Here is a 56,111-nt window from a genome sequence, read left to right as displayed (position 1 = left end):
AACCATTTCTCGCCTTCCGGATCGCAGCGTGTGACCGGCCCGTCCAGCAGTCCGAAGTCCAGGTCCCGGAGAACCACCGCGTCGGGCGTGTGGAAGCGCATGTCCACGGCGACCTCGGCGTCACGGGAGCCGTCCTCGGGGACGATCCGTCCCGGACGCAGGCAGTCCCGCACCGCGTGATATCCGCCGTCCAACGTCCTCACGTGCACGTCGTTCACGGTGTCGACACGATGCTCCTTGAACAGGGACAGCGTCTCCGCGGGCCCCGCCTGCCGGGAGAGGCTCCAGAAGGCGTCCCAGCCCGCTTCGTCGTAACCTTCGATCCCGCGCTTGAGCACGGCCGCGAACCGGCCGGCGGCGTCGGCCTCGTACACGCCGAGCGCGTCCAACGCCCGACGCACGTGAGCGGGCGTTCCGGTCTCTCCCACGTTCTGTTCGAGAACGCGCTCATCGACATAGCGGAGGTCGTCGCCGAGCACGTCCGACCCGGATCGCCGGAACACCCCCGAGGAGGCCGCGACCAGCCCTTCCCTCTCCGTCAGCACGACCCGGGCGCCGGCGGCCTGCTCCGCGAGTCCCGGGTTCTTGGCCTTCATGTCCGCGAGGATGAGCACGGCCCGGGCGGACGCCTCCGGACTCTCGTCCTCCACCAGCGCCTCCAGCCACTCCCCTACCGTGGCGACCCGGCCGCCCGCCTGCGACACGAGGCGCTCCGCGCTCGGACGGCGGTGCGGTTTGTTCTCAAGCGAGTGGTCGCACCAGTTCCGCGGCCGGCCGGCGTGTTCGGCCCACAGGCGCAGCCAGCGGCGCTCCAGTCCCGCCGGGTGCAGCCGGACGTCCCCGGCCTTCCCGAACGCACCGTCCTGATCGGGCAGGGTGGGCCGCTCCGCGCTCGCCTCCCAGATCCCCTTGACCAGGGTGGTCGCGGCGAACTGCGGTTCTTCTCGTCCACGTGCGGGAACCGCGTCCAGGTGCGCACAACGGTCCTCGGGGCGGGAGAGCTCCGACAACGAGTCGACGACGAGCTCGGCCGCGACCCGGATCAACTCCTCGTTGAACCGGTTGGCGCTGTAGAGGTTCTGCCGGTCCTCGCTCGTCTTCCACGGAGCGTTGACGATCCCGCGGAGCGTGGTCGTGAAGTTGGTCGGGAAGTACGCCCAGAAACTCCCGTGCGCATGCGAGCGCCCCTGGGTCTCCGGGACGGCCCAGGAGACGTCGATCACGGGGCGGTCGTGCAGTTCGCCGGCGTCGGCCAGCGCCTCCGGGCTCGGGGTGTGCGGCCGCTCGAAGACGCGCCAGCTCTCTTCCGTCTCCCTGCCCGACAGGTCGCGGATCTTCAGCACCCGCCGGTCGCCCTCGATCGTCTGGGAGAGCCGGCGCCGCCTTCCCTGCCCCGCCCGCCGATCCTCCAGAGTGACCGTTCCGACGTGCGGCGAGAACAGGGGGAACTGAACCGGGAAGGCTTCGAGGTCCGCGGCCAACCGGAGCGTCTTTCCCCGCTTGAGATCGAGACGGACGACGGTGGTCGCCCATTCGAGGAGTTCCTTCAGGATCGGGTCCGCCGCGGCCTCCACGTCCCGGTCCAACGGCCTGGCGATGCGCAGCACGGGGATCTCACCGGCGTCCGGCCTGACGCCCCGGATCTGCTCCTCCGCCCACTCACGGGCGAATCCGAAGCTCTTCCCGTCTTCACGACCGAAGAATTCGGGGGTGTCCGTCACACCGAGCACCGACTTGACCCCGACGCCGAACCGCCCGATCTGCCCGCCGCGCTTCCGTGAAACGCCCATGCGCAGAATGGTGTCCACGCCTTCGACCGTCATCGGGCTTCCCTGATTCGCGCAGTACAGGCGCTCATCGGTGAGGACGACGCGGATCTCCCCGCCCACCTCGTTCTGCAGCTCGTCGGCACCGTTCTGGACCAGCTCGTATATCTGCCGGTCCCCGTAACCGCCCTGCTGGATCCGACGCTCCCCGTTGGCGTGCTCCTGAATGAGCCCGGGGTCGATCCGATACGTCTCGAGGACACGCTCTCGCTGCTCTTCGACCAACGAAAGGACGGAGCCCTCACCAAAGGAAGAAGCCATTTCGAACCCTTCTCGACACGAAAAAAGCCACCACGGAAAACGGCGTCTCCGAGGCGCCCTACGTCGAGAACGCCACCCGCCCACGGGTCGACGCTCACGACGGAAGGACACGACGGTCGCCGAGCGAATCGAGGAGAGCAACGGAAACGACAGGAGGAACCAGTGAACGGTTTCACCTTATCCCGTCACCCGGAGCGGGGAGCCCAAGAATTTCACCTCGAAACCTTTTCTGCAACCCCCGCGAGGAAAAAGACCTGCACTTCGCCTCACCCCTTGCCGTTCAACGGAGACCCACCTGCAGAACGACTCCTGAGACATGGTCGGACCCCACCACGGACCCCGCCCGCTCCTCGCACTCCACCGCTCCACACGAGCTGGCGTCAACTTTTATTTGACACCACACCCCCTTGTCAAACACACTGGTCCCGCTGCTCGGTCGAGCCGAGACCGAGATGACCGCGTGAGGGCGAGGAACGGTGTGACGGCAGAAGACTTCGGCGTATGGCTGGGACGCCAGCTCCGCAGGGCCGGCTTGAGCCAGGCGGAACTGGCCTCGGAGCTCTCGGTGACCCGAGCGGCGGTGTCCGCCTGGGTCACCGGACGAGCCGAGCCCCGCCGGGACAAGATCGAGGCGATCGAACGGCTCTTCGGGTTGGACACCGGATCGTCCGCGAGCCGGACCGAGATCCCCGACAATTTCGAGACGGTCCACTGGTACCACCGCCCGGGCCACGCCGATGGGGGGCGGGAGTACGGGGACACCGCCGCCTTCGCCTTCGACGGCGACCCGGCGGTGTTGACCCGCGAGGCGACCCAGAACAGCCTCGACGAACGCCTGAGCTCCGACCGCCCGGTGCACGTCCGTTACGTGCTGGAGGAACTCGAGGGCGAACACCTGTGGGACTTTCTCGAGGCCCTGCGCTGGCACGACCTGGAGGAGCACTTCCAGGCCGCGATCGAAGGGGCGCAGAAGGTCGGCCGTGTCCTGCGCAGCGGCCTGGACGAGCTCCGGGAGACGAACGCCCTCACCCTGCTCCGCATCGAGGACTACAACGCCTCCGGCCTGACCGGGGACGAGTACGAGGACGGGAAGTTCGCCGCGGTCCTCCGCCGCCAGTTGGACAGCCGGAAGTCCGCGACCGCCGGTGGATCCTACGGCCTCGGCAAGGCCACCCTCTGGTCCACCAGCAGGTTCGGCCTGGTGCTGGTCAACAGTTCCCTGTCCGAGCCTTACGAGGGACACCGCCGCAATCGCCTGATGGGCCGCTTGAACCTGCCCTGGCACAGCGTGAACGGAAGGTCCTACGCAGGTCCGGCCTGGCTGGGGCGTGAGGACCCGAACCGGGACGGGGCGGCCCGCTCCTGGTGGGGAGACGACGAGACCGTCACGCGGCTCCGCCTGTCCCGTGAGGGGAGCGCCCCGGGCACCTCCTTCCTCATCGTGGGGGCGCACGACGCCACCGGCAACGCGGGCTCCCTCGAGGAGTTCAAACGATCGCTGGTGAGCGGACTGGCGCACAGCTTCTGGCCGTCGATGGTCTCCGGAGACTCCCCCGGCGAGCACCCCCCGTTGGAGGCGACCGTCGCGATCCGACGCAACGGCGACGTCCTCTCCGAGGAGCGGGTGAACCCCTACGAGTACGAACCCGCACGCTCCCGGGCCATCAACGCCTTCCTGAACGGCACCACCGTCACCGAGAAGACGAACGCCGAGGACGTGATCGCCACCGAGGTCCCGCTCACCGTACCGGCGCTGCGCGGCGACAAGGCGTCCGTCTCGATCACCCACAAGGCCGTGCTCCTGGTGACCTCCTCCTCTCCCGACGCCGAACGGCCCAACCACGTCGTGTGGATGCGCGGCAACCGCATGGTCCTCACGGATCGGCGCTTCTACGACGTACCGCTCGGCACCGAGCCGTTCGAGGCGATCCTCCTCGCGGGCCTCGCGACACAGGGCCCGACCGAGGAGACCGAGCCCGCGGAGAGGTTCCTGCGCAGCGCCGAACCCCCGGAGCACAACGACTGGCGACCGACCGACGACCTGACCGCCACCTATGTCCGTGGCGCGGCCACCCGGATCAAGGAGTTCCGGAAGGCGGTCAACGACCGGCTGCGGGAGGTCCTCCGTCCCGTCGTCGCCACGGCCGAGGAGACCCCCAAGGTCCTCAAGGACATGCTGAACCTCGACCCGCCGCCGCCACCGCGCAGTCCGGGTCATCCGACGGTCCAGGACATCGACGGGGAGGTCGGGGCGGACGGCTCCTGGCGCCTGCGCGTCGAGGTCAGGTTCCCCGAACGCAAGGATCCGTGGGAGTTCCGCCCCGTCCTCAGATTCGTCACCCGCTCCGGCCCTCACCCGAGGGTCGCCTGGGCCGACCTGACCCCCGTCCGAGGCTGCGTCCTCGCCGAGGGCGATCTGCACCGCCTGGAATCCGACCCGGGGGCGCGCCATGCGACGTTCGAGGGCGTGAGCGACGTGAACGACCACCCCGTCGCAGCGGACATGGCCATGGTCGAGGTCGATCTGGAACGAGGAAGAGGGGAGGAGCGATGAGGCGTCTGGTCCCTTACCCCGTCCTGGCCGGCGAGATCGCTCTGGACATCACGGAGGTACGGCTCGACGGCGTCCCGCTCGACTACAGGATGGTGGCCCCGTCGAAGCGCACCGTCGCCCTCCACCGGGCGGAACGCGAGAAGTGGGGGGAGGCCCGTCTCTCCGTGCGCCTTCGGACTCCGGTCGAGGAGCTTCGGAACGGCGACTGGCGGGAGGTGCTTCCGCAGGTCATCGCGTTCGAGCGCCGTACGAACACGCGCGACGTCGTCGTCTTGAAGGAACGGGACGGTGATTCCTGGGTCGGGGAGATCACCGTCTTCGCCGACCGTCACTTGGGGCGCGTGCAGATCGGCGGACAGATCACCGCGACCGTCGGGGGCGTTCCGGGACGCATCATCGGGGGGGTCGATGCTCCGTGGACGGTCGATCTCCAGGCCACGACGCCGACCCGGGAGAACTCGATCAAGGTGACCTGGGCCGACTTCTCCGACGAGGCCAACCCCCACCTGCACGACTATCGCCAGGACCCCTGGTACGTCGAGACCACCGGCCAGGAACCGTTGATCTACCTCAACCGCAAGGTCGAAGGGCTGGAGGAGATCCTGAAGCACGCACGCGCCCCCGAACGCGAGGTGCGTGAGGCAATCGCGTCGGAGATCGCCAAGGACGCCTGGGTCACCCTGTTCAACGACGCCCTCTTCGCCGCCGAGATCGATGAGGACGAGCGCGCCGAATGGCCGGGCGGCTGGCGAGAAGGGGTGTTGAAGAAGCTCCTTCCGGGAGCCTTCCCCGACCTCTCCCCCCGGGAGGCCCTTCAGGAGGCCGTCGCACGGTGCCGTTCCGGTGAGGGCGGCGGTGATCTACAGAACCGGATCCGCCGCTCCGCCGCGTTGCAGGCCCGGCAGTATCGCAACATCGGCGCCCTGATCCGTTCCACCCGCCGCGCCTCCGAGGAGACCCGTTGAGCACGACTCCGAAACGCTTCGCCCTCCTCCCCGACGAGATCGCGGTGAAGCACCTCACCTCCGGGATCCTCCGAGGTGACGAGCGTCCTCCGGCCGCCGCCCTCGACCAGGCCTCGAAGGAGCTTCCGGATGAGGCCCGCTGGGAGACGGAACGGGTCCGTGACCTGCTGAACGAGGCCATGGCCCGCTTCGAGGAGGACGCCGCCACCGCCGCGGACGCCTGGTTGGCCCCGCGCCTTCACTCCACCCTGCGCATCACCCGCCGCGAGGCCGCCGAAAGCGGTCTGTGGAATCACCTCGCCCTCCGTGTCGCCCCCGACTACGTCCGCCGACGGCATCTCGCGAAACCGACCGAGAAGAAACCTGTACCGACCATCAACGCGAAACGTTTCTGCGGACCGTTCCACACCCAGGCGTTCGCCCGCCTGTGGTGGGCGGCGGAACTCTTCCGGGACGGTTTCGACTACCGACCGGTGGTGACGGCCTGTAAGGACCAGGACGTGTTGAACTCGATCCTCCGATTCGAGACCGTCCTTCATCGGCCGACCGCACAGGCGATCATCTCGCTGATCTCGAAGGGCGCGGTCCAGGGTGGACGCGAGATCAACGCCCTCGGGAAGGCGGTGAACAGCGCCGGCAGCACGATCGCGTTCGAGGCGATCGCCCCCGACTCCTCTCCCGACCCCGCTCCTTACCACGACTGGATCGCGGCCGGCGACGAGGATTTCACCCCCTACGACCGCCTCCCGGACGGCCCCGACGACGGACGCACCTACCCGGATTCGGTCGCCGCCCTGGCATCACTCTTCGAGCGACTGTTCGCCGAGGCCCCGGTCCGAGGACGTGAGAAGGACAAGGAGAAGGAGGACGAGGAGGGAGAAGGCGGCTCTACGACCGCTTGACCTCTCTCAGGTACTCGTACACCTGTTTCGCGATCGCGCGCGAGAGGTCCACCGGGACCGCGTTGCCGATCTGTCGGGCGATCTGGGTCTTGCTTCCGCACCACAGGAAATCCCGGGGGAAGCCCTGGATCAGCGCGGCTTCGAGGTGGGTGATGGGGCGGTGCGCCCAGGGGTGCAGATAGCGCCCCTTCTCCGGCTTGTAGAACTCGGTCCGGATGGTGACCGACGGCCGGTCGAGGTGCATCCGCCCCATGACGTCACCCGAGCCGTTCCGGTGATTCAGCCAGCTTTTCGTGGAAATGCGGTCCGGGATGTCCCACCGATTGCCCCCAGGAGGGATGCTCTCATATCTCTCAAGAGAAAGATCGGTGGGATTGCGCCCAATGTGGAGCTGATCGGTCCGGAAAGCCCCGGGGAACATTTTTCCAGAGAACTCCACCTTCCCCATCGGCAGCTCAGTGGATGGCGTCTCTTCGGGAACCAGAGGGTTCGGATTTCCCGGGCGTCCGAATACTTCGCTCGCCGGATTCCAGGGGAGCAAGCCCGTCTCTTCTTCCCAGAGGGTTCCGTCCGTGTCGGCCGGTTCAATATGGGTCGGTGTAGGGTGTGCCATCGGTCGCCGCGTGGGATGGGCCTTGATGATGTCCTTATGCGTCGCGATCACGATGGTTCTCTTCCGCGTCTGCGGGGATCCGTAATCGGCCGCGACCAGGTGGCCTCCGCTGATCTCATACTCCGCCAGCGGGCCGCCGTCCAGCGCCTTCAGCAGTGCGGCATATTCCACTGACTTGAAGAAGCGGTCCACGTTCTCGATGACGAAGATCTCAGGGCTGAGTTTCTCGACCACTCGGACGTACTCTTGCCAGAGCTTGTTCCGCGGGTCTTCGGGGTTCTCCTTGCCCAGCCCGGAGAACCCCTGGCAGGGTGGGCCGCCGAGAATCACCTGAACATCGGCGTTGACGTCACCCGGATTCCAATCCTTGATGTTGCCGGCGAAGATCTTCTCTATCCCACCGGCCTCTTTCGCGAAATTCTGCGCATAAGTGGCGGCCGCCGCCTTGTCCCACTCGACGGCGCCGACGGTCCGGAACGGTGACTCCGAGGCACCGTCCGGTACGAATTCGTGAAACCCCTGGGTGAAGCCGCCGCAGCCGGCGAAGAGGTCGACGATGTTGATGGGATCGATGGAAGCGGCGGACATGGCGTCATCCTAACGGGGCTCTCCACCCCCTTCCGCTTCACGACCCGTGATCTCTACCTGATCGCGACCCTGGTTCCTCGCCTCTCCCCCGCCTCAGGAGTGCCGATCCGTCTCCGGTTTCTCCAGGGCGATGGCGATCCGCTCTCCCAACGCGCATGCCAGCGGGGGCGGCAGCGCGTGTCCCACCTGCCTGTACCCCGACGTCTTGCCGCCCTCGAGGCGCCAGTCCTGCGGAAACCCCTGCAGCACCTTGACCTGATCGGTGGTCAGCTTGGGCAGCGCCTTCCTGGCCTGGGCGTCTCCCGGGTCCTCCGGTCGGACCATGACGAAGTCCGGCCCCGGCGGCTCGTCGCCGATGCTCCCACCGTTCACGCCGAGACGCGCCCACTTCCTCTTGCTGCCGCTCGGGCCGAGGTCGGCTCCCCCTCGCCCCGTCGCCCCTCCGACGATGGTGGGGGCGACCTCGTTCGCACCCGCCGCCCATTCGTCGGCCTGCGGCCATCCCCGACTCGCCATGGAGGGGTACAGCACATCTCCGAGGACCGGGGCGTCCGACCCGGGCTCGGGCCAGGAGAACCTCTCCATGCCGTCGTCCTTGAGCGCCACCAGGACGCCGTGCTCACGGCACTGCGGGACGCCGAAGTACCGAGCGTCCAGCACCCGCCATGAACACCGGTATCCGGCCCTCTCCAGCTCCTCCTCGGTGAAGGCTCTGACCTCGGCGAACGCCTCTTCTCTGACCAGGTGCGGAACGTTCTCCATGAGGAGCGCGCGCGGGGACACCTCCAAGGCCAACCACACGACGGCCTTCCAGGTGTCCCGGTCCTCGCTCTCCGGGCGGTTCCTCTTACCGGCGCGAGAGAACCTCATCCGAGGAGGCCCCGCCGCCAAAAGGTCCACGTCCAACACCTGAGGGTGGTCGCTCCCGACGAACTCCAGAAGATCCGTACGGCGGACGTCCCAGTTCGGGCGATTCACCTGCAGCGTGGCGCAGGCATGGGCGTCGTCGTCGATGAGCATCACCGGATCGAAGCCGGCCCGTTCCAAACCGAGCGCCTGTCCTCCCGCTCCCGCGTACACATCCAGACTTCTGAACCGCACCGAGGTCGACTCCTCTTCCACGAACCGCGCCCCTGCTTCCCGTTCCCGGAAACCGATCGTATGCTCCCCGGTGCGCCCTCTTAGTACGGTGTGCTCATGAGCGCTCCCCGGCCGACCAGTGCCTCCAGTCCCGGTGTACGGAAGAGCATGCAGTCCAACAAGGGGAGGGACACCAAACCCGAACTGGCCCTCCGCCGGGCGGTGCACGCTCTGGGGCTGCGCTATCGCGTGTCCATCCGTCCGGAACCGGCCATCAGAAGAACGGCGGACATGGTGTTCACCCGTGTCAAGGTCGCCGTTTTCCTCGACGGTTGCTTCTGGCACGGTTGCCCCGAACACCATACGAAATCGGCGACCAACGCCGGTTACTGGGCCGAAAAGGTGAGGCGCAACCGAGAACGGGACGAGGAGACCAACCGGCTACTGACGGAACAGGGTTGGCAGGTCGTCCGCGTGTGGGAACACGAGGATCCGACCATCGCCGCCGAACACGTCGCCGACCTCGTCAGGAGCAGGCGGAACCGATAGAGCGCCCCGCTCCGACCACGTCAGAAGCCGCCGGCCTTGGCCCCTCTCAGAAAAGCGTCCCACTCCGCCGAAGAGAAGGCGAGGTGGCCGGCCTCGGCGTGCTTGGAGTCACGGATGGCAACGGCGTGGGAGGAGTCGGCGACTTCGACGCAGTCCTGGTCTTGTGCACTGTGGCTGCTCTTCCGATAGTCGGAGGAGGCCACTTCCACGCAGTTCTGATCCTGTGCGCTGTAGCTGCTCTTCCGGAAGTCAGGGAAGGATGCCACTTCCACGCAGTTCTGCGAGTGGGCGCTGTAGCTGCTCTTGCGGAACGTCAGGTCGGCACTCATGATTCGCTCTCTGGTGCTCTGAGGAGGTCGGTGATGACGGCGGCGGAGCGCGTGGTGCTCAGCGCGGATCCTTGGATATCGCCGAAGGTAGCACTGTGGGCTTCGACCTCTTCCGGGTCCTCCAGGAACACCCCTTCGCCTGCGGTGTCGATGTAGACGATCGGGAGATCGAGGGGATCGGGGAAGTCCAGGAGAGTGAACGGCGCCCCTAGAGCAGCGTGCGCCCCGGCGTCCAAAGGCAGGACCTGGACGTCGATGTTGGGCAGCTGCGCCATGTAGAGCAGGTGCGCCAGCTGCCCACGCAGCGTCTCGGTACCGCCGATCGGCCTCCGGAGCGCGGCTTCGTCGATGACCGCTCGCAGGCGGGCCGGCTCGGGACGGGTGAGGATGTCCCGCCGGGCCATACGCGCCTCCACCTTCTGCCGAACCGTTTCGGGGTCGGTGTAGCGGCCGCCTTTGAGCAGCGCCTCAGCGTACTGAGGTGTCTGCAGGAGCCCTGGGACGATCTGGGCCTCGAAGGTGCGGATGAGGGATGCTTCGGCCTCGAAGTCGGGCAGGGCGTGGTCCGAGAAGACCTTCTTGTACTTGGACCACCAGCCGCGCTGCCGAGCATCCCGGGCCAGCGCCTGCATCCCCTCGCGCTCCGCCTGATCGGTGACGCCGTAGAGGTCCATGAGCCTGTCGAGATCATTCGGGCTGATCCGCTTGGTCTCGGTGGTCTCCATCTTGGAGACCTTGCCCGCACTCCACTTGAACTTCGCGCCTACCTGGGAGGTGGTGTAGCCGGCCCGTTCGCGGGCTCGGCGCAGCATGGCCGCGAGCCGGCGGAGCCGGAGCGTGGGGCTGTGGGGAGTGGTCATGGGAGAACCCTAGCGAAAGAAAACTCTACTTCGTAGGCGAAAGCTATTGCAGAACTCTACGATGTCGACTTAGCGTGGCACATGTAGTCAGTGACCGATACATCACTCCGAGTACCCGATGGTCACGCTACCTGGGTGTCCGCTGCCCTGACCGGTGATCGAGCGAGTCCGTGCGGGCGCCTTCCCCGATCCTGTCCACTGCTCTCGCAGGAGGAGTGTGTCCGCATGCCCGCTCTGGCCCCCGTGCCGCCGCTGCCCGAGGTGACCGTCGCGCTGGACGACCTGATCCCGCCCGGATACCGGCACTACTTCAACCGCCGCCCCGACCGCCCCTACTACTCCACGCGCCGCTACGACTTCCCCGGCCGGCCCGGGTTCCTGCCGCTGGTCCGCGCCTTCCTCGACACCTGCGCCGCCGAGCACGACCGCGACTACCGCTACCTCTTCACCCTGCTCGGAAGCGAGCTGGCGACCAACGCCATCGCGCACTCCCGCTCCGGCCGCCCCGGCGGCAGCTACTCCCTCGTGGTGCGGCGCGGTATCGGCGGGCTCACCCTGACCTGCCGCGACGACGGCACCGTCCCGCCCGGGGTGCTCACCACCGCCCGCGACGACGCCCCGCTGCGCCCCGAGCCGCTCGGCATCGAGAAGGCGCGCGGCCGCGGCCTGGCCATGGTCGCCGTGCTCGCCAGCGCCTGGGGCGACAACGGCCGGGCCTCCTACCGCCACGTCTGGTTCCACCTGGCCTACGACCTCACCGGAAGCGCCTGGAACGCCTCCTGAAGGCGGACCACCGCGCACAGGTGCCCGCCCCGCGCTGGAGGGGGCGGGGCGGGCGCCTCACTCCGGCCTTCTCCTCTCCCCTCTCCCCGATCCGCTCTGACTTTCCGAGGTGATTCCGCATGGCTCCGTCGATTCCGCCGGTCTCGACCATCGACCGGCTGCACGCCCGCACCGCGCGCCCGCGCGGGAGGCGGTTCAGTGCCCCCGGCGGCCCCCGGACCGGCACCGCCGCCGTGCCCGCTCCCCGGCCGCCGCTGCTGCTCTCGCCCCATGCCCGCGCCGCGCCTCCGGTGCCGGACTGGCTGCGGTCCGCACACGAAGAGCTCGGACCGCCCCCACCTCGCATCGGACGGCATCGGGCCCCGGTGGCCGGCGGGTTCGACTCTCCCCTGCCCGTTCCCCCGCCCCCTTCCCGCCCCGCCCCGGAGGCGGGACGGCGCCGCCGCAGGCGGGACGGGCACCGGGCCGCGCTGGAGGCGTTGGCCTTCGGGGTGCCGTTCGCCGCCATGGCCACCGCCGCGCACCTGCTCGGGCTGCTCGGGTAGAGCGCTCGGACGCCGCCGTGCACCACCGGCCTCCCCGCCCGGCCGATCATGGCGTGTACTGAGAACCCATATTCGGAAACGCGTCGGGGAGGCCCGCATGGTCTGGAACGAGCACCGGAGGCTGCTGGCCGCGCCGGTGGACGAGGTAGGGGCGCTGATCGATGGGCTGGCCTCGGACCGGGACCCGCTCTGGCCGGATGAGGACTGGCCGGCGATGCGCTTCGACCGGCCGCTGGGGGTGGGCGCCCGCGGTGGGCACGGGCCGGTGCGGTACAGCGTGGTGGAGTACCTGCCGGGCCGGAGGATCCGGTTCAGGTTCGAGGCGCCGGCCGGGTTCCTCGGGCACCACGGGTTCTCGGTCGAGGAGACCGACGGCGGCGTGCTGCTGCGGCACCTGCTGACCGTCCAGCCGGTGGGACCGGCGCGGGTGAGCTGGCCGCTGGTGTACCGGCCGCTGCACGACGCCCTGCTGGAGGACGCGCTGGACAAGGCCGAGCGGAGCCTCGGCCTGGGCGGCCCCCGCACCGAGTGGAGCCCGCTGGTGAAGGCGCTGCGCGCGGCCGCGGAGCGGCTCTGATCCGCCGCCGGGCGCGATCCGCGGTGGGATGATCTTGTCCGCTCCGGCGGCCGGCCGGGGCCGGTGCCGAGGGGGCGGGAGGGTCCGATGGCCGACGGGGACCTGGTGGGGCGGGAGGCGGAGGCCGCCCGGATCGACGGGCTCCTAGAGCAGGTCCGCGGCGGGGGCGGGGCCCGGCTGGTGGTGCGGGGCCGCCCCGGGATCGGGAAGTCCGCGCTGCTGCGGTACGCGGAGGCCGCCGCCCCGGTCCGGGTGCTGCGGGCCACCGCCGACGAGGCCGAGGGGCGGATGGCGTTCGCCCTGCTGCACCAGCTCCTCCGCCCTGCCCTGGGGTTCGCCGACGCCCTCCCGGAGCCGCAGCGGGACGCTCTGCGCGGCGCACTCGGCCTCGGTTCCGGGGCCGACGACCGGTTCCTGGTGTCGGCGGCGGTCACCTCGCTGCTGGCCGAGGCCGCGCAGCCGGGCGGCCTGCTGTGCATCGTCGACGACGTGCACTGGGCCGACCGCGCCTCGGCCGACGCCCTGCTGTTCGCCGCCCGCAGGCTGGACGCCCACCCGGTCGGGCTGCTGTTCGGCGCCCGGGAGGACCCGGACACCCGCCACCTGCTGCGCGGCCTGCCCGAGCTGCGGCTGGACGGGCTGGGCGGCGCGGACGCGGCCCGGCTGCTGGCCGAGCACGCCCCGGAGCCCCCGGCCCCGGCCGTCGCCGCCCGGGTCGCCGAGGCGACCGGCGGCCACCCGCTGGCGCTCCGCGAGGCGGCCCGCCTGCTCACCCCCGCCCAGCTGACCGGCGCGGCGCCGCTCCCCGACCCGCTGCCCGCCGGGGAGGGCGTCACCGCGCTCTACCGGGAGCGGATCGCCGGCCTGCCCGCACAGAGCCGGTCGGCGCTGCTCGCGGTGGCGCTGGACGGCTCCGGCGACCCCGCGGTGGGCGGCTCGGCCGAGGCGTTCGGCCCGGCGGAGGAGGCCGGGCTGGTGGAGCTGGGCGCGGGCGGGGTGCGGTTCGGGCACCCGCTGGTCCGGTCCGCGGTCGTCGCCTCCGCCTCCGCCGCCGAGCGGCGCGCCGTCCACCGCCTCCTCGCCGGCCTGCTGGAGGCGCGCGACCCCGACCGGGCGGCACGGCACCGGGCCGCCGCCGCGGTGGGCCCGGACGAGGACGCCGCGGCGGCGCTCGCCGCCGCCGCGGACCGGGCCGGGGCGCGCGGCGGGCACGCCGACGCCGCCGGGGCGTACCGGCTCGCCGCCGAGCTGTCGCCGCCCGGGGAGGCCCGCGCCGGCCGGCTGCGGGACGCCGCCGAGGCCGCCTGGCTCGGCGGGCTGCCCGGCCAGGCGCAGAGCAGCCTGGCGGCGGCCCGCGCCGAGGCCCGCGCCCCGGAGGCGCGGCTGGCCCTGGAGCGGCTCCGCGGCCGGTTCGAGCTGGCCTCGGGGGACGCCGCCGAGGCGCTGCGGATCCTGCTCGCCGCCGGGGAAGCCGCCGCAGAGGGCGCCATGGAGGACACCGCCGACGGGCCCGCCCCAGGAGAGGGCGCCGCCGGGCCGCTCGCCTGGCGGGTGCTGGCCGACGCGGCGGAGGCGGCCGCCTACGTCGGCGACACCGGCGCCGCCGCCCGGGTCGGCGCGCTCGCCGAGGCGCTCCCCGTCCCCGGCGGGGGCTCCGAGCGGTTCCTCCGCGACGTGCTGGCCGGCGACGGGGCGCGGGCCCGGGGCGATGCCGGGCGCGGCGCCGCCCTGCTCCGCGGCGCCCTGCGCGGCCTGCCCGCCGGCGAGGACGACCCCGCACTGCTGCTCTGGGCGGCCTCGGCGGCGAGCATGCTCGGCGACGCCTCGGCGGCCGCGGCGTACGGGGCGCGCGCGGGCCGGGCGGCGCGGGTCGCCGGTGTCGCGGGCACCCTGCCGGTGGTGCTGGAGAACGCCGCGACGAGCGAGCGGTTCAACGGCGACATCGCGCTCAGCGCCGCGCTGTCCGAGGAGGGGCTGCTGCTGGCCGAGGAGTCGGGGGCGGTCAACTCCGCCGCCGCGCACCACGCCAACCTGGCCGTCTGCGACGCGCTGCGCGGCCGGGAGGAGGGCTGTCGCGCGCACGCCCGGGAGGCGCTGGCCGTCGCCGTCCCGCACCGGCTGGGGCTGCGCGCCGGGGTCGCGGTCTACGCGCTGGGCCTGCTCGACCTGGGGGCGGGACGGTTCGCCCGGGCGCACGAGCGGCTGGCCCCGCTGGCCTCCCCGGCTCCGGGCATGGGCGCCCCGGTCAACGCCTGGGGTTCGGCCGCGGACCGGGTGGAGGCGGCGGTGGCCGCGGGCGACCTCGGCGCGGCCCGGGAGGCCACCGCGTTCCTGGCCGGGTGGACGGCGGAGCGGGAGGCGCCGCGCGCCCGGGCGCTGCTCGCCCGGTGCGAGGCGCTCACCCTCCCGGACGCGGAGGGGATCGGTCTGCTCCGCGAGGCCCTGGAGGCGCTCGCCGGGGTGGACGGGGCCGGTTTCGACCGGGCCCGCACCGCGCTGCTCCTCGGCGAGCGGCTGCGCCGCGACCGCCGCCCGGCCGAGGCCCGGCCGCACCTGCGCGCGGCCGCGGAGGCGTTCCGGCGGATGGGCGCGGCGCCCTGGGAGCGGCGGGCCTCCGGGGAGCTGCGGGCCGCGGGCGAGGCCGCGGAGCCGGCCGCCCCCGGGGCGCTGGACGCGCTCACCCCGCAGGAGCTGCGCATCGCCCGCCTGGTCGCCGAGGGCGCCTCCAACCGGGACGTCGCGGCGCGGCTCTTCCTGAGCCCGCGCACCGTCGAGTACCACCTGTACAAGGTGTATCCGAAGCTCGGCATCGGCTCGCGGACCGAGCTGGCCCGGCTGCTGGCCCCGTAGCGGGGCCCTTGTCCGCCCTCGCCGGGCGCCGATATCCTGCAGGGCTCTCCGCACAGCGGCGGAGTGCGGCCCGGAACGGGCCCCGAACGGAGACAGGGAGCGTGGTCGCCGTGGAACGGTCGACCCGGCCGCCCGCCCGGAGGTTCCGGGAGTCCGGGCGGCGGGTTCCGGAAGGAACGAGATGTCCCGTACGGACAACACCAAGCCGCTGTGGGTGCGGCAGATAGAGCACGGCCCCCGACCGCTCCACGACCACCGGTACGGCCCCTGCGACCTGCCCCCGGGACCGACCCGTGAGACCCCCGGCACGCGCTGCCGCTGGGAGGACCCCGGCGTGATGCTCGGCTGGAGCTGCTGCGCCGGCTGCAACCGGCGCTCCTGCACCAGGGAGTGGCAGCGGATGGTCAGGGCCGAGAACCGCAGGGAGCGCTACGCGGGCCGGCGCGAGGCGCGCCGCGCCGCCGAAGAGCACCGCGGCTGACCCCGGTCGGCCCCCGGGGCGGCCCGCCGCGGCCGCCCCGGGGGCCGCTCAGGCGGGCTGCTCGGCGGAGGCCAGCAGGCGGAGGCGCTCCTCTGAGGCGGAACCGGGCTCGGGAGAGTAGACGAGGAGGAACCGGCCGGGGTCGGCGGGCAGCGGCAGCTTCTCGAAGTACAGGTCCAGCTCGCCGACGCGGGGGTGGCGCAGCCGGTGCGCGCCGTTCGGGGCCTCCTTGACCTCGCGGGCCTCCCACAGTTCGCGGAAGAGGGCGCTGGACCGCTGCAGGCCGGTCACCACCGCGCAGAGCCGGGGCTCTTCGGGGTCGCGGCCGGTGTCGGCGCGGAGCCGGGCGACCACCTCGGCGCGGAGCAGGCCGGCGTCTGCGTGCAGGGCGGCGGTGCCGGGGTCGGTGAAGAGCAGCCGGGGCAGGTTGAGCTCGGCCTCGGGGAGGTCGTCGAGGCCGGGCCAGAGCCGGCCCATCAGCGGGTTCCAGGCGAGGATGTCCAGCCCCCGGCCGAGCACCGCCGCGGGCACCCCCGCCATGGCGTGCAGCAGCGCGTGCAGTTCGGGGCGGACGGTCTGCCGGGGCACGTCGGGCGGGGTGCAGGGTTCGGCCGGGCGGGCCGCCCGGGTGGAGCGGCGGACCGCGTTCCCGGCGAGGTTGTGCAGGTAGCGGCGCTCGTCCGCGGAGAGCACCAGGGCGCGGGCGAGCGCCTGCAGCACCTCGTCCGAGACGGCGCCGCCGCGCCCCTGCTCGATGCGGGTGTAGTAGTCGACGCTGACCCCGGCGAGCTGGGCGACCTCCTCCCGGCGCAGCCCGCGGACCCGGCGCCGGTTGATCCCGCCGGGCAGGCCCACGTCCTCCGGGGCGAGCGCGTCCCGGCGGGCCTTGAGGAAGAGGCTCAGTTCTGCGGCCGATTGCACCATGCACCGAAAATAGCCGTTCCTGGTACCGGCGGACCCAGGTCGCGGCGGGCCTGGTCCCCCCGGCGCGGACCCGGGACGGTGGTCACCGCGGCGGGCCGCGCGGCCCGCCGGAACCGGACCACCACTGCATGGGGGCGAACTGTCATGGAGCGACGCATTCTCGGCGGCACCGGGATCTCGGTCAGCGAGTTCGCGCTGGGCACGATGATGCTCGGCGCGTGGGGCACCGCCGACCACGGGGCTGCGGCGCGGATCGTGCACACCGCGCTGGACGCGGGGATCGACTTCGTCGACACCGCGGACATGTACTCCGACGGCGAGTCGGAGGTGATCGTCGGCAAGGCGCTCAAGGGGCGCCGGGACGACGTGGTGCTGGCCACCAAGTTCCACAATCCGATGGGCCCGGACGCCAACCACCGGGGCAACTCCCGCCGGTGGATCGTGCGGGCGGTGGAGGGCAGCCTGCGCCGGCTGGACACCGACTGGATCGACCTCTACCAGGTGCACCGGCCCGACCCCGACACCGATCTGGACGAGACCCTGTCCGCCCTGTCCGACCTGGTCCGGGCGGGGAAGATCCGGGCGTACGGCACTTCGGCGTTCCCGGCCGAGGAGCTGGTGGAGGCGCGGTGGACCGCCGAGCGGCGCGGCCACGTCCTGCCGCGCAGTGAGCAGCCGCCCTACTCGATCCTGGCCCGGGGCATCGAGGCGGGCGTGCTGCCCACCGCGCAGCGGTACGGCATGGGGGTGCTGACCTGGAGCCCGCTCAGCGCCGGCTGGCTGTCCGGCCGGTACGGCGGCCCGGACGGCGCGGACCCGGGCGAGGCGCACCGCAGCCCGATGCTGGGCAGCATGTACGACACCGCGCTGCCGGGCAACGCCGCGAAGCTGGCCGCCGTCACCGAGCTGAAGAAGGTCGCCGCGGACGCCGGGGTGCCGCTGCCGCACCTGGCGCTGGCGTTCGTGCTGGCGCATCCGGCGGTGACCTCGGTGCTCATCGGCCCGCGCACCCAGGAGCAGCTGGAGGGGCTGCTGGCCGGCGCGGGGGTGCGGCTGGACGGCTCGGTGCTGGACCGGATCGACGAGATCGTCCCGCCCGGCACCGACGTGGTCCGCGACCCGACCTTCCACCTGCCGCCGGCCCTGGCGGAGAAGCGGCTGCGCCGCCGCTGACCCGGGGGGCACCGGGGACGGCGGGGGCACCGGGGTCCACCGGCGCCGGCACCAGTGGTCCTACGGATGGCACCGGCGGCCCGCCGCGGAAGAGTGGTCTCCGACGGAGAACGACGGAGGAGGCGCTTTGACCGCTCAGGAACACATGCTCGCGGTGAACGGCATCGAGATCCACGCCGAGGAGTTCGGCGACCCGTCGCACCCGCCGGTGCTGCTGGTCATGGGGTCGATGTCGCAGGGCGCGGCGTGGCCGGACGCCCTGGTGGGGCGGATCGCCGCGGCCGGGTACCGGGTGGTCCGGTACGACCACCGGGACACCGGCCGCTCGTCCGCCATCGACTTCGCGGCCGCCCCCTACACCTGGGAGGCGATCCGGGACGACGCGCTGGGCGTGCTGGACGCGCTCGGCATCGGCTCGGCCCACCTGGTGGGCCACTCGGCGGGGGGCCTGCTGGCGCAGTGGATCGCCGCGCTCCGCCCGGAGCGGGTGCGGTCGCTGACCGTGATCGGGTCCTCCCCGCTCGGCCGCGGGGAGGGGAAGGTGATCATGCGCGCCCTGGCCGGGGAGGCCCAGCCGGAGGGCTCCCTCCCCGGGCCGAAGGCCGAGTTCGTCGAGCTGTTCCGGAAGGCGTTCGCCGCGCCGCCGGAGGGGCGGGAGGAGCTGATCGCGTTCCAGGTGGAGACGGCCCGGGTGCTCAACGGCCCGAACCTGCCGTTCGACGCCGACGCCCAGCGCCGGCTGGAGGAGCGGCTGCTGGACCGGGACCGCGACCCCGCCACGGTCGCCAACCACCGCCTCGCGGCCGCCGCCGACCCGGACTTCGAGCCGGTCGGCCTGCTGCCCGGGATCACCGCGCCGACCCTGGTCATGGAGGGCGCCTGTGAGCCGGTCAAGCCGGGGCACGGCCCGCTGATCGCCGCGGAGATCCCCGGCGCCCGGATGCACTTCGTGCCGGACATGGGGCACCCGATCGCGCCGGAGGCGGTCGCCGAGGTGGCCGACACCGTCCTGGGGCACCTCGGCGCGGCGGACGGCCCCACCACCGGGTAGGCCCGCCCGGCGCCGGCGCCCCGTTCCCCGCCCCTCCGGGCGGGGGCGGGGCGCCGGTGCCCGAGGGGCGATTCAGGAGGCGTAGTAAGCGCGGGCGCGCGGGCCGCAGATCAGGCAGATCTTGAGGATGCACAGCGCCAGCGGGACGAGCGCCAGCAGGTTGAGGAAGAGCAGGTTCACCAGGTAGCCCAGGGCGAGCAGGACCTGGAAGAGCACGATGCACAGCGGCCACAGCCGGGAGCGGCGGCCGGCCACCGCGGACAGGAAGAGCGAGGCCAGGCCGGTGACCCCGGGGACCCCGATGAACAGGCCGATCATCACGGCCATCACCTCGGGGTCGACGCCCTCGTCCGCCATGAACTCCAGCGCGACCCGCTGCGCGTCGGAGAGGTCCGACACCTCGCCTGGGGACATGCCCATGACGGCGCCGAGCAGTACGGCGACGGCCAGCGCGGTGAGCACGCCGAGGCAGCCGCCGAGGAACATCAGCACGCGCACCGCGGTGACGCTGCCCGGGATCGGCGGCGGCTCCTGCTGAGCCGGCGGGCCGTAGGCGTACTGGGGGTGGGGTGTGTACACGGAGGTCTTTCTCCATTCGGTTCCGGCCCGCCGGTGGGCGGGGGTCGGTGGGCGCGGGCGCGCGGGGTGGGTCTCAGATCACCGGCGGGGGTCTCCGCCCGCCCGCGGTGGAGCCGGCCCCGGCGGGCCCGGGGCCGCCGCGGGACCGGCGGCCGGCTCCCCGGAGCGGGGGCCGGGCGGCGGACCGGGCGGGTCGAACCGCAGGTGGGAGGGCGGAGCGGTGTGGAGACCGCCGCGGCGGGTAATCCGAGTGCATCGGCCCCTTTCCCCTGCGGTCCCGGCGTACTCCGGTCTGACGGCCGGAGCGGCGGAACGGTTCATCCCCGCGCCGGAATCGGGCGCGGCGGAACGCCCTGCCCCGTCGCTTACCGGCGACCCTGCGTAAAATGCCGCGGGATAGGGCCACGTGCACGAGTCGATCTCCGAGGAAGTCCAGCGGTGTCTGTTCGCTCCCCCCAACCCGATCCCGCGTCCGGCGGCGGCCGAGGGCCCGTCCCCGACCCGTTGGGCGAACTCAGCGCGGAGGCACTGATCCGCCGGGAGCGGCCCGCGCCCAAGGGCGGTTGGCGCCGCGCGCTCTACACCGTGACCGGCGGCCGGTTCAACCCCGGGGAGTCCAAGACCGAGCGGCGCCGCCAGGAGCTGGAGGCGTCGGTGGGCCGGGCGGTGCTGCCGGAGGAGCACCAGTCCATCGTGGTGCTCGGCGCGGACCCGGGGGTCGGTGCGACCACGGTCGCGCTCGGCCTGGGGTCGGTGCTGGCCGCGCACCGGGGCGACCGGATCATCGCGGTGGACGCGGAGGCCGAGCACGCCCCGCTCACCGAGCGGCTCCCGCTCAAGTGGCACGCGGAGCTGCCGCTGCAGGACCTGATCGCCTCGAAGGAGGCGGCGGTCCGGTTCTCCGACATGAACCGGTTCACCGCGCAGACCACCGGCGGCCTGGACGTACTGGCGTCCCGGCCGGAGGACACCGCCTCCCGCCCGCTGGGCCTGGAGGGGTTCCGGCGGATCTCGGACTCGGTGGAGCGGCACTACCCGGTGCAGCTGGTCGACGCCGGCAGCGGGCTGGGGCAGCCGGCGATGCCCGCGGTCCTGGCCCGGGCCACCCGGCTGGTGCTGGTCTGCGCCCCGACCAAGGAGGGCGCCGGGCGCGCCGCCACCGTGCTGGACGAGCTGCGCGACCTGGGCTTCGACGAGCTGGCCGCGGGCTGCACCATCGTCGTCGACCGGGCCGGCACCGGGCCCGGGGTGGAGGACCTGCGGCGGCAGCTGGCCGACCGGTGCGCCGGGGCGCTCCTGCTCCCCGAGGACCCGCAGCTGTCCGCGGGGCGGCCGGTCGAGCTCGGCGGGGTGCGCGCCGCCACCGCACTCGGCCTGCTGGAGCTCGCAGTGGAGATCACCGAGGGGTTCGGCCGGGCGCGCGGGGGCGCCGGCGGCCGGCCCGAGGGGGCGTGACCCGGTGGGGCGGGCCCGGTGAAGGCCCGCGGCCCGCGCCGCCTGGACCCGCTGCTGCCCGGCGACCCCGCCGAGGTCGGCGGGTACCGCCTGGTGGGCCGGGTCGGGTCGGGCGGGATGGGCACCGTCTACGCCGCGACCGGTGACGGGCTCCGCGGCTACCTGGCGGTCAAGGTGGTGCACGAGCGGCACGCCGGCGACGGCGCGTTCCGGCGCAGGTTCGCCGCGGAGGCGCGGCTGCTCGCCCGGGTGAACAGCCCGTGCGTGGCCCGCTTCGCCGGGGCCGACGTGCAGGCGGAGCGGCCCTGGCTGGCCACCGAGTTCGTGCCCGGGCCGACCCTGCGCCGGCACGTGGAGCGGCACGGCCGGCTCCGCCGCGGCATGCTGTTCGCGCTCGCCGTGGGGTGCGCCGACGCGCTGCGCGCGGTGCACGCGGTGGACGTGGTGCACCGGGACCTGAACCCGGGCAACGTGGTGCTCTCCCCCGCCGGCCCCAAGCTGCTCGACTTCGGCATCGCGCACCGGGAGACCAGGGAGGACGCCGTCCGCTGGCTGCGGCTGCGCCGGTACCGCCGCGCCGTGCGCGACCTGCGGCTGCCCGATCCGGCGCCGGAGGGCGAGGAGCGGCTGCCCGGACCGCGCGACCGGTTGGGCACCCCGGGGTGGATCAGCCCCGAGCAGTACCGGGGCGGCGGGGTGACGGCCGCCTCCGACGTGTTCCTGTGGGGTGCGCTGGTGGCGTACGCGGCCTCGGCGCGCGACCCGTTCGGGGTGGCGGCCCCGGCCGAGCTGGCCCGCCGGGCGGTGCGCGAGGCCCCCGACGTCGACCGGCTGCCGCCCGCGCTGGAGGGGCCGGTGGCCGCGGCGATGGCGAAGGACCCGGGGGACCGGCCGCCCGCGCCGGAGCTGCTCGGCGCGCTGCTCTCGGCGGGCGGGGCCGACGGGGCGGGCAGGGCGGAGCCCCCGGCCGGCCCGACCGGGCGCGCGGCGGCGGTGCGCGAGGTGCTCCGCCGGGACTGGACCGGGGTGGCGGTGCGGCCGCCGAAGCCGCCGCGCCGGAGCCGGTTCCACCCGCCCGCGGGGTAACGCCCGCACCCCGCCCCGATGATCTTGACGTTGCGGGGGTATCAGGACGCTCCGAAGCCCCCGCAGCGTCAAGATCATCGAGGTAGCGGCGGGAGGTCCTCGCCGAGGACGGCGAGCAGGCGGTCCCGGTCGGCGCGGCGCAGGCCGGCGACGACGCGCTCGTAAGAGTGCCGGACCATTTCGGCGATCTCGTCGTCGGGCACCGAGCCGTCCAGGTCGACGCTGTTCCAGTGCTTCTTGGCCAGGTGGTAGCCGGGGCGGACGCCGGGGAACTGGGCGCGCAGCTCCAGGGCGAGGCCGGGGTCGCACTTGAGCGAGACCTGGGCGGTGCCGCGCCTGCGGTCCTCGCCGACCAGGGCGAACATCTTCCCCCGCACCTTGTAGACCAGGATGCCGGGGCCGAACGGCTCGGTCTCCTCGGCCTCGGGGAACCACAGCGCCATGTCGATGATCTGCTCGGGTGTCACGGTGCCGCCGCCTTCCGCTTCTTCCGCCGCTCTTCCGCCGCCGATGGCCGAAGCCTAGAATCCGAGACCGACAGTGCAGGTGTAATCGTTTTCCATCTCCCCCGAGAGTGAGCACATGCCCTTTCCCCCGCTGCGCCGCGCCGCCGCCCCCGCGCTGCTCGCGGCCGTCCTGCTGGCCGTACCCGCCCCCGCCTGGGCCGATCCCCCGCCCGAGCGGGCCGACTTCACCCTGACCGTGCTGCACGCCAACGACCTGGAGTCCGCGCTGCTCGGCGCGCCCGCCGACGAGGCCTACGGCGGCGCGGCCCGGTTCACCGCGCTGATGGACCGGCTCCGCGACGAGGAGCGCCGGCCCTCCGCCGCCCAGGACGGCGAGTCCCGGCGCCGCGGCGTGGTCACCCTCTCCTCCGGGGACATGTACCTGGCCGGCCCGGAGCTCTCGGCCAGTGCCGAGGAGGGCGCACCGTTCTACGACGCGATCGCCGCCGCCCGCACCGGCTGGGACGCGATCGCCTTCGGCAACCACGAGTTCGACTTCGGCCCGGACTTCTACGCCGGCTACATCGAGGCCTACCGGGAGGCCGGCGGCACCGCGCCGTTCCTCTCCGCCAACACCGACGTCTCCGCCGAGCCGCGCCTGGCCGAGCTGGCCGCCGACGGCGCGATCGCCCCGAGCACCGTGCTCAAGGAGCGGGGCGAGGAGATCGGCGTGGTCGGGGCGCTCACCCCGCAGCTTCCCGCCATCTCCAGCCCGCGCGGTGTGGTGGTCGACCCGGAGGTCGCCTCGGCCGTGCAGGGCGCAATGGACGACCTGACCGACGAGGGCGTCGACAAGATCGTCCTCATCTCGCACCTGCAGGACGTGAACAACGAGCGCGCGCTCGTCTCCGAGCTGCGCGGCGTGGACATCGTCATCGCCGGCGGCGGCGGGGAGGTGCAGGCCGGCCCGGACACGCCGCTGGTCCCCGGGGACACCGTCACCGAGGACCCGCAGACCGGCGAGCCGATGGGCTACCCGCTGTGGGCGCAGGACTCCGCGGGCGCCGAGGTCCCGGTGGTCCAGGCCAACTCCGACTACAAGTACATCGGCCGGCTGGTCGCCGACTTCGACGCCGAGGGGAACCTGCTCCGCATCGCCGACCGCTCCGGCCCGGTGCGCGTCTCCGGCACCGGGGAGGACGCGGTCGAGCCGGACCCGGAGGTCCATGCCGAGGTGCACGAGCCGGTGCGCGAGCACCTGGACGCGCTGGCCGAGGACGTCGCCGCCACCTCCGAGGTGCCGCTGGACGGCGTCCGCGACCCGGGGGTGCGCACCGCCGAGACCAACCTGGGCGACCTGGTCGCCGACGCGGTGCTGGCCGCGGGCCGGGCCAAGGCCGGCGAGTACGGGGTGCCCGAGCCGCAGCTCGCGCTGCAGAACGGCGGCGGGATCCGGAACAACTCGGTGCTGCCCGCCGGGCCCGTCTCCGAGCTGGACACCTACTCCGTGCTGCCGTTCACCAACCAGGTCGCGGTGGTGCCGGAGCTGCCCCGCTCCCAGGTCAAGGAGCTGCTGGAGAACGCGGTCTCCCGGATCCCCGCGGCCGACGGGCGGTTCGCCCAGGTGGCCGGGGTGGAGTTCGGCTACGACGCGAGCCGCACCGCGCAGGTGGTGGACGACGCCGGCCAGGTGCTCACCCCGGGCGAGCGGGTCCGCGACGCCGTGCTGGACGACGGCACCGTGCTGGTCGCCGACGGGAAGGTGGTCGAGGGGGCCCCGGTCACCGTGGCGACGATCGACTTCCTCGCCGCCGGCGGCGATCAGTACCCGTTCCGCGGGGCGGAGTTCACCCCGGTCGGGACCGTGCACCAGCAGGCGCTCTCCGGCTTCCTCCGCAACGACCTGGGCGGCGCGGTGACCGCGGCCGACTACCCGGAGGGCGGCGAGGGCCGGATCACCCGGCTGGACTGATCCCCGGCTCGGACCCTCGGCCCTGTGCACGCTCCGCCATCCGCAGGCGGAGCGAGCGCAGGGCCGTGGTCCACTGCCCGCATTCCTCGGCGTCCCCGCCGCATGCGGTGATGAAGGCGCCCACCAAGGCGACGGTGAGCTGCTCCGTCCCCTCCAGGGTGCGCCGGAACCGCTCCGCGGTGCACACGCCCCCGGAGCGGTAGGCCATCTCTCGGTAGGAGGGATCGCCCGCCCGCGAGCGGTATTCGCGCATCGCCTCCAGGAACTCGTCGGGGGTCCGGGCCCCATAGGGGACCGGGGCGCCACCGGGGACGCGGACGTTCGGTTCGAAGGGCACCATCGCACCTCCGCCTTCGGGGGTCAGTGGAGCGGCTGCGGGAGGCGGCTCGGGAGTCGGTCTTCGGTTCGTACCAGGACAACGAGCCGGACGGCCGTTCCGTTCCCCTCGGAGCGGACCCTACATCCCCGGGGGCCCCGGGTTCATTCCGCGGCGGCCGGGATGACGCTGCCGGCGTACTCCTCCTCGATGAACGCGACCGTCTCCGGCGCGGTGAGCAGCTCTGCGAGGGCGGTGACGCGCGGGTCGCCGGCGTTGTCGGAGCGGGCGGCCAGCACGTTGACGTAGGGGCTGCCCTCCAGCTCCTCGACCAGGACGGCGTCCTCGGCGGGGTTCAGCCCGGCGTCCTGGGCGTAGTTGTTGTTGACCACCGCGGCGTCCACGTCGTCCAGCGAGCGCGGCAGCTGGGCCGCGTCGACCTCGCGGAACTCCAGGCCGCGCGGGTTCTCCTCGACGTCGGAGAGGGAGAAGGAGCCCTCTTCGGCGTCCTCGGCGAGGGTGACCAGGCCGCCCTCCTGGAGCAGCAGCAGCGCCCGGTACTCGTTGGTGGGGTCGTTGGGCACCGCGACCTCGGCGCCGTCCGGCAGGTCCTTCGGGTCGTCCACGGTGTCGGAGTAGAGGCCCAGCGGGGGCAGGTAGACGTCCTGGACGGCGACCAGGTCGGCGCCGTTGCCGGCGTTGAACTCCTCCAGGAACGGCTCGTGCTGGTAGAGGTTGGCGTCCAGCCCGCCCTCGGCCAGCGCGGCGTCGGGGGCGATGTAGTCGGAGTACTCGACGATCTCCAGGTCCAGGCCGGCGTCGGCGGCGAGCTCGTCTTGGACGAAGGCGAGGATCTCGCCGGCGGGCACCGCGGTGGCGCCGACCCGCAGGACCTCCCCCTCCCCGGAGGCGCCCGCCGCGTTCTCCGAGGGGGCGCCGCAGGAGGCGGCCGCCAGCGGGAGGGCGGCGGCGAGGGCGGCGAGGGCGGTGCGGCGGCGCATGGCAGGGGATCCTTCTGCTCGCGGTCGGGGGCGGGACGGCCGCACGGATCGCGGCAGGTCATCCCTTATTTCCTATTCGCCCGATCGTAAATCAAGGGTTCCGGTGCCGACCACCCTCCGTGACCAACGGCACAGAGCCCGGCGCCGGGGGCCGCGCCGATCGGCCGGGGGCGGAGCCGCCCCGCCCCGAACGCGCCTTATCCTCGGTAGGAGGCGATGCCGGGACGACGAAGGAAGCACGGGGGGCCGCCCCTCCCTGCCCGGCCGCGTGGCAGAACAACGGAGGATTCACACCCATGGTCGGTACCGTCGCAGCCGTGCTGATGTTCATCAGCCTCCCGATGATGCTCATCGCCGGCATTCTCGGAGCGTTCTTCACCAAGACCTACGACGGCCCCAAGACCGGGCGCTGACCCGGCGGGGCGACCCCGCGGCCGGCGCCGGCCGCGGGGTCCTTCCATGCCCGGGGGCCGCCGCGGGCCGGGCGCGCCGCCGCGGTGTGAGCGACCGCACCCGGGAGTTCCGCGGTGCCCCGCCCCGCCGCCGCGCGCCGCTCCGGCGGCCCCGGGACCGCCCGCTCCGCCCCCGCCCGCCCGAACCCCCAGGTCGGCCGGTTCCGCGGACCGGGACCGCGCCCCGCACGGCCGCCCCGGTCGCCGGACGCCCCGCCCGGGGGCGGATCGGGGCGCCGCCGGGCCGCTGCTAGGTTCCCGTCCGGGCCGCTCCCCCGCCCCCACGATCCTCCGCGACAGGACGGGAACCGCATGCGCAAGATCCTCATCGTCGGCGCCGGGCAGTCCGGGCTCCAGCTGGCGATCGGCCTCCTCGGCGACGGCTACGACGTCACCCTGGTCACCCTCCAGTCACCGGACGAGCTGCGCGCCGGCCGGGTGCTGTCCACCCAGTGCCTGTTCGGCACCGCGCTCCGCCGCGAGCGCCGGCACCGGCTGGCCTTCTGGGACGGCGACGCCCCCGAGATCACCGGGGTGGGGATGGTCATCGCCGACGGGCAGGGCGCCCAGGAGGCGTCCTGGACCGGGCGGCTGCGCGAACCCGCCCAGTCGGTCGACCAGCGGGTCAAGCTGGCCGCCTGGCTGGAGGAGTTCGAGCGGCGCGGCGGGCGCACCGTCTACCACGGCGCCACCCTCTCCGACCTGGAGTGGTTCGGCGGCGCCTACGACCTGACCGTGGTGGCCGCGGGCAAGGGCGAGCTGTCCGCCCTGTTCGAACCGGATCGGGCCCGGTCCCGGCCGGCCGGGCCGCGGCGCACCCTGGCCCTGGCCTACGTGCACGGCATGGCCGAGCACCCGGAGGGGCCGGTGATGCACCGCAGCGCCGTGCCCGGGGCCGGCGAGGTGATCACGCTGCCCGCGCTGACCGTCTCCGGGCGCTGCCACGCGGTGCTGGTGGAGGCCGTCCCGGGCGGCCCGATGGACCGCCCGGTGCCCTCCCGGCCGCAGCCCGGCATGGTGCTGGAGGGCATCCTCGACGTGCTGCGGGACAGCGCGCCATGGGTGTACGAGCGCTGCACGGAGGTGCGGCCCACCGACCCGGCGGCCGAGGCCCGCGGCGGGTACGCGCCGGCGGTGCGCAACCCGGTGGGCCGGCTGCCCGGCGGCGCCGCGGTGCTGGGCATGGCCGACGCGGTCGTGGTCAACGACCCCATCACCTCCCAGGGCGCCAACGCCGCCTCGGCCTGCGCCGAGGTCTACCGCAGGGCCATCGTGGACCACGGCGGCCGCCCCTTCGACGAGGAGTTCATGCGCGGCGCGTTCAGCGCGTACTGGCGGCACGCCCGGCACGTCACCGCCTGGAGCGAGGTGATGCTGGACGGCCCGCCGCACGCCTGGGAGCTGCTCCGCGCCGCCGCGGACCACCCCGGGCTCGCCGACCGGTTCGCCGCCGCCTTCGACGACCCGTCCGACCTGATCGGCTGGTTCCTGCACCCCGAGCGCGCCTACGAGTACCTGGACCTGGTCCGATCCGGCGCCCCGGCGTGACCCGGCGGGCCCCGGTGCGGTAGAACCGCAGGGCCCGGTCCCGCCCTTCCGAGGGGCCCCGCCCGGGTGCAGACCGACCCGCCTCACCCCCGGAGGTCCCGATGACCGCGCGCCCGAAGTCCCCGAAGCGGGGCAACCGCTTCGTCCTGCCCATGGTGCTGGGGGTGTTCACCCTGGTCCTGCTGATCATCGGGACGGTCTTCACCGTCCTGGGCTCCCAGGACTACAGCGGCCACACCGGGCGCGCCGAGGCCGTGGTCACCCGGGTGGACCGGGAGATCGACCGGAGGCCCGGCGACGACCGCCGGAAGCGGGTCGATTACGACGTGTACGTCGGCTACCAGGTGGACGGGACCGACTACTCCGATGTCCGCCTGAACGGCCTCGACGCCGACGACTACGGCGAGGGCGACACGCTCACCGTCGCCTACGAGCCCGGCGCCCCGGACTCCCCGGTGACCGTGCAGAGCACCGAGGAGGGCGCGCTGGACCTGTTCCGCCCGCTCGGCATCGGCGCCCTGGTGCTCGGCGCCGCCGCGGCGGCCGGGGCGATCGCCGCCCTGGTCCGAACCCTGCGCGCCCGGGGCTGACCGGGCGCCCCGGGGCCGAGCCGGCGCCGCGGGACTGAGCCGGCACCACGGAACCGGGCCGGCGCCGCGGGGCGGGGTCAGCGCTGCTGGAGCGCGTCCAGGGCGACGGCCATCGCGATCACCAGGCGGCGGTCGATCGCCGGCTCCTGGATCTCGACGGTGTACCGGTCCCGCAGCCCCCATCGCTTGTCGACGCTGAACAGCGGCCGGCCGTCCGCGGTGAAGTCGAAGTGGTAGGGGATGAACTGGAGGAACTCCAGGAAGCGGCGGAGCAGCGCCAGGGTCTCGTTCCGCTCCGTCCCCACCGCGGGCGGCAGCCCGGGCTGCTCGACGTGCCAGGTGGAGCGGAGCAACGACTTCTTGAAGTCCTTGCGGAACAGACCCACCGGGGCGCCGGCGCCGTCGAACACGTCGTAGACGGCGCCCAGGTCGATCGCCTGGCGGGCCTTGAACCCGAGCACCGGCACGCTGCGCGTGTCGTCGGTGTAGAACGTCACCTGCTCCTTGAAGGCCATCCGCTTCTGCTGGGCGAAGGCCACCATCTCGCCCTCCGACCCGTCCGGGCGCTCGGCCCGCACCTCGTACTGGTTGACCATCGGCCGGATCCGCTGCCGGACCACCAGCCGGGTCATCGCCTGCAAGCCGTGCATCGCACTTCCGTTCCGTTCCGGGGCCCGCCCCGCGGCGGACCTGCTGCGAGCCGTTCGACGGAGCACCGCCCCCACCGGTTCCCACCGGCCCGTCCGGTCGGTCCAGCGGGACGCCCCGCAGAGCGAAGGTCCAGACCAGCGGCGACGGCCAAGGCAGGGACGAGGCGAAGGTGATCACCCGAACGCAGCGCCCCCACAGGGCCGAGGTTCAAACAGGCGGCGACGGCAGAGGAAGGGGCGGGGCCGGGCGTCTCACCCGGGCGCGGCGCCCTACGAGGCCCGGGCTCAAGCAAGCGGCGACGGCGGGAGGGGGACCGGCCAGTCGGTCGGGTACGGCGCCTCGCGGAGCGGAGGTTCAAACGGGCGGCGAGGGCGGGAGTGGGCGGGCGCCGCGTTCACCGGCCCGGCCCGCGCGTGCTCCCGGCGGGGGCGGCGCCCCGGCGGAGGAGGCGGGCGGGCCTGCCCGCCTGGCCCCACCAGGGGGCCTTATCCCTTTATGCCTGGTTTGCGGCGGGGATCGGGCGGAGGCAGGGGCGCCCTGCGCACCGCGAGAGCACCCCGATTACATCTACCAGCGAGTAGTAAGCCCCCAAGCCCCGACCACCCCCTCCCCGATCCACCAGAGTGGCCAAACGGGGCTCCCCGAGAGAACAAAAGCGACATCCCACCCCCGCTCCGCCTCTCCCCGGGTTCCGGCCCCCTGCATCCTGACCTTGCGGGCGGCTCGAACCCTCCGTCACCGGCCCGATCAGGGCGAACCGGGCCTCTCGGGGCCCGATCCGGCCCAGGATGCGCGCCCGGGAATCACCGGGGTGCTCTCGCGGTGCGCAGGGCACCCCACCCCACCATCACCCTGCGTATTCGCCCAGTTCAGAGAGGGGTAGCGGTTTCAGCGGCGGCCGGCCCCGACGCCCGGGGCGACGCGGACACGGCGAACCCGCTCCCTCTGCCCGCCCCGGCCGCCCCTCCCTGCTCTGCCACACCCGACCGACCAGCCGGTCCCCACCCGCCGCCGTCGCCGCCAGCTTGAACCTTCGCTCCGCGAGGTGCCGCGCCCGGCTGGGGTGCCCGGCCCCGGCCCTGCCTTCGCCGTCGCCGCCCGTCTTGACCTTCGCTCTGCGGGGTGCCGTACCCGACCGACCGACCGGCCGGTCCCCACCGCCGCCCTCGCCGCCCGCCTGAACCCCCGCCCCGTGGGGCCCGACACCCGGGCGACCGCCTCCGCCCCGCCCCCCCCGCCGCCGTCGCCGCCCGCCTGAACCCCCACCCCATGGGGCGCCGCACCCGGGCGACCGACCGGCCGGCCCCTTCCTCTCCTCTGTGGTGTGCGGTGTTGCAGCGGCCACTGGAAACCGCCCGCTCTGACAGGACCGCAGCGTCAAGATCATCGACCGGGGGCGGGCTGAGTAGCCCTACTCAGGCCGGGTGGGGGTGCGCGCCGATGTCGTAGGCGCGCCTAGCGGGCGATCCTGACCTGCATGGACGGACTCTATGGACTCAAGCCCTGGTTCGCCGGCCGGCTGGCCTCGGTGCGCCGGGTGCTGGTCGCACGGCGGGTGCCGCCCGCCGCGCTGACCTGGGCCGGGGTCGGGTTCGGGGCGGCCGCCGGCGGGGCGCTGGCGGTACTGCCGCCGGGCCCGCTGTGCGCGGTCGCGGTGGCGGCGCTGCTCGTCGCCCGGCTGGCCTGCGCCAACCTGGACGGCGGGGTGGCCCGGGAGAGCGGCCGGACCACCCGGTTCGGCTACGTCGCCAACGAGCTGGGCGACCGGCTGGCCGAGTTCGCGGTGCTCGCGGGGTGCCTGTTCGCCGCCCCCGCGGCCTGGGTGCTCGGCGCGGCCTGCGCCGCGACCCTGCCGTCCTGGATCTCGCTGGCCGGCGCGGCCGCCGGGGCGCCGCGGGTGCAGGGCGGGCCGTGCGGCAAGACCGAGCGGTGCGCCCTGTTCGTGCTGTTCGCCGCGGTCGGCGCCGCGCCGCTGGTGTTCGGCCTGATGATCGCCGGCTCGCTGGCCACCGCGGCGCTCCGGCTGGTGCGCACCGCCCGGGCGCTGCGCACCGGCCCGGCCCCCGACGGGGCCGCCACCGGGGCCGCCGCCGCTCCGCTCGGGGCGGGTGGTCGGCGATGACCGGCGCGGTCGAGGCGGCCCCGTTCATCGGCGGCGCGCTGCTGCTCTCCGGGGCCGGGGTGTGGGCGTCCCGGCGGGCCGAGCTGATCCGGCGCTGGTCCAGCTGGGTGCTGATCGCGCTGGTGGTCGGCGGGGCGTTCGCGCTGGGCGCCCCGGCGGTGGCGGCGCTGGCCTCGGCCCTCGCCGCCGTCGCCATGGCCGAGTACGCCCGGACGGCCGGCCTGCGCCCGCCGGAGGCGCTGGTCGCCGGCGCCGTGGTCGCGGCGCTGCCGCCGGTGGCCTGGATCGCCCCGGAGCTGCTCTGGCGGGTGCTCGCGGCGGGCGCGCTGGCGGTGGTGCTCGTCCCGGTGCTGGCCGGGGACGCCGAGGACGGGGCGCGCCGCGCCTCGCGCGCGCTGTTCGGCACCGTCTGGCTGGCCGCGCCCGCCGGGCTGGTGCTGCTCGGCCCGGCGGCGTTCGCGCTGTGCACCGCGGTCGCGGTGGCCGACGTCGGGGCGTGGTTCGGCGGCCGGTTCCTCGGCGGTCCGCGGCTCTCCCCGCTCTCCCCCGCCAAGCGCTGGGGCGGCGCGGCGGCCGGAGCGGCGGCGGGGACGGCGGTGCTCCTCCTGTTCGGCGCGGCCACCCCGGCGCTGGTGCTCGCGGTCGCCGTCGCCGCCCCGCTCGGCGACCTGCTGGAGTCCATGGTCAAGCGGGACGCCGGGGTGAAGGACACCGCCGCCTGGCTGCCCGGCATGGGCGGCCTGCTGGACCGCGCCGACTCGCTGCTCCTCGCCCTGCCGGTGGCGGTGGTGCTGTCATGACCTCCCCTCCGCGACCGGGCAGGGCCCAGACCGGGAACGTGCGGCGGCCCGGTCCGCGGTGGCCGGCTCCGCCGGGCGCCGGGCCGCGCTCCTCCCGGCCGGTGCGCGGAGCCGCGCCGGCGGCGGCCTCCGCCCGGTCCCGATGCCGCAGGAATCCGCGTCCGCCCCGGCCCGGAGCCGGGGCGTCCGCAGAAAGGAGATCCCGATGACCGCCTTCTTCTCCACCGTCCCGGCCCGCCGGGCCGCCGCCCACTCCCGGACGGAGGCCCCCGGCCGCGCCCGGGGAGGTGCGACGTTCGACTCCGTGGCCCGCACCGCCCTGTGGCGGACGGCGCTGACCGGGACCGGCGGGATCCGCGTCCTCGGCTCCCCGCCGCAGGGGCCGTGCGTCCTGGTCGCCAACCACTCCTCGCACGCCGACACCGCGGCGCTGATCGCCGCGCTCCCGGCCCGGTGCCGCCCGGTGGTGGCGGCCGCCGACGACCACTGGTTCACCCGGCCGCTCCGGGCCTGGTCGGCGCGGACGCTGACCGGAGCGTTCCCGGTCCGGCGGAGCGGCGGCGGCGCGGCCGACCTGCTGGCCGCCGAGCGGTTCCTGCGCGAGGGCCGGGTGGTCATCGTCTACCCGGAGGGGACCCGCTCCGCCGACGGCTCGCTGGCCCGGTTCCGCTCCGGCGCCGCCCGGCTGGCCGCGTCCGCGGGCGTCCCCCTGGTCCCGGCGGCGATCGAGGGCACCCGCGCCCTGCTCGGCCGGGACGGCCGCTTCCGCCCGTCCCGGGTGACGGTCCGCTTCGGCATCCCGGCCGAGGACATCCGCGCGGCCCGCACCCAGGTCGCCCGCCTCCTCGGCACCGGGGACGGGGAGGGCTGACCGCGGCACGCGTCCCCGGCGCACGGGCCCGGGACGCGTGCCGGGGGCAGAGGCAGGAGGAAAGAGCGGGGAAAAGAGGCCGGGCCCCCGGACGGCGCGGACTCCCCGCGATCCCCGGGCCCGTGCCGCGGCCTCCGCCCGCCCCTCCTGCCGTTCCCCGCCTCCGCGAAGCGGGAAGGGGCCGCCGGCCTGCCCCGGTCGCGCAGATCGGGCCGCCTGCGACGGCCCCGGGTCCTCCGCCGCGCGGCCGGGGCCGGACCGGCGCGGGGAGGCGGGAGAGCCCCCCGGAACGCGGCTTCGGCCCCCTGGGCTCGCCCGGCGGTCAGATCCAGGGCGGCAGGGCGGGCAGCGCCGGGGCGGCGGTCAGGCCGGTGCCCGGGGAGCGGCCGGTGAGCCAGGCGAGGAGGTCGGCCCGGGAGCCGGTGACCTCGGCGCCGCCGGAGCCGAACCGGGCGGCCTCGGCGCCGGAGTCGTCGCGCAGCAGCATCGCCGGGGTGTCCGGGTGGCGGCGGTAGTAGGCGGCGAGGTCGCCCAGGAGCGTCTCGCACTCGTCGCCGGGCAGGTCGGCGAAGCCGGTGCCGACGTCCAGGTCGACGAGGTGGACCGCCAGCTCGCGCAGGCGGAACACCAGGATCCGCTCCGGGGTGGACGGCCCGCCGCTGAACGGCCGCACCTCCGCCGACCAGGCGGGGGCGGGCAGCTCGGCGAAGGCCCTGTTCAGCTCCTGGGCGGTGGCGGCGACGTCCGCGGCGAGCTCCGCGGCCGGGCGGTGCGCGCCCGCCTCGATCTCGGCGTCCCGCGAGGCCCGGTCGGGGTACTGGGGGTTCTCCACGCCGGTGCGCGCCCACTCCAGCAGCCGGCCGAGCCCCTCCGCCTGGCGGGCGAGGTGGCTCAGCACGTGGCCTCGGCTCCAGCCGGGCAGCAGCGAGGGGGCGCGGACGTCCTCGTCGGTCAGCGCGCCGATCCGCTCGCGCGCCCGGTCCGTGGCCCGCACGACCTGCCGGAAGGTCGCGGCGCTGGTGGAAGGGATCGATGGCATGCGGGTCCTCCCGGATCGGCGGCGGGTGCGGCCGCGCGGGGGAAGCCCCCGGCGGGCCGCACCCATCCTGGCGCCGGGCCGTCCTCCCGGCAACCGCCGGGCCGCGCCCTCCCGATGGTCCCGACGCTGCCGCCGCCTCGAAGCCGGTCGAGGCGGCGACGGCGCCGAGCCCGCCGCCCAGGGGCGGGGCGGCTCAGTAGCGGTCGCCGACCGCCGCCGGGACCGCGTCGAGTTCTTCCAGGTCGGCGGGGGTGAGGTCGAGGTCGGCCGCGCCCGCGTTGTCGTGCAGGTAGCGGGACTTCTTGGTGCCGGGGATCGGGATGACGTGGTCGCCCTGGGCCAGTGTCCAGGCGATGGCGACCCGGGCCGGGGTGCTGCCGTGCCGCTCGGCGACCCGGCGGACCACCTCGACGATCCGCCGGTTCTCCCGCATCGCCTCCTCGCGGAACCGCGGGTTGCCGGTGCGGAAGTCGCCCTCCTCCAGCCCGCCGGCGGTGACGCTCCCGGTGAGGAAGCCGCGGCCGAGCGGGGAGAACGGCACGAAGGCGGCGCCGTTGGCGGCGCACCAGCCGAGCACATCGCCGGTCTCCTCGCCGGTGTCGGCGGCGGGGAGGCCCGGCCCCTGCTTCGCGGTCCCGCCGGGGACCCCCATGGCGTCCCGGGTCCACAGCGACAGCTCCGACTGGACCGCCGCGACCGGGTGGATCCGGTGCGCTCGCTCCGCCTGGGAGGCGGTCACCTCGGACAGGCCCAGGTGGCGGGCCTTGCCCTCGGCGACCAGCTCCGCCATGGCGCCCCAGGTCTCGGCCAGCGGCACCTCCGGGTCGACCCGGTGCAGGTAGTACAGGTCGACGCTGTCGGTGCCCAGCCGGCGCAGGCTCTCCTCCAGGGAGCGCCGCACGTGCTCGGGCGAGCCGTCCCGGTGCATGGCGTGGGTACGGGCGTCGTCCACCACCAGCCCGGTCTTGGTGGCCAGCACCACCCGGTCGCGCAGGCCCTTCAGGGCCCGGCCGGCCAGCTCCTCGTTGTGCCCGGCGCCGTAGACCTGGGCGGTGTCCAGGAAGGTCGCGCCGAGGCCGACCGCCTCCCGGATCAGCTCCTCCGAGGCCGCGTCGTCCCGCTCGGAGGCCGAGTAGGCCCAGCTCATCCCCATCAGCCCGAGGCCGACCGCGCCGACCTCGGCGCCCTGGAACCGTCGTGTGCGCATGTCCGTCCCTCTTCCGCTCGTGTCCGCTGGTGTCCCGGGCCTCCGCCGCAGTGCGCCCGTCAGGCGGCGGCCGCGGTGGTCAGCCCTCCGTCGATGATGATGTCCTGGCCGTTGACGTAGGAGGCGTCGCCGGAGGCGAGGAAGGCCACCACCGGCGCGACCTCCTCGGCGCCGCCGAGCCGGCCCGCGGGGATGCGGGACTCCAGCGCGGGGATCTCCGCCGGGTCGACCGCCCCGTGGAACATGGGGGTCGTGATGTAGCCGGGGCTGACCGAGTTCACCCGGACGCCCCGGTCGGCCAGGTCCACGGCGAAGGTGCGGGCCAGGTTGTGCACGGCCGCCTTGGTCGCCGCGTACAGCGAGGAGGACGGCAGGGAGCGGTGCAGCGTCCAGGACGCGTTGATCACCACCGCCCCGCCCCGGCGGATCAGCGGCAGGGCCTTCTGCACGGTCAGGTAGACGCCGGTGAAGTTGGCGCCGAGGACCCGGCCGATCTCCTCCTCGGTGGTGTCCTCCAGGTGCTCGAAGGAGGCCGTCCCGGCGTTGGCGAAGACCGCGTCCAGGCCGCCGGACCACTCCCGGATCCGCTCGGCCAGCGCGTCCAGGTCGGCCGCGCTGGAGGCGTCGCCGCGCACGGCCAGCACCCGGCCCGGCGCGTCCAGCTCCTTGGCCGCGGCCTCCAGCCGGCCGGCGTCGCGGCCGGTGATGACGACCCTGGCGCCTTCGGCGAGGAACCGGGCCGCGGCGGCCAGGCCGATCCCGCTGGTGCCTCCGGTGACCAGGGCGGTCCGTCCGGCGAAGCGCTGTGCGGTGGCGGTCTCTGCGTTCTCGTTGCCGTTCATGGGGACGATATTGGCGGCGGGGCGGGCGGGGCGGCAGACCCGGGCGATCCTGGCACTGCCGGTGCCACCCTGGCGCGCCCGGAAAGCGCCCGCCCCAGGGCGATGATCTTGGCGTTGCGGGGGTATCAGAGCGCTCTGATACCCCCGCAACGCCAAGATCATCGAGGGGCGGCGCCCGCGCGGGCGCCGCCGTCCCGGTTCAGCCCACCCGGGCCGGGCGGTCCCGGTCGGCGATCCGCTCCAGGACCTCGGCGGTGCCCGTGCCCGGCCTCGGGTTGTACAGCACGATGTCGTACCCGGGCAGGTCGGGTACTGTCAGCAGGGTCGACTCGAAGACCAGGTCTCCGTGGTCGGGGTGGATCACGGCCTTGACCGCCCGGCCGCCCTCGGCCACCTCGTGCAGCGCCCACAGCTCGGCGAACTCCCGGCTGACCGCCTTGAGGTCGTCGGCGATGGCCTCGAAGCGCGGGTCGTCCGGGTAGCGCGCCGCGTCGCCGCGGAACCGCGCGACGACGCTGCGGGCGGCCCGCTCCCACTCCGGCTGCAGCTCCCGGTAGCGGGCGTTGGTGAAGAAGGTGACCAGGCAGTTGTGGTCGTTCTCGCCGTAGCCGAGGAGTTCGGGGACGGTCGGGCCGAACGCCACCAGGTTCCAGTGCCGGTCCCGGACGTAGGCGGGCCGGGGCGCCCACGCCTCCAGCAGCCGGTGCAGCTCCGCGGGGACCCCGCCGTCCGGCGCGGCCGGGGCGAGCGGCGGGTTCAGCCCGGACAGCAGGTACAGGTGCCGCCGCTCGGCCGGGTCCAGCCGCAGCGTGCGGGCGACGGCGTCGAGCACCTCCGCCGAGACGTTCTCCGCGCGCCCCTGCTCCAGCCGGGTGTACCAGGAGACGCCGACCCCGGCGAGCACCGCCACCTCCTCCCTGCGCAGCCCGGGGGTGCGGCGGCGGCCCGCGTCGGGCATGCCGACGTCGGCGGGGGTGAGCCGGGCCCGGCGGCTGTGCAGGAAGTCGCGCAGCTCGGTGCGGCGGCGCTCGGAGTCGGCGCGGGCGTTCTCGGCGCTCATCGGGTCCCTTCCGGCAGCGGCCCCGGCGGGTGCGGAGGCCCGGTTCCTCCACGCCGGCCGGGGCGGGTTCACGCCTTCACGATAGTCGGCGCCGCCTCCCCCGCCCCGGGCCGGTCCGCCGCGGAGCGGAAGGTGCGCCGGTAGGCCAGCGGGGCGACGCCGATCTCGGCGTGCATGTGCCGGCGGAGCGAGGCGGCGGTGGCGAAGCCGACCTCGGCGGCGACCCGGTCCACCGGCAGGTCGGTGGCCTCCAGCAGGTCGCGGGCGCGGGCCACGCGCTGCCCGGTGAGCCAGCGCCCGGGGCTGGTGCCGGTCTCCATCCGGAACCGCCGGGCGAAGGTGCGCTCGCTCATCCGCGCGTGCGCGGCCAGTTCGGCCAGGCTCAGCGGGCGGTGCAGCCGGCGCAGCGCCCACTCCCGGGTCGGCCCGGTGCCGGTGTCGCCCTCCTCGGGGACCGGGCGCTCGATGTACTGGGCCTGGCCGCCGTCCCGCCACGGCGGCACCACGCACAGCCGGGCCACCCGGTTGGCGGTCTCCGCGCCGTGGTCCCGGCGGAGCAGGTGCAGGCAGGCGTCGATGCCGGAGGCGGCGCCGGCCGAGGTGAGGACGTCGCCCTCGTCGACGAAGAGCGCGTCCTGGTCGACCCGGACCCGGGGGAACGCCCTGCGCATCAGGTCGGCCTGGCGCCAGTGGGTGGCGGCGCGCCGGCCGTCCAGCAGGCCCACCGCCGCGAGCAGGAAGGACGCGGTGCAGATGGAGACCAGGCGGGCGCCGGGGCGCACCCTGCGCAGCGCGGCGGCCGCGCCCGGGGGCGCCTGCCCGGCGGAGAGGAGCGGCTCCGCGGAGAACGGCGGGACGACGACGGTGTCGGCGGTGTCGATCGCCTCCGGGCCCCGGTCCACGGCGATCCGGAAGTCCGCCTGGGTGGCGACGGCCCCGGAGGGGCCGGCGCCGCAGGTCACCACCTGGTAGAGGTCCCCGGCGGAGCCGAAGACGCGGGCGGGGATGCCGAGTTCGAACGGGTAGACGCCGTCCAGGGCGAGTACGGCCACACGGTGCATGGCCGGATCGTATCGAATGATGGCGATCATGCCATTTCCCCGCCGGGGTGCGGGCGGCATCCTGGGAGGCATGAGCGAAGCGAACGACACTCCGCAGGTGCCCGCGGCGATGCGGGCGGTCTCCCAGGACGAGCACGGCGGCCCCGAGGTGCTGCACCTGGTCGAGAAGGAGGTCCCCTCCCCCGGGGTGGGGGAGGTCCTGGTGAAGGTGCGGGCGGCGGGGGTCAACCCCACCGACTACAAGCACCGCTCCGGCCGCCGGTTCCTCGGCGACCCGCCGTACGTGCTGGGCTGGGACGTCTCCGGGACGGTCGCCGCGGTCGGCCTCGGGGTGACCCTGTTCCGGCCGGGCGACGAGGTGTTCGGCATGCTGCCCTACCCGTGGGGCGCGGGGGCGCACGCGGAGTACGCGGTAGGGCCGGCCCGCGCGTTCGCCGCCAAGCCCGCCGAGCTGGACCACGTGCAGGCGGCCGCCGTGCCGCTGGCCGCGCTGACCGCCTGGCAGGCCCTGGTCGACACGGCGGACGTGCAGGCGGGGCAGCGGGTGCTGGTGCACGCGGCGGCCGGCGGGGTCGGCCACTTCGCGGTGCAGATCGCCAAGGCCCGCGGCGCGTACGTCATCGGCACCGCGAGCGCCCCCAAGCACGGGTTCGTGCGCGGGCTGGGCGCCGACGAGGTCGTCGACCACCGGGAGCAGGACCCGGTGGAGGCGGCCGGCGAGGTCGACGTCGTCCTGGACACCCTGGGTGGAGAGACCCCGATCCGGTCGCTGCGCGCGCTGCGCCCGGGCGGGATCGTGGTCAGCATCCTGCCGACCGGCACCGACCGGCTCCCTGCGGCCGCCGCGGAACTGGGCGTGCGCGGCGTGGAGATGATCGTCGAGGACGACCACGCCGGGATGCGCGCCATCGCGGCCCTGGCCCGCTCCGGCGCCCTCCGCCCGGAGGTCGCCGGGGTCTTCCCGCTGGAGAAGGCGGCCGACGCGCACCGCCAGGGCGAAACCGGCCGCGTCGCCGGCAAGCTGGTGCTCTCCGTCTCCGAGTAGCGGTCCGCGGGCGGCGAGGCGGCTGCGGCTCTTCGGGGACGCCCGCCCCGGCCGAGAAGATCGCACACCGGCAGGGGCCCGCCCCGGGCCTGCGGGGATGCTCCGGCGGGGGCCGGGTCTTCCTTCCGGGGAAGGCCGCCCGCCCCGCACCTGCGGGACGTGTCCGCTGCGCAGAGAGCCCCCGGCCGCAACGGCCGGGGGCTCTTTCCGGTCAGGGGGCGGACGTCCCCTCGGAGGCGGGCTCGGCGGCCGCCGGGGAGGCCGCGCAGGCACCGTCCCCGGGGTCACCGGAGCGGCCGCCTCCGACGGGGCAGGCGGAGCCGTGCGGGGCCGCTCCGCCGGGCGGCGGGGCGGAGGCGCCGGCCGCGCGGCGGAGGTGGGCGGCCAGCTCCTCCGCGGAGCGGGCTCCGGACGCCGCGTGCTCCCCGCCGAACAGGAAGGACGGGACGCCGTGCAGGCCGAGGGAGGCGGCGCGGGCCTCATCGGCGCGGACGGTGTCGGTGTGCCGACCGCTCTCCAGCAGCTCGGCGGCGGCCCCGGCCTCCAGTCCGGCCTCGGCCGCCAGGCCGACCAGGGCGGACCGGTCGGAGAGGACCGCGCCCTCGCAGGCGTAGGCGCGCATCAGCCGCTCCTGGACCGCGCCGCCGATGCCCCGCTCTTCGGCGAGGTGGACCAGCCGGTGCGCGTCGAGGGTGTTGACCGGGCGGGCCCGGTCCAACCGGTAGGCCAGGCCCTCCTCCTCGGCCTGGGCTCCGACCGAGGAGAGGCGGAGCGCGATCTCCGCCGCGGAGAGGCCCTGGCGCCGCATGTAGTCGGGGAGGGCCAGGTCGCCGCCGGGGCCGCCGTGCGGGTCCAGCTCGCTGCTGCGCCACCGCACCCGCACCCGCTCGCCCAGCCCGGCCAGCCGTATCGCGCGTTCCAGCCGCCGCTTCCCGATGTAGCACCACGGGCACACCAGGTCGGTCCAGACCTCGACGGAGACGGGGGCCGCGCCGCCCGCTCCGGTACCGTTCGCATCGCTCATGGGCTCACCATAGGTGTGCGGCTTTCTCTAGGTAAGTACCCACTTCAAGGTAGGCTCCGGGCATGGACGTAAGTTCGCAGCGCACACAGGTTCCCTCCCGGCAGGCCGCCGGGGATCCGCCGGCCGCCGGCACCGTCTTCGACCCGGACTGCCCGGCCCGCATCGTGCTGGACCACGTGACCGGCCGGTGGGGCGTCCTCATCCTGCGCACCCTCGCCGGCGGCCCGGTGCGCTTCGCCGGGCTGCGCGACCGGATCGGCGGCATCAGCGAGAAGATGCTCTCCCAGACCCTGCGCACCCTCGCCCGCGACGGCCTGGTGGAGCGCACCGTGGAGCCGACCACCCCGCCGCAGGTCAGCTACTCGCTCACCGCGCTGGGCGCCGAGCTCACCGAGCCGCTGGGCGGACTGGTCGACTGGATCGCCCGGCGCGCCCCGGAGGTGATCGCCGCCCAGGAGGCCTATGACGCGCGGTCGGCGCCGGCGCAGGGGCGGGCGCGGGGTCAGGCACAGGGTCAGGCGTAGACCGTCGCGCCGGCGCCGGCCACCGTCAGGAAGATCAGGCCCGCGAAGGCGTAGGCCATCCACCGGCCGCCGGGCGCGCGGGGGCGGTCCGTCCGGTCGGTCCGGCCGGAGCGGTCGCCCTCCCCGGCGAAGGCCAGCAGGACCCCGCCGACCAGCAGCATCAGGCAGGCGATCCAGAGCGCGTGGGTGTACCACGGCCAGCCCCGGGTGAACTCGGGGAGCACCGAGCGGAGCGGGCCGCCGGGGATCACCCGGATCGCCGCCCAGCCCGCGCTGGAGGCCACCAGCAGCGCGGCGGCCCGGATGGCCGACCGCTCCGCCGGACGGACCCGGGGCGCGGCCGCGGGCGCCTCCCGGGGGCGGCCGGTGCGGTGCACGACGCGCCCGCCGAGCACCACCAGCACCGCGATCCCGCCGACCAGCGGGATCCACACCCGGCTGGTCGGGGTGCCGAGGTCGCCCAGGCGCGCGGTGAACTGCACCACCAGCAGGAGCGCGCCGCCCAGGCAGAGCATGCCGCCGGACCACACGACCCAGGAGAACAGGTCCGTCCAGGAGGCCCACCGCGCCCGGAACCGCCCGCCGGGCGGGCCTCCGGAGCCGTCGCCGTCGGAGCCGCTCTGCTCAGAACCGGGGGTGGACACCTGCTCCGCCTGCTCTCCTCAAGTGATCGCGAGTGATCGCGCGGGGGACGGAACGTCACCTTATCTCCGCTCGGCCACCGTTCCGCTCGACCCCGGCGGTGGAGCGGCCCGGTATCCGCCGTGTCACACCGCCGCCCCCACCGAACCCGCACCGGAGCGGCCCGCCCGGCACCCCGGCGGAGACGCCCGGGTTCAGTGCGCCCCGCACTCCGGGGCGACGTCCTCGGGAAGCAGTTCGCGGAGCTGCTCGACGCCGGGCTCCTCCCCCTGCTGCGCCATCCGCTCGATCCTCCGGGCCTGCCGGGTCACGCTCTCCTCGAAGAGCTTGCGCACCTCGCGGCCGTTGCCGTCGGCGAAGCGGTCCGGGTCGGCGCGGACGGCGCCGCCGACCGCGGCCAGCGTCGCCTCGGGGACGGTGTACTCCTTGGCCTCGGCGGTCCCGCCGAAGATCGCGGCCAGCTCGTCCGCGGTATAGGGGTCGAAGACCACGGTCCGGGAGAACCGCGATGCCAGGCCGGGGTTGGCGGCGAGGAACCCGTCCATCTCACCGGTGTAGCCGGCCGCGATCACCACCACCTCGTCGCGGAAGTCCTCCATCAGCTTGAGCAGCGTGTCGATGGCCTCCTGGCCGAAGTCGTGCCCGCTGCCTCCCCGCCGGGCCAGGGTGTAGGCCTCGTCGATGAAGAGCACCCCGCCGCGGGCCTTCTCGAAGACGTCCCTGGTGCGCTGCGCGGTCTGCCCGACGTACTGGCCGACCAGATCGGCCCGGGCCACCTCGACCACCTGCCCTTCGGCGAGCACCCCGAGCGCGGCCAGCAGCTCGCCGTAGATGCGGGCCACCGTGGTCTTGCCGGTCCCGGGCGGCCCGGCGAACACCAGGTGCCGGGAGGGCAGCGGCGCCTCCAGCCCGGCGGCCTGCCGCCGCCGGCCGGCCGAGATCAGGGCGGTCAGCTCGGACACCTCGTGTTTGACCGCGGCCAGGCCGATCATCCCGTCCAACCGTTCCAGGAGCCGTTCGGCCTGCCCCGCGTCCCGGGCCTCGCCGACCCTGGCGGTGAGGCCGGCGTCGACCACCCCGTCCAGGTCCTCGGGCAGCACCAGGGTCAGGTCCTCGACGCTGGTCGCCCCGGTGTCGACGATCCGGCCCGCCTGGCGCTGCATGACCTCCTCGAACATCCGGCGCGCCTCCCGGCCGTTGCCGAACGACTCGTCCCGCACCTGGTTCTGGAAGTGCCGCAGGACCAGTTCGCGGACCCCTTCTCCGAGGACGTAGCCCTTGCCCTCGGCCATACCGGCGAAGACCGTGGTGAGCTGCTCCGGGGCGAGGTTCTCGAACGCGACGACCCTGGACACCCGCGACTTCAGCCCCGGGTTGGCGGCGAGGAACTTCCGCATCTCGTCGGAGTAGCCGGCGAAGACCACCACCACGTCGTCGCGCAGGTCCTCCATCAGCTTGATCATCGCGTCGATGGCCTCCTGCCCGAAGTCGGATCCGGAGCCGAACTTCCGGGACAGCGCGTAGGCCTCGTCGATGAAGAGCACCCCGCCGCGCGCCTTCTCGAACAGCGCGGTGGTCTTGCCGGTGGTCGCACCCAAGTGCTGGCCGACCAGGTCGGCCCGGGACGCCTCGATGAACCCGCCGCCGCTGAGCACACCGAGCGAGCACAGGATCTCGCCGTAGAGCCGCGCCACCGTGGTCTTGCCGGTGCCGGGTGGGCCGGAGAACACCAGGTGCCGGCTGATCTCCAGCTCGGGCAGCCCGGCCTCGCGCCGCTGCTCGCTCACCCGGTTGAGATTGATCAGCGCGCGGACCTCCTTCTTCACCCCGTCCAGGCCGACCATCGCGTCCAGCTCGGCCAGCACCTCCTCCAGCGGCCGGGCGCCGTCCTCCGAGGAGGGGCCGGAAGAGTCCGCACCACCGCTGCCCGCGGGGACCTTGACCATGCCGTAGGTCCCATCGGTGAACTCGGGACCGGCGTCCTCCATCTCGGTGTCCTCAAGCTGAAGGATCGCGCCGTCCTCGACGTAGACGCCGGGGGTGCCGTTGTCGCGCAGGGTGCAGCGGACGAGGCGGAGGCGGCCGCCTTCGACGACCACGGCACCGTTCTCGCCTGCCCCTGAGAACACGGTCTCCTCCACCGTGGCGTTTCCACCTGCAGCGACCCCGATCCCCTGGATCCCCTTATGGACGGCGGAGTCCTTGAGCACGACCCGGCCACCGTCCTTCACGTACACGGTGGTGACCCGGTCGGCGGCCTCTCCGGAGAGCGCCAACTGCGCACGGACGACCTCTACGTGGCTCCCGCCCCAGACGCTCAGGGCGTTCCCCGTGTTCTCCTCCGAGGTCAGGCCGTCGATCTTGACGACCCCGTCGTTCCAGGCGAAAACCCCTCCCTTGACGTCGGAGATCCGCAGATCCGATAGGAACGCCGTGCCCCCGTCGATCGTGAGGCCCAGCTTCTGCCCTCCCCCGCTGATGTTCAATCGGCGCCCTTCGGTACGGGTCCCGTCGAGGATCACGGCGGGGTACGTCTTATCGACGCTCCCCTCAGCCCGCTCGGTGACCTCCACGTCTTCGAGCGCCGCCGTACCGTCCTCCAGGTTGACCCCGCTTCTCCCGGCCCCGATGACCTGGACCTGCTTCGCCGTAATGCGCCCGTTTCCCACAGCGATGCCGTTCCGCCCGGTGTCCTCGAGTCGAAGATCGGACACGGTGGCCACGGCATCCTCAACGTCCAGCCCGCTTCCCTCGACACCGGCCACTCGGCCGCCCTCGATCGTGATCCGGGCTCCCGAGCGGACACCGACGGCACTTCGTCCGGGTCCTCCTCCTTCGATGTCGAGCCGGGAGAAGAACGCATCGCTCTTTCCCTGCACCCAGACCGGTGTCCCCTTGCTACCGACCAGATGGCAGTTGTGGATCCGCGGGGAGGAATCGCCGATCCACACCACAGGACGGTCCGGCCCGCCCGCGTGTTCGAACAAGCAGTCCGCCACGTGCGGCCTGGCACCCACCTTGATGGACAGGGCATTGAACTTGCCCACCGAGTCGAAGAAGCGGAGCCCTCTGAGTTCCACGTCCGCGTCTCCTCGGACCACGACCCACGACTTCTCGAAGACCGTGTCGAGGACCAACCCGCCGGTACGGTTCACATCGAGGCCGCTGCCGATGAACCTGCACTTCTTCACCTCGATCTGCGCGTCTTTCGCGTAGACCTCGGTTTCCACTTTGAACACGCAGTCCACGGCCACAAGAGACGTCTTCGGATGCATGTACACCGGTGGATATTTTTCGGCCCGGCTGTTCACCTCGAGGCCGTAGAGTTCCAGCCGCCCCTTGCGCACGTTGAACACGTTGGTCGGCTCGCCCACCAGAGACACCGCCACGGTCCCCGGCCCCTGAGTGGGCACGATCATCACGTGCCGCTCGATGACCTGGGTGTTCGACACCGTGTAGTGCCCTGGGTCCACGTGCAGGTAGAGGTCGGCCCCGGCATAGTGCGGATGCCTCAGGGCCTCCTCGATGCCCCACACCGCGCCGTAAGCCGTCTGCGACACGTGGACCGTGTACATCCATGCACTCCATTGGACCGGGATCGGGAGGACGTCCGCACCGCCGCGCTCCGGACCACCGGTGTTCGCGGCGGTGCGCTCCGTACGCTATCGCCTGCCCTGTAGGGCATCCCGAGCCCGGTCGGAGGGTTCCGGGAGGTGTGCTCCGGCCCGTGTGCTAGGGGCGGACGTCCTCCGGGAGCAGGTCGCGGAGCTGCTCGATGGTCGGGTCCTCGCCGGACAGGGCCATTCGCTCGATCCGCCGGGCCTGGCGGGCGGTGCTCTCTTCGAAGAGTTTGCGCACCTCGCGGCCGTTGCCGTGGGCGAAGCGGTCCGGGTCGGCGCGGACGGCGCCGCCGACCGCGGCCAGGGTGGCTTCGGGGACCGCGAAGTCGGCCTCGGCGGCGGTGGCGGCGAACACCGCGGCCAGTTCCTCGGCGGTGTAGGGGGCGAAGACCACGGTCCGGGAGAAGCGGGAGGCCAGGCCGGGGTTGGCGGTGAGGAAGCCGTGCATCTCGCCGGTGTGGCCGGCCGCGATCACCACCACCTCGTCGCGGAAGTCCTCCATCAGCTTGAGCAGCGTGTCCACCGCCTCCTGGCCGAAATCGGCCGCGCCCGCGGCGCGGGAGAGGGCGTAGGCCTCGTCGATGAAGAGCACCCCGCCGCGGGCCTTCTCGAACACCTCCCGGGTGCGCTGCGCGGTCTGCCCCACGTACTGGCCGACCAGGTCGGCCCGGCCCACCTCGACCACCTGGCCCTGGGCCAGCACGCCGAGCGCGGCCAGCAGCTCGCCGTAGATGCGGGCCACCGTGGTCTTCCCCGTCCCCGGCGGGCCCGCGAAGACCAGGTGCCGGGAGGGCAGCCGGGCCTCCAGTCCGGCGGCCTGCCGCCGCCGGCCCGCCGAGATCAGGCTGGTCAGCTCCGCCACCTCGCGTTTGACGTCGTGCAGGCCGACCATCGACTCCAGCCGGGCGGTCAGGGCGCGCGCCTGCCGCTCGTCGCGCGGGGCGCCCAGCCGGGCGGCCAGCCCCGGGTCCACCACGCCCTCCAGGTCGGCGGGGAGCACCAGGGCGAGTTCGCGGGCGGTGGTCCCGCCGTCCGCGACGAGCCGGCTGGCCTGACGCTGCACCACCTCCTCGAACATCCGCCGCGCCTCCCGGCCGTTGCCGAACGACTCGTCCCGCACCTGCGCTCGGAAGTGCCGGACCACCAGGTCGTGCACGCCGGGGCCGAGCACGTACCCCTTGCCCTCCGCCATCCCGGTGAAGATCGCGGTGAGCTGGTCGGGGCCGAGGTTCTCGAACGCGATGGTGCGCGAGACCCGCGATTTGAGGCCGGGGTTGGCGGCGAGGAAGGTGCGCATCTCGTCGGAGTAGCCGGCGAAGACCACCACGACCTCGTCGCGCAGGTCCTCCATCAGCTTGATCAGCGCGTCGATGGCCTCCTGCCCGAAGTCCGAACCGGAGCCGAAGGTGCGGGAGAGGGCGTAGGCCTCGTCGACGAAGAGCACCCCGCCTCGGGCCCGCTCGAACAGCTCGGTGGTCTTGCGGGTGGTCTCGCCCAGGTGCTCGCCGACCAGGTCGGCCCGGGAGGCCTCGATGAACACGCCCTCCCGGAGGATGCCCAGCGAGCGCAGCACCTCCCCGTAGATGCGGGCCACCGTGGTCTTGCCGGTCCCCGGCGGGCCGGAGAACACCAGGTGCCGGCTGAAGTCCAGCTCGGGCAGGCCGGCGCCGCGCCGCCGCTCGTTCACCCGCTGCAGGTCGATGAGGGAGCGGACCTCCTGCTTCACCCCGTCCAGGCCGACCATCGCGTCCAGCTCGGCCAGCACCTCCTCCAGCGGGCGGGCGCCCTCGGCGGGCGCGGCGGGCGGCGGGTCCACCGGGTCGGGGGCGGGGCCCGGGGCGGGCCGGTCGGTGCCGACCACCGCCCAGGCCTGCCCGTTCTCCTCGTCGCCGGTGAACGCGCCGACCCGCTGCTCCACCCCCTCCAGCTCGGTGTCGACCAGCTGGAGCACCGCACCTTCCTCCGCGTACACGCCGGGCTCGCCGTTGTCCCGCACCGTGCAGCGCACCATGTGCAGCCGGCCGCCGCCGGTGACCGCGGCCCCGGCCCGGCCGGCCCCGGAGAGCAGGGTGTCCTCCAGGGTGGCGGTGCCGCCGTCGATGACGCCCACGCCGCCCGCGGCGCCGCCGGCCACGGACTCCTTCATCAGCAGCCGGCCGCCGTCGCCGACGTGCACCCCGTCGCTGACCGTGGTGCGCACCTTGGCCCCGGTGACCTCGACGTAGCCGCCGGACATGACGTTGATCGCGTTGCTGCCGCACATCGTGGCGGTGAGCCCGTCGACGGTGAGCGAGCAGCCCTCGGCGACCCACAGGCCGCCGCCGATGTCGGAGAGCTCCACCCGGCGCAGCGCCCCGCCCCCGCCCTGCGCGGTCACCGCCTGCCTGCCGCGGTTGCCCAGGACCCGCAGCCCGTCCAGCTCCACCCGGCTCTCCTCCAGGTAGAGGCTGGGGTAGGCGGCGTCCGCGCCGGCCGCGGCGCCGGTGATCTCCACCGAGGAGAGCAGCGCCCGCGCCTCGCGCAGGTGCAGTCCGTTGGCCTCGGGGTCCTCGATCCGCACCCCCTCGCCGGTGATCCGCCCGCCGTCGACCAGGATCCCCTGCCAGGACGGGCCGGTGACGCGCAGGTCGGCCACCCGCGCCTGGGCGCCGCTGACGTAGAGGCCGATGCCGGCGCCGGTGATCTCGCAGCCGTCCAGCACCGCCTCGGCCTCGCCCTCGACGTGCACCGACGCGCGGCCGGGGCCGCCGCCGTCCACGGTCAGCCCGGTGAACACGGCGCGGGCCCGGTCGGTGACGAGCACCGAGATGTCGGGGCTGCCGCCGAGCCTGCAGCCGGTGAGCACCGGGGCGGCCCCGTCCGCGACCAGCAGCGCCGGCTTCTCCGCCGAGCCCGCCCCCTCGAAGGAGCAGTCCCGCACCACCGGCTCGGCCTGCGCGGTGACCGCCATGCCCGCGGCGCCGCCGGAGCCGGTGAAGGACAGCCCCTCCAGCTGGGCGGCTCCGGCGCCGCCCACGGTCAGCCAGGCGCCGTCGAACACGGTCTCGGTGACGCTCCCGCCGCCGCCGAACATGGCCAGCCCGCCGCCCTCGAACCGGCACCGGACGAGCTCCACCGGCGCCTGGTGCGCGTCGATCTGCGAGGGCGCGGTGAACGTGCAGTCCTGGGCGTAGAACGACGCCCCGGGGTGCAGCGACACCGGCGGGTCCTCCTCGGAGCCGCCGACCAGGTCCACCCCGTACAGCTCCAGCCGCCCGGATGCGACGGTGAACACCGGCGCCCGCCCGACGGCCACCGTCACCGTCCCCGGCCCCTCGGTCGGCACCACCACGACGTGCCGGTCCACCAGGTGCGCCTCGGGCACCACGTACTCGCCCGGGTCGACGTGCAGGTACAGGTCCATGCCCGCGCACTGCGGGTGCCGCAGGATCTCATTGAGGTCCGACGCGGCGCCGCGCGCGGTCTTCGACACCTGGACCGTGAACATCCATGCACCCCAGAGAACCAGTCGCCGCGAACCCTCTTCCGCACCGCAGGGCCCGGACACACGCCCCCAACGGTGTGTTCCGTACGGTATCGCCCGCCCCCGCCCCGCGTTCGGCCATCGGCGGCCATGTCCGGCCGCTTCTTCGCGTTCCGCCCGCTGCGCAGCTCCGGGCGGCACCCCGCCTCTCCTCCCTCCTTAGCGGGCCCCCGACACCTTTCTGTTCGCCTTGCTTAGACAATTTCTGTTCGCCTAACCTAGACTTACCGACCGTGAAGAGGAAAGACCTCATGCGACGACTCCGGGAGATCGCAACCGACAAGGAGGTCGACCTCGTCCTCGTGAGACAGGGAGCGCACGAAATCTGGCTCCTCGGCCGACTGCGCATCCCGGTCCCGAGGCACAATGAGATCGCCGAGGGCACCGCCAAGGCGATCATCCGGAGGGCCGAGGACGCTTAAGGCGATTCCTCGGCCCTCCGGGCCGGAGGCAGTACAGGAGGAGTGTTGACCGTTTTCAGAGCGACCGCCGCACGGGACGGGCGGTTCTGGTCCGTCACCATCCACGACCTGCCGGAGAACACCGCCGGATTCACCCAGGGGCGGAACTGGACCGAGGCCGAGGAGATGGCCCGGGACGCGATCGCCGGGCTGCTCGACGTTCCCGCCGATTCCTTCGACATCCGCCTCGCTCCGGAGGACGAGGAGGCCGCCCAGGCCATCGAAGCGGCCCGGCAGGCCCGCGAGGCCGCAGAACGGGCCGAGGCCGCGAAGCAGCGCTCCCTCCAGGACGCCGCCCTCGTCCTCACTCGCAAAGGCTTCACCGTCCGCGACGCCGGGCGGGCCCTCGGCATCTCCTACCAGCGGGTCTCCCAGCTCACCAGGGACGACGACCACCGCGCCGGCGAAGCCGCCTGACCTCCGGAAGGCCGACGCCTCCCGGCCTGCTCCGAGGTGACCGCGGCTCCGAAAGGCGGAGGCGAGAACACCATCGAGCTGACCATCTGGGAGTCCCCCTCCTAGACGGTTCGGCCGCCCCGGGGGCGCGGCGAGGCCGTCGGGGCGCCGCTGAGACGCCCTGGAGGGCCGAGGGCGCATGAAGCGGCGCCTCGGCCCTCCGGGCCGGGGGCGGTGCAGGAGGAAGCACCGGCCGTTCCCGGGGCGGCCGCCTGTCCGTCCTGGAGTGGGGCGGTACTGCGTAGAATCCCGTCGACGTACCGGAACCGGTGGGGCGGGGGCGTTCCGCCGCCGGGGCGGGCGTGGACCTCCCCTTGCCGATCGTGATGCGACGGAGCACACCATGACCGACAACGTGCCGACCCTCGACGGGGTCTGGAACCAGGGCTGGCAGTCCGCGGTGGAGCTCCGCGCGGCGCTCCTCGGCGGGGAGCCGCTGCCGGAGATGCCCTACGTCCCGGTCCGGCTGGAGCCCGAGGAGAAGGCGCACGCGGCGGTCGTCCTCGACTACTCCCGGTACTACGGGATGGACGTCACCTACCAGCAGAACTCCAACTTCTACTTCGGGTCGCCGGTGTTCGTCGCCGCCGGGCTCGCCGCGGACGCGATCGGCAACGCTTCGGCGCGCGGCCGCGCGGAGGCGATGGCCCGGGCCCAGTGGCGCGAGTTCCAGCAGGTCACCGTGTACGTGACCAGCACCCGGCTGCTCGCGCTGGTGGACGGCACCCGGTGGCTGTCCTGGTACCACCAGGGCAACGTCCAGGTGCACGCGCTGCTCGGCGAATGGGCCGTGGTGCAGATGTTCCCCGACTGCGAGCCGGTGCGCTGGCAGGGGCCGGCCGCCCCCTGGCTCGCGGTGCTCCTGGTCTACCTGGTGTTCGGCGAGGACAACCTGCGCCACCACCCGGAGCTGTCCGCCCTGGGGCCGGCCTTCGGCTGACCGCCGCCCGGCCCGGAGGGGCCTGGGCCGGGCGGCGGCGCGGTGGTGTCCGGAGGGCTTCTAGGGCAGCGGGGTGCGGCGGACCGAGCGGCCCGCCAGGACGTCGGTGCGGCGGCCGTCGCGGATGACCGGTTCGCCGGAGACGAGCACGTGCGGGATGCCCTCGGGGAGGCTGCGCGGCTCGTCGAAGGTGGCGGTGTCGGCGACGGTGTCCGGGTCGAAGAGGACGAGGTCGGCGCGGTACCCCTCGCGGACCAGGCCGCGGTCGGGGAGGCGGAGGCGGGCGGCGGGGCGGGAGGTGAGGTGGGCGACGCACTCCTCCAGGGAGAGCAGGCCCAGCTCGCGGCTGTAGCGGCCGAGGTAGCGGGGGAAGGTGCCGTAGGCGCGGGGGTGCGGCTTGGCGGCCTGGAGGAGGCCGTCGCTGCCGCCGGTGTGCACCGGGTGGCGCATGATGGTGCGGACGTTCTCCTCGTGCCCGACGTGCTGGAGGATGGCGGTGCCCAGCCGGTCGGCGGTGAGCAGCCGGTGCGCGACGGCGAACGGCTCCTCGCCGCGCTCGGCCGCCGAGGCGGCGACGGTGCGGCCGACGTAGGGCGCCAGTTCCGGGTCGGAGACCCCGGAGATCTCGATGGTGTCCCACTCGATGGGGACCCCGTGGCAGCCGTCGGAGCCCTCCACCTCCATGGTGTGCCGGATGCGCGCCGTCTCGGCGGGGTCGGCGAGCCGGGCCAGGGTCGCCTCCGGGCCGCCCTCCCCCGCCCAGCTGGGCAGCATCGCGGCCAGAGTGGTGCTGCCCGGGGTGTAGGGGTAGGTGTCCAGGGTGATGTCGGCGCCCCCGGCGATGGCGGCGTCCAGCAGGTCGAGGAGGTCCTGCCCGCGGCCGGCGTTGGGCGCGAAGTTCATGGTGGCGTGCGCCAGGTGCAGCGGGCAGCCGGACTCCTCGGCCAGCCCGACCATCTCCGCGTAGGCCTCCAGGGCGCCGGCCCCGTAGGAGCGGTGGTGCGGGCAGTAGTAGCCGCCGTAGGCGGCGACCACTCGGCACAGCTCAGCCAGCTCCGCCCCGGAGGCGTACATGCCCGGGGTGTAGGTCAGTCCGGAGGACATGCCGACCGCGCCCTGCTCCATCCCCTCGGCGACCAGGCGCTTCATCGTGTCCAGCTCGGCGTCGGAGGGCGGGCGGTCCGCCCAGCCCATCGCGAGGATGCGCACCGTGCCCTGCGGGATCAGGTAGGCGGCGTTGACCGCGGTGCCCTGCCGGTCCAGGCGGTCCAGGTACTCCCCCACCGTGCGCCAGTCGAAGTCGATGTCGGAGCCGTCGCCGTTCCAGCCGGTGATGGCGCGGCGCACCTCGGCCAGGGTGCGGTCGTCCACCGGGGCGTAGGAGAGCCCGTCCTGCCCGATGACCTCCAGGGTCACCCCCTGGGCGGCCTTGGCCGAGTGGTCCGGGTCGCGGAGCAGCGCCAGGTCGGAGTGGGCGTGCATGTCGATGAAGCCGGGCGCCAGGGCCAGGCCGCCGGCGTCCAGGGTGCGGGCGGCCGAGGGCCGCGGCCCCGCGTCGCCCTCCCGGTGGATCGCGGCGATGCGCCCGCCGGCGACGCCGACGTCGGCGCGGTAGGACGGGCCTCCGCCGCCGTCGACGACGCGGGCTCCGGTGATGACCAGGTCCATGGGGGTCCTCCCTGCTTGACCTCGTGCCCTGCGGATTCGGCTCTTTCAGCACTGCTGGACCGCCCCGGGGCAGGGGCCGCCCCGGGGAGAGACGGGGGCGGGGCGTTCTCCGGTGCCCGCCGCCCCCGTCAGCGGTCTAGAAGAAGGTGCGGATCAGGTCGGCGACCGTGCCGTCCTCCTCGACCAGGGGCACCATCTGCCACTTGTCGAAGATCGTGCAGGGGTGCGACATGCCCATGCCGACCCAGTCGCCGACCTCCAGGTCGGCGCCGTCCACCCGGAGCCAGGCGTGCTGGTCGGACAGGCCGGTGACGGTGATGCCCTCGGCGCGGCGGACCGCGCCGCCGCGGGCCGAGCGGACCAGGTGCACCTCGGGCAGGTGCTGGTCGTAGGCGGCGTCCCGGCGGCCCGCGTTGAGGAACGCCTGGCCGGGCTCGGGCCGGGAGACGACCTGCGCCCACAGCGTGAACGCCGCGCGCAGCTCCCCCTCCTCCGGGACCCGGTTGAACGGGGTGCGCTCGCGGTACAGGCCGTCGTCGTGCGAGACGTAGGCGCCGGAGCGGAGCAGCTTGAGCACTGGCCGGGAGAGCCCGCCGAGCTCCGCGAAGACCTCGGCGACCTGGTCGAACCAGGCGCTGCCGCCGGCGGTGACCATGATCGGCTCGTCCGCGCCGAGGTGGTCGAAGCGGCCATCGGCGTCGAACGCGGCGGCCAGGCCGGTGAGCCGGCGCAGCCAGGCGGCGACCCGCTCCGGGTCCGCGCCGGGGACCTCGCCCTCGTAGCCCGCGACGCCGATCAGGCGGAGCGTGCCGGCGGCGGCGACCGCGTCGGCGACCTCGGCGGCCTCCTTCTCGGTGCGCACCCCCGTGCGGGCGCCGCCGCCCGCGCCCAGTTCGACCGCGACGTCCACCGGGCGCCGGGCGCCGGCGGCGCGCAGCGCGGCGTCCATCAGCTCCACGCCGCGCACCGAGTCCGCGTAGCAGGCGAAGGCGAAGCCGGGGTCGGCGTCGAGTTCGGCGGCGAGCCAGCGCAGCGCCGCCGCGTCCACCAGCTCGTTGGCGAGGAAGATCCGCGGGACGCCGAACCGGCGGGCCAGCCGCACCTGGTGCGGCACGGCCAGGGTGATCCCCCAGGCGCCGCGCTCCAGCTGGCGCTCGAACAGCTGCGGCGCCATCGACGTCTTGCCGTGCGGGGCGAACGCCAGGCCGTGCCGTTCGGAGTAGGCCTCCATCAGCGCCAGGTTGTGCTCGGTCCGCTCGGCCGACAGCGCCAGCACCGGGGTGGTGAAGCCGCCGGTGAACAGGTTGCGCCGCTCGGCGGCGAGCGCGCCGGCCGACAGCCCCGCGGCGTCCGGCGGGAGCCCCTTGAAGCGTTCGTCGACGATCTCGCCGGCGAGCGTGTCGAGGCCGGTGAGGCGGCCCCCCGCGGGGCTGTCGGCGCTGGTCATGGCGGCTCCCGGAGGTGCGTTGCAGCATGTGCAATGGTCGTTGCGTTCGTCGCTCATCGCTGTCTACCATCCGGGGGAAGCGGTGGTCAACGGCGCCTTCGGGCCGTCCGGCCGCCGTCCGACCGACGCCCCGGTGGACGAGGAGCCCTTCCCGACGTGAACAGCACCGCGCCGCACGCCCCCGAGGCGGTCTGCCTCGGCGAGTCCCTGGTGACGTTCCTGCCGTCGCGCCCGGGGCGGCTCGCCGACGTGCCCTCGTTCGACCGCTCGCTGGGCGGCGCCGAGTCCAACGTGGCCTGCACCCTGGCCGCCGCCGGGCACCGGGCCCGCTGGCTCAGCCGGGTCGGCGCCGACGGCTTCGGCGACTACCTGGTGCGCGCCGTCGCCGCCTACGGGGTGGACACCTCCGCGGTCGGCCGCGACCCGCACCGGCCCACCGGCGTCTACTTCCGCACCGCCGGGGAGCGGCCCACCGGCCCGGGCGGCGGCCCCGAGCTGTCCGAGGTGGTCTACTACCGGGCCGGCTCGGCGGCCTCGGCGATGTCGGCGGAGACGGTCCCCGCCGCCGACGCCGACGCCGGCCGGGTGCTGCACCTGACCGGCATCACCGCCGCGCTCTCCGCGGACTGCCTGGACCTGCTCCGCCTGCTCACCTCGGACCGCCCCGGCCGCCCGCTGGTCTCCTTCGACGTCAACTTCCGGGCCGGGCTGTGGCCGGGCGCCCCGGCCGGCCCGGAGGTCCTGCTCGACCTGGCCCGCGGCTGCGACGTGGTGTTCGTCGGCGAGGACGAGGCCGAGGCGGCCTGGGGGGTGGCCGGCGGCCCCGAGGCGGTGCGCGCCGCGCTGCCCGAGCCGCCGGTGCTGGTCGTCAAGGAGGGCCCGGCCGGCGCCACCGCGTTCACCCCGCAGACCCCCGGCGGGCTGTTCTCCCCCGCCCCCCGGGTGGACGTGGTGGCCCCGGTGGGGGCGGGCGACGCGTTCGCCGCCGGGTTCCTCTCCGCGACGCTGCGCGGCCTGGGCCCGCTGGAGCGGCTCCGCCACGGGCACCTCTTCGCGGCCGCCGCCCTCACCGTCCCCGGCGACCTGGCCGAGCCGCCGTCCCGGGAGCGCACCGGCGAGCTGGCCGCGCTCTCCGGCGGCGACTGGGGCAGACTGCGCCTCGGCCCCGGCTGGACCGCCGGGGCGGGAACCCCTGCCGGAAAGGCCCGGACGCCATGAGCCAGACCGTCGACCGCGCCCTGACCATCCTCCCGCTCCTCGCCGAGGGGCCCGCCGGCCTGGAGGAGGTGGCCACCCGGCTCGGCGTGCACAAGTCCACCGCGCTGCGGCTGCTGCGCACCCTGTGCGAGCACGGCCTGGTCTACCGCCAGCCCGACCAGCGGTACCGGCTGGGCGCCCGGCTGTTCGCCCTGGCCCAGCAGGCGATGGAGTCGCTGGACGTGCGCGACGTCGCCCACCCGCACCTGGCCCGGCTGAACGCCGAGACCGGGCACACCGTGCACCTCGCGGTGTACGAGGAGGGCGAGGTCATCTACATCGACAAGGTCGACAGCCGGTACCCGGTGCGGATGTACTCGCGCATCGGCCGGCCGGTGGCGATCACCGTGGCCGCGGTGGCCAAGCTGCTGCTGGCCGACCTCCCCGAGGCGGAGCGGCGCGAGGTCGCCCGCCGCCTCGACTACCCCAGGTACACGCCCCGCTCGACACCGGACGCCCAGGCCTTCCTGGCCGAGCTGGCCAAGGTGCGCGCGCAGGGGTGGGCCACCGATCTGGGTGGCCACGAGGAGTCCATCAACTGCGTCGCGGCGCCGATCCGCGGCCCGGACGGGCGCGTCGCCGCGGCGATGTCGCTGTCCGCGCCCAACGTCGTGGTGGGCGCGGACGGGCTCCTCGCCCTGCTCCCGCAGATCCGGCGCACCGCCGAGGCGATCTCCGCGGAGTACTCCGGAACGGCCCCCGGAGGGCCGACCGGATCCTGACCGCCGGGCACCCGTACCCGCGGCACCGAAGAACAGCCACTGATGAGGAGAGCGCACCGATGAGCGAGCCGTCGAAGAAGACCGCCCTCACCCCGGCCACCCACACCACGCCCCCGGCGAAGTTCTCGCACGGCGTGAAGAAGGGCGGCATCCTGCAGGTCGCCGGGCAGGTCGGGTTCGGCCCGGCGGTGGAGGGCCGGGCCCCGGAGCCGGTCGGCCCGACCCTGCGCGAGCAGACCCTGCAGACCTTCGCCAACGTCCAGGCGATCCTGGAGGAGGGCGGCGCGACCTGGGAGGACGTGATGATGGTCCGCGTCTACCTGACCGACACCGCGCACTTCGCCGAGTTCAACGAGATCTACGACTCCTACTTCGCCGATCTGAAGGAGGCGCCGGCGGCCCGCACCACGGTGTACGTGGGCCTGCCCGCCGGCCTGCTGGTGGAGGTCGACGCCCTGGCCGTGCTGGGCTGACGCCCCGCCGGGGCCGCGGCCCCGGCGCCCCGCCCCGGATCGGGCCCGGAGACCCCGGGAGGACCGCGGCGGGCCGCCGCCGGTACCGGTCGCGCCCGTCCCGCACCGGTGCCGGCGCCCGCCGGGCGGCCGGGGCCCGGACGGGAGGGGCGCGCGGCGGCTCCGCGCGGACCGCGGCCCCGCCCCGGCCGCCCCTCGCCCCCGGAGCGCACACCGCGGCGCACATAGAACCGCGCCCGCCGAGGGGCGGGCGGTGAAGAGGACGACCCCGGGGAGCGGCCGGTGCACCGGCCCGCCCCG

50 protein-coding genes (1 of these 50 cut by a window edge) are annotated in these 56,111 nt (G+C 74.3%); 28 read left to right on the top strand and 22 right to left on the bottom strand.

The window, feature by feature from the left end:
* A protein-coding gene (locus D459_RS0121090; protein WP_017594994.1) for a DEAD/DEAH box helicase crosses the window boundary here: on the bottom strand, positions 1–2,087 show its beginning. 2,605 nt of this gene lie to the left of the window's left edge; only the first 2,087 of its 4,692 coding nucleotides appear in the window; it begins with the start codon at positions 2,085–2,087; its stop codon lies off the left edge, out of view.
* A 478-nt stretch (positions 2,088–2,565) separates the two neighbouring features.
* On the opposite strand from D459_RS0121090, the gene D459_RS0121085 reads away from it, so the two are divergent.
* The 3 genes from D459_RS0121085 to D459_RS0121075 are packed head-to-tail and all read left to right on the top strand — an operon-like array spanning position 2,566 to position 6,508.
* Positions 2,566–4,641, top strand: a complete 2,076-nt coding sequence (locus D459_RS0121085) for a helix-turn-helix domain-containing protein (protein WP_040710683.1) — start codon at positions 2,566–2,568, stop codon at positions 4,639–4,641.
* Complete coding sequence (locus D459_RS0121080) at positions 4,638–5,606, top strand: hypothetical protein (RefSeq protein WP_017594992.1); 969 nt, start codon at positions 4,638–4,640, stop codon at positions 5,604–5,606. The genes D459_RS0121085 and D459_RS0121080 overlap by 4 nt, the downstream gene beginning before the upstream one ends.
* A complete protein-coding gene (locus tag D459_RS0121075; RefSeq protein WP_017594991.1) occupies positions 5,603–6,508 on the top strand; it encodes a DUF6339 family protein in 906 nt (301 codons plus the stop codon). Before D459_RS0121080 ends, D459_RS0121075 begins: the two co-directional genes overlap by 4 nt.
* On the opposite strand, the gene D459_RS0121070 is transcribed toward D459_RS0121075, so the two are convergent.
* Positions 6,495–7,709, bottom strand: coding sequence for a DNA cytosine methyltransferase (locus D459_RS0121070; protein ID WP_017594990.1), 1,215 nt, complete (start codon positions 7,707–7,709; stop codon positions 6,495–6,497). The genes D459_RS0121075 and D459_RS0121070 overlap by 14 nt on opposite strands.
* Positions 7,710–7,802: 93 nt before the next feature.
* Positions 7,803–8,810: a DNA cytosine methyltransferase gene (locus tag D459_RS0121065; RefSeq protein WP_026120613.1), complete on the bottom strand. Its 1,008-nt coding sequence runs from the start codon at positions 8,808–8,810 to the stop codon at positions 7,803–7,805.
* 147 nt (positions 8,811–8,957) lie between these two features.
* Between D459_RS0121065 and D459_RS0121060 the strand changes: the two genes are divergently transcribed.
* A complete protein-coding gene (locus D459_RS0121060; RefSeq protein WP_017594988.1) occupies positions 8,958–9,338 on the top strand; it encodes a very short patch repair endonuclease in 381 nt (126 codons plus the stop codon).
* A gap of 20 nt (positions 9,339–9,358) precedes the next feature.
* Here D459_RS0121060 and D459_RS0121055 read toward each other — a convergent pair whose 3' ends face one another.
* Together D459_RS0121055 and D459_RS0121050 are read right to left on the bottom strand one after the other, a co-directional pair.
* Positions 9,359–9,667 carry a DUF397 domain-containing protein gene (locus D459_RS0121055; protein WP_017594987.1) on the bottom strand — a complete coding sequence of 103 codons (309 nt, stop codon included), beginning with the start codon at positions 9,665–9,667 and terminating at the stop codon, positions 9,359–9,361.
* The gene (locus D459_RS0121050; RefSeq protein ID WP_017594986.1) at positions 9,664–10,527 is read right to left on the bottom strand and encodes a helix-turn-helix domain-containing protein; all 864 of its coding nucleotides are present in this window, start codon (positions 10,525–10,527) and stop codon (positions 9,664–9,666) included. The genes D459_RS0121055 and D459_RS0121050 overlap by 4 nt, the downstream gene beginning before the upstream one ends.
* Before the next feature lie 225 nt (positions 10,528–10,752).
* On the opposite strand from D459_RS0121050, the gene D459_RS0121045 reads away from it, so the two are divergent.
* From D459_RS0121045 to D459_RS0121025, 5 genes are all read left to right on the top strand, one after another.
* Positions 10,753–11,310 carry an ATP-binding protein gene (locus D459_RS0121045; protein ID WP_017594985.1) on the top strand — a complete coding sequence of 186 codons (558 nt, stop codon included), beginning with the start codon at positions 10,753–10,755 and terminating at the stop codon, positions 11,308–11,310.
* Between the two features lie 119 nt (positions 11,311–11,429).
* On the top strand, positions 11,430–11,855 hold the full coding sequence (locus D459_RS0121040) for a hypothetical protein (protein ID WP_026120611.1): 426 nt from the start codon (positions 11,430–11,432) through the stop codon (positions 11,853–11,855).
* A gap of 97 nt (positions 11,856–11,952) precedes the next feature.
* Complete coding sequence (locus tag D459_RS0121035) at positions 11,953–12,432, top strand: SRPBCC family protein (protein WP_017594984.1); 480 nt, start codon at positions 11,953–11,955, stop codon at positions 12,430–12,432.
* Positions 12,433–12,519: 87 nt separating this feature from the next.
* Complete coding sequence (locus D459_RS0121030) at positions 12,520–15,282, top strand: helix-turn-helix transcriptional regulator (RefSeq protein WP_017594983.1); 2,763 nt, start codon at positions 12,520–12,522, stop codon at positions 15,280–15,282.
* 181 nt (positions 15,283–15,463) lie between these two features.
* A complete protein-coding gene (locus tag D459_RS0121025) occupies positions 15,464–15,763 on the top strand; it encodes a hypothetical protein (RefSeq protein ID WP_017594982.1) in 300 nt (99 codons plus the stop codon).
* A 48-nt stretch (positions 15,764–15,811) separates the two neighbouring features.
* Here the strand turns inward: D459_RS0121025 and D459_RS0121020 are convergent, their stop codons facing one another.
* Entirely contained in the window at positions 15,812–16,687 is an 876-nt protein-coding gene (locus tag D459_RS0121020; protein WP_017594981.1) for a helix-turn-helix transcriptional regulator, read from the bottom strand.
* Between the two features lie 144 nt (positions 16,688–16,831).
* Between D459_RS0121020 and D459_RS0121015 the strand changes: the two genes are divergently transcribed.
* Together D459_RS0121015 and D459_RS0121010 are read left to right on the top strand one after the other, a co-directional pair.
* Positions 16,832–17,860, top strand: coding sequence for an aldo/keto reductase (locus tag D459_RS0121015; RefSeq protein ID WP_017594980.1), 1,029 nt, complete (start codon positions 16,832–16,834; stop codon positions 17,858–17,860).
* A 127-nt stretch (positions 17,861–17,987) separates the two neighbouring features.
* Complete coding sequence (locus tag D459_RS0121010) at positions 17,988–18,911, top strand: alpha/beta fold hydrolase (protein WP_241485087.1); 924 nt, start codon at positions 17,988–17,990, stop codon at positions 18,909–18,911.
* Between the two features lie 72 nt (positions 18,912–18,983).
* On the opposite strand, the gene D459_RS0121005 is transcribed toward D459_RS0121010, so the two are convergent.
* Positions 18,984–19,490, bottom strand: coding sequence for a hypothetical protein (locus tag D459_RS0121005; protein WP_017594978.1), 507 nt, complete (start codon positions 19,488–19,490; stop codon positions 18,984–18,986).
* A 504-nt stretch (positions 19,491–19,994) separates the two neighbouring features.
* On the opposite strand from D459_RS0121005, the gene D459_RS0121000 reads away from it, so the two are divergent.
* Both D459_RS0121000 and D459_RS0120995 read left to right on the top strand, forming a co-directional pair.
* On the top strand, positions 19,995–20,945 hold the full coding sequence (locus D459_RS0121000; protein WP_017594977.1) for a P-loop NTPase family protein: 951 nt from the start codon (positions 19,995–19,997) through the stop codon (positions 20,943–20,945).
* Between the two features lie 18 nt (positions 20,946–20,963).
* Positions 20,964–22,031 (top strand): serine/threonine-protein kinase, encoded by a 1,068-nt coding sequence (locus D459_RS0120995; RefSeq protein ID WP_017594976.1) that lies wholly within the window; start codon positions 20,964–20,966, stop codon positions 22,029–22,031.
* Between the two features lie 74 nt (positions 22,032–22,105).
* Here the strand turns inward: D459_RS0120995 and D459_RS0120990 are convergent, their stop codons facing one another.
* Positions 22,106–22,498 carry an MmcQ/YjbR family DNA-binding protein gene (locus D459_RS0120990; protein WP_017594975.1) on the bottom strand — a complete coding sequence of 131 codons (393 nt, stop codon included), beginning with the start codon at positions 22,496–22,498 and terminating at the stop codon, positions 22,106–22,108.
* Between the two features lie 115 nt (positions 22,499–22,613).
* Between D459_RS0120990 and D459_RS0120985 the strand changes: the two genes are divergently transcribed.
* Positions 22,614–24,449 (top strand): bifunctional metallophosphatase/5'-nucleotidase, encoded by a 1,836-nt coding sequence (locus D459_RS0120985; RefSeq protein ID WP_017594974.1) that lies wholly within the window; start codon positions 22,614–22,616, stop codon positions 24,447–24,449.
* On the opposite strand, the gene D459_RS32315 is transcribed toward D459_RS0120985, so the two are convergent.
* Both D459_RS32315 and D459_RS0120975 read right to left on the bottom strand, forming a co-directional pair.
* The gene (locus tag D459_RS32315; protein WP_017594973.1) at positions 24,433–24,789 is read right to left on the bottom strand and encodes a hypothetical protein; all 357 of its coding nucleotides are present in this window, start codon (positions 24,787–24,789) and stop codon (positions 24,433–24,435) included. The two genes, D459_RS0120985 and D459_RS32315, sit on opposite strands and share 17 nt — an antisense overlap.
* Before the next feature lie 140 nt (positions 24,790–24,929).
* A complete protein-coding gene (locus D459_RS0120975) occupies positions 24,930–25,766 on the bottom strand; it encodes a MetQ/NlpA family ABC transporter substrate-binding protein (RefSeq protein WP_017594972.1) in 837 nt (278 codons plus the stop codon).
* A 764-nt stretch (positions 25,767–26,530) separates the two neighbouring features.
* Between D459_RS0120975 and D459_RS0120965 the strand changes: the two genes are divergently transcribed.
* Together D459_RS0120965 and D459_RS32310 are read left to right on the top strand one after the other, a co-directional pair.
* Entirely contained in the window at positions 26,531–27,766 is a 1,236-nt protein-coding gene (locus D459_RS0120965) for a styrene monooxygenase/indole monooxygenase family protein (RefSeq protein WP_017594970.1), read from the top strand.
* A gap of 101 nt (positions 27,767–27,867) precedes the next feature.
* Positions 27,868–28,356, top strand: coding sequence for a DUF3592 domain-containing protein (locus D459_RS32310; RefSeq protein ID WP_017594969.1), 489 nt, complete (start codon positions 27,868–27,870; stop codon positions 28,354–28,356).
* Positions 28,357–28,433: 77 nt separating this feature from the next.
* On the opposite strand, the gene D459_RS0120955 is transcribed toward D459_RS32310, so the two are convergent.
* Complete coding sequence (locus tag D459_RS0120955; protein WP_017594968.1) at positions 28,434–29,006, bottom strand: LURP-one-related/scramblase family protein; 573 nt, start codon at positions 29,004–29,006, stop codon at positions 28,434–28,436.
* A gap of 1,478 nt (positions 29,007–30,484) precedes the next feature.
* Here D459_RS0120955 and D459_RS0120950 point away from each other — a divergent pair.
* The 3 genes from D459_RS0120950 (at position 30,485) to D459_RS0120940 (ending at position 32,800) form a co-directional block, all read left to right on the top strand.
* Positions 30,485–31,129, top strand: a complete 645-nt coding sequence (locus D459_RS0120950) for a CDP-alcohol phosphatidyltransferase family protein (protein ID WP_017594967.1) — start codon at positions 30,485–30,487, stop codon at positions 31,127–31,129.
* Positions 31,126–31,929, top strand: a complete 804-nt coding sequence (locus D459_RS0120945; RefSeq protein ID WP_017594966.1) for a phosphatidate cytidylyltransferase — start codon at positions 31,126–31,128, stop codon at positions 31,927–31,929. Before D459_RS0120950 ends, D459_RS0120945 begins: the two co-directional genes overlap by 4 nt.
* A 205-nt stretch (positions 31,930–32,134) precedes the next feature.
* Positions 32,135–32,800 carry a lysophospholipid acyltransferase family protein gene (locus D459_RS0120940; RefSeq protein WP_081620653.1) on the top strand — a complete coding sequence of 222 codons (666 nt, stop codon included), beginning with the start codon at positions 32,135–32,137 and terminating at the stop codon, positions 32,798–32,800.
* A gap of 322 nt (positions 32,801–33,122) precedes the next feature.
* Here the strand turns inward: D459_RS0120940 and D459_RS0120935 are convergent, their stop codons facing one another.
* The 5 genes from D459_RS0120935 to D459_RS0120915 all read right to left on the bottom strand — a co-directional run bounded on the left by D459_RS0120935 (position 33,123) and on the right by D459_RS0120915 (position 38,009).
* On the bottom strand, positions 33,123–33,839 hold the full coding sequence (locus D459_RS0120935; protein WP_017594964.1) for a maleylpyruvate isomerase family mycothiol-dependent enzyme: 717 nt from the start codon (positions 33,837–33,839) through the stop codon (positions 33,123–33,125).
* 193 nt (positions 33,840–34,032) lie between these two features.
* Positions 34,033–35,046, bottom strand: a complete 1,014-nt coding sequence (locus D459_RS0120930) for an aldo/keto reductase (protein ID WP_017594963.1) — start codon at positions 35,044–35,046, stop codon at positions 34,033–34,035.
* A gap of 59 nt (positions 35,047–35,105) precedes the next feature.
* Positions 35,106–35,888, bottom strand: coding sequence for an SDR family NAD(P)-dependent oxidoreductase (locus D459_RS0120925; RefSeq protein ID WP_017594962.1), 783 nt, complete (start codon positions 35,886–35,888; stop codon positions 35,106–35,108).
* A 199-nt stretch (positions 35,889–36,087) separates the two neighbouring features.
* Positions 36,088–36,948, bottom strand: coding sequence for a helix-turn-helix transcriptional regulator (locus tag D459_RS0120920; RefSeq protein WP_017594961.1), 861 nt, complete (start codon positions 36,946–36,948; stop codon positions 36,088–36,090).
* 68 nt (positions 36,949–37,016) lie between these two features.
* Positions 37,017–38,009 carry a GlxA family transcriptional regulator gene (locus D459_RS0120915; protein WP_017594960.1) on the bottom strand — a complete coding sequence of 331 codons (993 nt, stop codon included), beginning with the start codon at positions 38,007–38,009 and terminating at the stop codon, positions 37,017–37,019.
* A gap of 70 nt (positions 38,010–38,079) precedes the next feature.
* Between D459_RS0120915 and D459_RS0120910 the strand changes: the two genes are divergently transcribed.
* Positions 38,080–39,054, top strand: a complete 975-nt coding sequence (locus D459_RS0120910; protein ID WP_017594959.1) for an NADP-dependent oxidoreductase — start codon at positions 38,080–38,082, stop codon at positions 39,052–39,054.
* 211 nt (positions 39,055–39,265) lie between these two features.
* Here D459_RS0120910 and D459_RS32305 read toward each other — a convergent pair whose 3' ends face one another.
* Positions 39,266–40,078, bottom strand: a complete 813-nt coding sequence (locus D459_RS32305; RefSeq protein WP_017594958.1) for a DsbA family oxidoreductase — start codon at positions 40,076–40,078, stop codon at positions 39,266–39,268.
* Between the two features lie 62 nt (positions 40,079–40,140).
* Here D459_RS32305 and D459_RS0120900 point away from each other — a divergent pair, with 62 nt between their 5' ends.
* Positions 40,141–40,602: a winged helix-turn-helix transcriptional regulator gene (locus D459_RS0120900; RefSeq protein WP_017594957.1), complete on the top strand. Its 462-nt coding sequence runs from the start codon at positions 40,141–40,143 to the stop codon at positions 40,600–40,602.
* On the opposite strand, the gene D459_RS0120895 is transcribed toward D459_RS0120900, so the two are convergent.
* The 3 genes from D459_RS0120895 to D459_RS0120885 all read right to left on the bottom strand — a co-directional run bounded on the left by D459_RS0120895 (position 40,593) and on the right by D459_RS0120885 (position 48,351).
* Positions 40,593–41,246: a hypothetical protein gene (locus tag D459_RS0120895; RefSeq protein ID WP_017594956.1), complete on the bottom strand. Its 654-nt coding sequence runs from the start codon at positions 41,244–41,246 to the stop codon at positions 40,593–40,595. The two genes, D459_RS0120900 and D459_RS0120895, sit on opposite strands and share 10 nt — an antisense overlap.
* Positions 41,247–41,438: 192 nt before the next feature.
* Positions 41,439–44,819 (bottom strand): AAA family ATPase, encoded by a 3,381-nt coding sequence (locus D459_RS0120890; protein WP_017594955.1) that lies wholly within the window; start codon positions 44,817–44,819, stop codon positions 41,439–41,441.
* 157 nt (positions 44,820–44,976) lie between these two features.
* On the bottom strand, positions 44,977–48,351 hold the full coding sequence (locus tag D459_RS0120885; RefSeq protein ID WP_017594954.1) for an AAA family ATPase: 3,375 nt from the start codon (positions 48,349–48,351) through the stop codon (positions 44,977–44,979).
* Between the two features lie 269 nt (positions 48,352–48,620).
* Between D459_RS0120885 and D459_RS35550 the strand changes: the two genes are divergently transcribed.
* The 3 genes from D459_RS35550 to D459_RS0120870 all read left to right on the top strand — a co-directional run bounded on the left by D459_RS35550 (position 48,621) and on the right by D459_RS0120870 (position 50,244).
* On the top strand, positions 48,621–48,809 hold the full coding sequence (locus D459_RS35550; protein WP_026120608.1) for a type II toxin-antitoxin system HicA family toxin: 189 nt from the start codon (positions 48,621–48,623) through the stop codon (positions 48,807–48,809).
* A 45-nt stretch (positions 48,810–48,854) separates the two neighbouring features.
* Entirely contained in the window at positions 48,855–49,265 is a 411-nt protein-coding gene (locus D459_RS0120875; protein ID WP_017594952.1) for a type II toxin-antitoxin system HicB family antitoxin, read from the top strand.
* 382 nt (positions 49,266–49,647) lie between these two features.
* Positions 49,648–50,244 carry a hypothetical protein gene (locus tag D459_RS0120870; protein ID WP_017594951.1) on the top strand — a complete coding sequence of 199 codons (597 nt, stop codon included), beginning with the start codon at positions 49,648–49,650 and terminating at the stop codon, positions 50,242–50,244.
* Between the two features lie 60 nt (positions 50,245–50,304).
* Here D459_RS0120870 and D459_RS0120865 read toward each other — a convergent pair whose 3' ends face one another.
* Together D459_RS0120865 and D459_RS0120860 are read right to left on the bottom strand one after the other, a co-directional pair.
* Positions 50,305–51,912: an N-acyl-D-amino-acid deacylase family protein gene (locus D459_RS0120865; RefSeq protein ID WP_017594950.1), complete on the bottom strand. Its 1,608-nt coding sequence runs from the start codon at positions 51,910–51,912 to the stop codon at positions 50,305–50,307.
* 136 nt (positions 51,913–52,048) lie between these two features.
* Positions 52,049–53,359 (bottom strand): type III PLP-dependent enzyme domain-containing protein, encoded by a 1,311-nt coding sequence (locus D459_RS0120860; protein ID WP_017594949.1) that lies wholly within the window; start codon positions 53,357–53,359, stop codon positions 52,049–52,051.
* Between the two features lie 19 nt (positions 53,360–53,378).
* On the opposite strand from D459_RS0120860, the gene D459_RS37040 reads away from it, so the two are divergent.
* Genes D459_RS37040 through D459_RS0120840 form a run of 4 tightly spaced genes read left to right on the top strand, consistent with a single transcriptional unit; the run spans position 53,379 to position 55,811 of the window.
* Positions 53,379–53,519 carry a hypothetical protein gene (locus tag D459_RS37040; protein WP_241485086.1) on the top strand — a complete coding sequence of 47 codons (141 nt, stop codon included), beginning with the start codon at positions 53,379–53,381 and terminating at the stop codon, positions 53,517–53,519.
* Positions 53,516–54,577 carry a sugar kinase gene (locus D459_RS0120850; RefSeq protein WP_017594947.1) on the top strand — a complete coding sequence of 354 codons (1,062 nt, stop codon included), beginning with the start codon at positions 53,516–53,518 and terminating at the stop codon, positions 54,575–54,577. Before D459_RS37040 ends, D459_RS0120850 begins: the two co-directional genes overlap by 4 nt.
* On the top strand, positions 54,574–55,338 hold the full coding sequence (locus D459_RS0120845) for an IclR family transcriptional regulator (protein ID WP_017594946.1): 765 nt from the start codon (positions 54,574–54,576) through the stop codon (positions 55,336–55,338). The genes D459_RS0120850 and D459_RS0120845 overlap by 4 nt, the downstream gene beginning before the upstream one ends.
* Positions 55,339–55,397: 59 nt before the next feature.
* The gene (locus D459_RS0120840) at positions 55,398–55,811 is read left to right on the top strand and encodes a RidA family protein (RefSeq protein ID WP_017594945.1); all 414 of its coding nucleotides are present in this window, start codon (positions 55,398–55,400) and stop codon (positions 55,809–55,811) included.
* Positions 55,812–56,111 lie beyond the last annotated feature (300 nt).

This window comes from Nocardiopsis potens DSM 45234 (assembly GCF_000341105.1).
GTDB lineage: Bacteria > Actinomycetota > Actinomycetes > Streptosporangiales > Streptosporangiaceae > Nocardiopsis_A > Nocardiopsis_A potens.
Note: the sequence above shows the minus strand (reverse complement) of the source record. Positions and strands in the feature narration are given on the sequence as shown.

Bases quoted from the DNA above. Each gene is read 5' to 3' on its own strand.
- D459_RS0121080 (WP_017594992.1), top strand. From the start codon at position 4,638: ATGAGGCGTCTGGTCCCTTACCCCGTCCTGGCCGGCGAGATCGCTCTG.
- D459_RS0121070 (WP_017594990.1), bottom strand. From the start codon at position 7,709: ATGTCCGCCGCTTCCATCGATCCCATCAACATCGTCGACCTCTTCGCC.
- D459_RS0121060 (WP_017594988.1), top strand. From the start codon at position 8,958: ATGCAGTCCAACAAGGGGAGGGACACCAAACCCGAACTGGCCCTCCGC.
- D459_RS0121055 (WP_017594987.1), bottom strand. From the start codon at position 9,667: ATGAGTGCCGACCTGACGTTCCGCAAGAGCAGCTACAGCGCCCACTCG.
- D459_RS0121050 (WP_017594986.1), bottom strand. From the start codon at position 10,527: ATGACCACTCCCCACAGCCCCACGCTCCGGCTCCGCCGGCTCGCGGCC.
- D459_RS0121045 (WP_017594985.1), top strand. From the start codon at position 10,753: ATGCCCGCTCTGGCCCCCGTGCCGCCGCTGCCCGAGGTGACCGTCGCG.
- D459_RS0121040 (WP_026120611.1), top strand. From the start codon at position 11,430: ATGGCTCCGTCGATTCCGCCGGTCTCGACCATCGACCGGCTGCACGCC.
- D459_RS0121035 (WP_017594984.1), top strand. From the start codon at position 11,953: ATGGTCTGGAACGAGCACCGGAGGCTGCTGGCCGCGCCGGTGGACGAG.
- D459_RS0121030 (WP_017594983.1), top strand. From the start codon at position 12,520: ATGGCCGACGGGGACCTGGTGGGGCGGGAGGCGGAGGCCGCCCGGATC.
- D459_RS0121025 (WP_017594982.1), top strand. From the start codon at position 15,464: ATGTCCCGTACGGACAACACCAAGCCGCTGTGGGTGCGGCAGATAGAG.
- D459_RS0121020 (WP_017594981.1), bottom strand. From the start codon at position 16,687: ATGGTGCAATCGGCCGCAGAACTGAGCCTCTTCCTCAAGGCCCGCCGG.
- D459_RS0121015 (WP_017594980.1), top strand. From the start codon at position 16,832: ATGGAGCGACGCATTCTCGGCGGCACCGGGATCTCGGTCAGCGAGTTC.
- D459_RS0120985 (WP_017594974.1), top strand. From the start codon at position 22,614: ATGCCCTTTCCCCCGCTGCGCCGCGCCGCCGCCCCCGCGCTGCTCGCG.
- D459_RS32315 (WP_017594973.1), bottom strand. From the start codon at position 24,789: ATGGTGCCCTTCGAACCGAACGTCCGCGTCCCCGGTGGCGCCCCGGTC.
- D459_RS0120975 (WP_017594972.1), bottom strand. From the start codon at position 25,766: ATGCGCCGCCGCACCGCCCTCGCCGCCCTCGCCGCCGCCCTCCCGCTG.
- D459_RS0120965 (WP_017594970.1), top strand. From the start codon at position 26,531: ATGCGCAAGATCCTCATCGTCGGCGCCGGGCAGTCCGGGCTCCAGCTG.
- D459_RS32310 (WP_017594969.1), top strand. From the start codon at position 27,868: ATGACCGCGCGCCCGAAGTCCCCGAAGCGGGGCAACCGCTTCGTCCTG.
- D459_RS0120955 (WP_017594968.1), bottom strand. From the start codon at position 29,006: ATGCACGGCTTGCAGGCGATGACCCGGCTGGTGGTCCGGCAGCGGATC.
- D459_RS0120950 (WP_017594967.1), top strand. From the start codon at position 30,485: ATGGACGGACTCTATGGACTCAAGCCCTGGTTCGCCGGCCGGCTGGCC.
- D459_RS0120945 (WP_017594966.1), top strand. From the start codon at position 31,126: ATGACCGGCGCGGTCGAGGCGGCCCCGTTCATCGGCGGCGCGCTGCTG.
- D459_RS0120940 (WP_081620653.1), top strand. From the start codon at position 32,135: ATGACCGCCTTCTTCTCCACCGTCCCGGCCCGCCGGGCCGCCGCCCAC.
- D459_RS0120935 (WP_017594964.1), bottom strand. From the start codon at position 33,839: ATGCCATCGATCCCTTCCACCAGCGCCGCGACCTTCCGGCAGGTCGTG.
- D459_RS0120930 (WP_017594963.1), bottom strand. From the start codon at position 35,046: ATGCGCACACGACGGTTCCAGGGCGCCGAGGTCGGCGCGGTCGGCCTC.
- D459_RS0120925 (WP_017594962.1), bottom strand. From the start codon at position 35,888: ATGAACGGCAACGAGAACGCAGAGACCGCCACCGCACAGCGCTTCGCC.
- D459_RS0120920 (WP_017594961.1), bottom strand. From the start codon at position 36,948: ATGAGCGCCGAGAACGCCCGCGCCGACTCCGAGCGCCGCCGCACCGAG.
- D459_RS0120915 (WP_017594960.1), bottom strand. From the start codon at position 38,009: ATGCACCGTGTGGCCGTACTCGCCCTGGACGGCGTCTACCCGTTCGAA.
- D459_RS0120910 (WP_017594959.1), top strand. From the start codon at position 38,080: ATGAGCGAAGCGAACGACACTCCGCAGGTGCCCGCGGCGATGCGGGCG.
- D459_RS32305 (WP_017594958.1), bottom strand. From the start codon at position 40,078: ATGAGCGATGCGAACGGTACCGGAGCGGGCGGCGCGGCCCCCGTCTCC.
- D459_RS0120900 (WP_017594957.1), top strand. From the start codon at position 40,141: ATGGACGTAAGTTCGCAGCGCACACAGGTTCCCTCCCGGCAGGCCGCC.
- D459_RS0120890 (WP_017594955.1), bottom strand. From the start codon at position 44,819: ATGTACACGGTCCACGTGTCGCAGACGGCTTACGGCGCGGTGTGGGGC.
- D459_RS0120885 (WP_017594954.1), bottom strand. From the start codon at position 48,351: ATGTTCACGGTCCAGGTGTCGAAGACCGCGCGCGGCGCCGCGTCGGAC.
- D459_RS0120870 (WP_017594951.1), top strand. From the start codon at position 49,648: ATGACCGACAACGTGCCGACCCTCGACGGGGTCTGGAACCAGGGCTGG.
- D459_RS0120865 (WP_017594950.1), bottom strand. From the start codon at position 51,912: ATGGACCTGGTCATCACCGGAGCCCGCGTCGTCGACGGCGGCGGAGGC.
- D459_RS0120860 (WP_017594949.1), bottom strand. From the start codon at position 53,359: ATGACCAGCGCCGACAGCCCCGCGGGGGGCCGCCTCACCGGCCTCGAC.
- D459_RS0120845 (WP_017594946.1), top strand. From the start codon at position 54,574: ATGAGCCAGACCGTCGACCGCGCCCTGACCATCCTCCCGCTCCTCGCC.
- D459_RS0120840 (WP_017594945.1), top strand. From the start codon at position 55,398: ATGAGCGAGCCGTCGAAGAAGACCGCCCTCACCCCGGCCACCCACACC.